48 protein-coding genes and 1 tRNA gene are annotated in these 53676 nt (G+C 70.1%); 33 read left to right on the top strand and 16 right to left on the bottom strand.

Annotated features, from left to right (window positions below; translation table 11 throughout):
• Positions 1-214, top strand: a 214-nt coding sequence (locus tag P3L51_RS10855) for a hypothetical protein (protein ID WP_354604914.1), incomplete at its 5' end; no start/stop codon positions are given.
• A 69-nt stretch (positions 215-283) separates the two neighbouring features.
• Here P3L51_RS10855 and P3L51_RS10850 read toward each other — a convergent pair.
• A complete protein-coding gene (locus tag P3L51_RS10850; protein WP_354604913.1) occupies positions 284-802 on the bottom strand; it encodes a hemerythrin domain-containing protein in 519 nt (172 codons plus the stop codon).
• 186 nt (positions 803-988) lie between these two features.
• On the opposite strand from P3L51_RS10850, the gene P3L51_RS10845 reads away from it, so the two are divergent.
• Positions 989-3679, top strand: coding sequence for an NPCBM/NEW2 domain-containing protein (locus P3L51_RS10845; RefSeq protein ID WP_354604912.1), 2691 nt, complete (start codon positions 989-991; stop codon positions 3677-3679).
• Positions 3680-3771: 92 nt separating this feature from the next.
• Here the strand turns inward: P3L51_RS10845 and P3L51_RS10840 are convergent, their stop codons facing one another.
• Positions 3772-4029, bottom strand: a complete 258-nt coding sequence (locus P3L51_RS10840) for a hypothetical protein (RefSeq protein ID WP_354604911.1) — start codon at positions 4027-4029, stop codon at positions 3772-3774.
• 121 nt (positions 4030-4150) lie between these two features.
• Between P3L51_RS10840 and P3L51_RS10835 the strand changes: the two genes are divergently transcribed.
• Positions 4151-5362, top strand: a complete 1212-nt coding sequence (locus tag P3L51_RS10835; protein ID WP_354604910.1) for an FAD-dependent monooxygenase — start codon at positions 4151-4153, stop codon at positions 5360-5362.
• A gap of 294 nt (positions 5363-5656) precedes the next feature.
• Here P3L51_RS10835 and P3L51_RS10830 read toward each other — a convergent pair whose 3' ends face one another.
• The 8 genes from P3L51_RS10830 to P3L51_RS10795 all read right to left on the bottom strand — a co-directional run bounded on the left by P3L51_RS10830 (position 5657) and on the right by P3L51_RS10795 (position 14881).
• Positions 5657-6394, bottom strand: coding sequence for an ABC transporter ATP-binding protein (locus P3L51_RS10830; RefSeq protein ID WP_354604909.1), 738 nt, complete (start codon positions 6392-6394; stop codon positions 5657-5659).
• 10 nt (positions 6395-6404) lie between these two features.
• Complete coding sequence (locus P3L51_RS10825) at positions 6405-7175, bottom strand: ABC transporter ATP-binding protein (protein WP_354604908.1); 771 nt, start codon at positions 7173-7175, stop codon at positions 6405-6407.
• The gene (locus P3L51_RS10820; RefSeq protein WP_354604907.1) at positions 7172-9277 is read right to left on the bottom strand and encodes a branched-chain amino acid ABC transporter permease; all 2106 of its coding nucleotides are present in this window, start codon (positions 9275-9277) and stop codon (positions 7172-7174) included. The genes P3L51_RS10825 and P3L51_RS10820 overlap by 4 nt, the downstream gene beginning before the upstream one ends.
• Before the next feature lie 5 nt (positions 9278-9282).
• On the bottom strand, positions 9283-10485 hold the full coding sequence (locus P3L51_RS10815; protein ID WP_354604906.1) for an ABC transporter substrate-binding protein: 1203 nt from the start codon (positions 10483-10485) through the stop codon (positions 9283-9285).
• A 100-nt stretch (positions 10486-10585) separates the two neighbouring features.
• Positions 10586-10993 (bottom strand): roadblock/LC7 domain-containing protein, encoded by a 408-nt coding sequence (locus P3L51_RS10810; RefSeq protein ID WP_354604905.1) that lies wholly within the window; start codon positions 10991-10993, stop codon positions 10586-10588.
• Positions 10990-13515, bottom strand: a complete 2526-nt coding sequence (locus P3L51_RS10805; RefSeq protein WP_354604904.1) for a sensor histidine kinase — start codon at positions 13513-13515, stop codon at positions 10990-10992. The genes P3L51_RS10810 and P3L51_RS10805 overlap by 4 nt, the downstream gene beginning before the upstream one ends.
• A gap of 644 nt (positions 13516-14159) precedes the next feature.
• The gene (locus tag P3L51_RS10800; RefSeq protein ID WP_354604903.1) at positions 14160-14387 is read right to left on the bottom strand and encodes an ABC transporter permease; all 228 of its coding nucleotides are present in this window, start codon (positions 14385-14387) and stop codon (positions 14160-14162) included.
• Positions 14388-14809: 422 nt separating this feature from the next.
• Positions 14810-14881, bottom strand: a tRNA-Arg gene (locus P3L51_RS10795).
• Positions 14882-15006: 125 nt separating this feature from the next.
• Between P3L51_RS10795 and P3L51_RS10790 the strand changes: the two genes are divergently transcribed.
• The 25 genes from P3L51_RS10790 to P3L51_RS10670 all read left to right on the top strand — a co-directional run bounded on the left by P3L51_RS10790 (position 15007) and on the right by P3L51_RS10670 (position 41831).
• Positions 15007-15501 (top strand): response regulator, encoded by a 495-nt coding sequence (locus P3L51_RS10790; RefSeq protein WP_354604902.1) that lies wholly within the window; start codon positions 15007-15009, stop codon positions 15499-15501.
• An 83-nt stretch (positions 15502-15584) separates the two neighbouring features.
• Positions 15585-16586 carry an ArgS-related anticodon-binding protein NrtL gene (gene nrtL / locus P3L51_RS10785; protein ID WP_354604901.1) on the top strand — a complete coding sequence of 334 codons (1002 nt, stop codon included), beginning with the start codon at positions 15585-15587 and terminating at the stop codon, positions 16584-16586.
• Positions 16587-16638: 52 nt separating this feature from the next.
• Positions 16639-18030, top strand: coding sequence for a diaminopimelate decarboxylase (lysA, locus tag P3L51_RS10780; RefSeq protein WP_354604900.1), 1392 nt, complete (start codon positions 16639-16641; stop codon positions 18028-18030).
• Positions 18031-18125: 95 nt separating this feature from the next.
• Positions 18126-19436: a homoserine dehydrogenase gene (locus P3L51_RS10775; RefSeq protein WP_354604899.1), complete on the top strand. Its 1311-nt coding sequence runs from the start codon at positions 18126-18128 to the stop codon at positions 19434-19436.
• Between the two features lie 7 nt (positions 19437-19443).
• A complete protein-coding gene (gene thrC / locus P3L51_RS10770) occupies positions 19444-20550 on the top strand; it encodes a threonine synthase (protein ID WP_354604898.1) in 1107 nt (368 codons plus the stop codon).
• A 312-nt stretch (positions 20551-20862) separates the two neighbouring features.
• Complete coding sequence (gene thrB, locus P3L51_RS10765; protein ID WP_354604897.1) at positions 20863-21783, top strand: homoserine kinase; 921 nt, start codon at positions 20863-20865, stop codon at positions 21781-21783.
• A gap of 392 nt (positions 21784-22175) precedes the next feature.
• Entirely contained in the window at positions 22176-24260 is a 2085-nt protein-coding gene (gene rho / locus P3L51_RS10760; RefSeq protein WP_354604896.1) for a transcription termination factor Rho, read from the top strand.
• A 207-nt stretch (positions 24261-24467) separates the two neighbouring features.
• Entirely contained in the window at positions 24468-26156 is a 1689-nt protein-coding gene (locus tag P3L51_RS10755) for a trypsin-like serine protease (RefSeq protein WP_354604895.1), read from the top strand.
• A gap of 205 nt (positions 26157-26361) precedes the next feature.
• Positions 26362-27462, top strand: a complete 1101-nt coding sequence (locus P3L51_RS10750) for an LCP family protein (RefSeq protein WP_354604894.1) — start codon at positions 26362-26364, stop codon at positions 27460-27462.
• 167 nt (positions 27463-27629) lie between these two features.
• A complete protein-coding gene (gene rpmE, locus P3L51_RS10745) occupies positions 27630-27857 on the top strand; it encodes a 50S ribosomal protein L31 (RefSeq protein ID WP_023538649.1) in 228 nt (75 codons plus the stop codon).
• Positions 27858-28016: 159 nt separating this feature from the next.
• Positions 28017-29108 carry a peptide chain release factor 1 gene (gene prfA / locus P3L51_RS10740; RefSeq protein ID WP_354604893.1) on the top strand — a complete coding sequence of 364 codons (1092 nt, stop codon included), beginning with the start codon at positions 28017-28019 and terminating at the stop codon, positions 29106-29108.
• A gap of 132 nt (positions 29109-29240) precedes the next feature.
• Positions 29241-30080 carry a peptide chain release factor N(5)-glutamine methyltransferase gene (gene prmC / locus P3L51_RS10735; protein WP_354604916.1) on the top strand — a complete coding sequence of 280 codons (840 nt, stop codon included), beginning with the start codon at positions 29241-29243 and terminating at the stop codon, positions 30078-30080.
• A 106-nt stretch (positions 30081-30186) separates the two neighbouring features.
• The gene (locus P3L51_RS10730) at positions 30187-30834 is read left to right on the top strand and encodes an L-threonylcarbamoyladenylate synthase (protein ID WP_354604892.1); all 648 of its coding nucleotides are present in this window, start codon (positions 30187-30189) and stop codon (positions 30832-30834) included.
• Positions 30831-31472, top strand: a complete 642-nt coding sequence (locus P3L51_RS10725) for an arsenate reductase/protein-tyrosine-phosphatase family protein (RefSeq protein WP_023538645.1) — start codon at positions 30831-30833, stop codon at positions 31470-31472. Before P3L51_RS10730 ends, P3L51_RS10725 begins: the two co-directional genes overlap by 4 nt.
• A 199-nt stretch (positions 31473-31671) precedes the next feature.
• Complete coding sequence (locus P3L51_RS10720; RefSeq protein WP_354604891.1) at positions 31672-33075, top strand: MraY family glycosyltransferase; 1404 nt, start codon at positions 31672-31674, stop codon at positions 33073-33075.
• A 265-nt stretch (positions 33076-33340) separates the two neighbouring features.
• The gene (locus P3L51_RS10715; protein ID WP_354604890.1) at positions 33341-33778 is read left to right on the top strand and encodes a Cg1360 family ATP-synthase-associated protein; all 438 of its coding nucleotides are present in this window, start codon (positions 33341-33343) and stop codon (positions 33776-33778) included.
• Between the two features lie 225 nt (positions 33779-34003).
• The gene (gene atpB, locus P3L51_RS10710) at positions 34004-34816 is read left to right on the top strand and encodes a F0F1 ATP synthase subunit A (protein ID WP_354604889.1); all 813 of its coding nucleotides are present in this window, start codon (positions 34004-34006) and stop codon (positions 34814-34816) included.
• A gap of 92 nt (positions 34817-34908) precedes the next feature.
• Entirely contained in the window at positions 34909-35163 is a 255-nt protein-coding gene (atpE, locus tag P3L51_RS10705; RefSeq protein WP_078075070.1) for an ATP synthase F0 subunit C, read from the top strand.
• 41 nt (positions 35164-35204) lie between these two features.
• On the top strand, positions 35205-35759 hold the full coding sequence (locus tag P3L51_RS10700; protein ID WP_329076007.1) for a F0F1 ATP synthase subunit B: 555 nt from the start codon (positions 35205-35207) through the stop codon (positions 35757-35759).
• Positions 35756-36571: a F0F1 ATP synthase subunit delta gene (locus tag P3L51_RS10695; RefSeq protein ID WP_354604888.1), complete on the top strand. Its 816-nt coding sequence runs from the start codon at positions 35756-35758 to the stop codon at positions 36569-36571. The genes P3L51_RS10700 and P3L51_RS10695 overlap by 4 nt, the downstream gene beginning before the upstream one ends.
• A gap of 159 nt (positions 36572-36730) precedes the next feature.
• Positions 36731-38329, top strand: a complete 1599-nt coding sequence (gene atpA / locus P3L51_RS10690; RefSeq protein WP_354604887.1) for a F0F1 ATP synthase subunit alpha — start codon at positions 36731-36733, stop codon at positions 38327-38329.
• Positions 38330-38349: 20 nt separating this feature from the next.
• Positions 38350-39279: a F0F1 ATP synthase subunit gamma gene (locus P3L51_RS10685; protein WP_354604886.1), complete on the top strand. Its 930-nt coding sequence runs from the start codon at positions 38350-38352 to the stop codon at positions 39277-39279.
• Entirely contained in the window at positions 39279-40733 is a 1455-nt protein-coding gene (atpD, locus tag P3L51_RS10680; protein WP_354604885.1) for a F0F1 ATP synthase subunit beta, read from the top strand. Before P3L51_RS10685 ends, atpD begins: the two co-directional genes overlap by 1 nt.
• Positions 40734-40875: 142 nt before the next feature.
• The gene (locus tag P3L51_RS10675; protein WP_354604884.1) at positions 40876-41250 is read left to right on the top strand and encodes a F0F1 ATP synthase subunit epsilon; all 375 of its coding nucleotides are present in this window, start codon (positions 40876-40878) and stop codon (positions 41248-41250) included.
• Between the two features lie 134 nt (positions 41251-41384).
• Positions 41385-41831, top strand: a complete 447-nt coding sequence (locus P3L51_RS10670; protein ID WP_354604883.1) for a DUF2550 domain-containing protein — start codon at positions 41385-41387, stop codon at positions 41829-41831.
• Positions 41832-41910: 79 nt separating this feature from the next.
• Here P3L51_RS10670 and P3L51_RS10665 read toward each other — a convergent pair whose 3' ends face one another.
• The 3 genes from P3L51_RS10665 to P3L51_RS10655 all read right to left on the bottom strand — a co-directional run bounded on the left by P3L51_RS10665 (position 41911) and on the right by P3L51_RS10655 (position 45821).
• Positions 41911-43767 carry a glycosyl hydrolase family 18 protein gene (locus tag P3L51_RS10665; protein WP_354604882.1) on the bottom strand — a complete coding sequence of 619 codons (1857 nt, stop codon included), beginning with the start codon at positions 43765-43767 and terminating at the stop codon, positions 41911-41913.
• A 207-nt stretch (positions 43768-43974) separates the two neighbouring features.
• Positions 43975-44625, bottom strand: a complete 651-nt coding sequence (locus tag P3L51_RS10660; RefSeq protein WP_354604881.1) for a response regulator — start codon at positions 44623-44625, stop codon at positions 43975-43977.
• Positions 44622-45821, bottom strand: a complete 1200-nt coding sequence (locus P3L51_RS10655) for a sensor histidine kinase (RefSeq protein ID WP_354604915.1) — start codon at positions 45819-45821, stop codon at positions 44622-44624. The genes P3L51_RS10660 and P3L51_RS10655 overlap by 4 nt, the downstream gene beginning before the upstream one ends.
• A 151-nt stretch (positions 45822-45972) precedes the next feature.
• Here P3L51_RS10655 and P3L51_RS10650 point away from each other — a divergent pair, with 151 nt between their 5' ends.
• The gene (locus P3L51_RS10650; protein ID WP_354604880.1) at positions 45973-46551 is read left to right on the top strand and encodes a hypothetical protein; all 579 of its coding nucleotides are present in this window, start codon (positions 45973-45975) and stop codon (positions 46549-46551) included.
• A gap of 10 nt (positions 46552-46561) precedes the next feature.
• Here the strand turns inward: P3L51_RS10650 and P3L51_RS10645 are convergent, their stop codons facing one another.
• The 3 genes from P3L51_RS10645 to P3L51_RS10635 are packed head-to-tail and all read right to left on the bottom strand — an operon-like array spanning position 46562 to position 48738.
• Positions 46562-47134 carry a cob(I)yrinic acid a,c-diamide adenosyltransferase gene (locus tag P3L51_RS10645; protein ID WP_354604879.1) on the bottom strand — a complete coding sequence of 191 codons (573 nt, stop codon included), beginning with the start codon at positions 47132-47134 and terminating at the stop codon, positions 46562-46564.
• A gap of 41 nt (positions 47135-47175) precedes the next feature.
• The gene (locus tag P3L51_RS10640; RefSeq protein ID WP_354604878.1) at positions 47176-47943 is read right to left on the bottom strand and encodes an ABC transporter permease; all 768 of its coding nucleotides are present in this window, start codon (positions 47941-47943) and stop codon (positions 47176-47178) included.
• Between the two features lie 12 nt (positions 47944-47955).
• A complete protein-coding gene (locus P3L51_RS10635) occupies positions 47956-48738 on the bottom strand; it encodes an ABC transporter ATP-binding protein (protein ID WP_354604877.1) in 783 nt (260 codons plus the stop codon).
• A gap of 105 nt (positions 48739-48843) precedes the next feature.
• Between P3L51_RS10635 and P3L51_RS10630 the strand changes: the two genes are divergently transcribed.
• The 4 genes from P3L51_RS10630 to P3L51_RS10615 all read left to right on the top strand — a co-directional run.
• Positions 48844-49482, top strand: coding sequence for a TetR/AcrR family transcriptional regulator (locus tag P3L51_RS10630; RefSeq protein ID WP_354604876.1), 639 nt, complete (start codon positions 48844-48846; stop codon positions 49480-49482).
• A gap of 166 nt (positions 49483-49648) precedes the next feature.
• Positions 49649-50497, top strand: coding sequence for a 3-hydroxyacyl-CoA dehydrogenase family protein (locus P3L51_RS10625; protein WP_354604875.1), 849 nt, complete (start codon positions 49649-49651; stop codon positions 50495-50497).
• A 217-nt stretch (positions 50498-50714) separates the two neighbouring features.
• Positions 50715-51038, top strand: a complete 324-nt coding sequence (locus P3L51_RS10620) for an STAS domain-containing protein (RefSeq protein WP_354604874.1) — start codon at positions 50715-50717, stop codon at positions 51036-51038.
• 248 nt (positions 51039-51286) lie between these two features.
• A partial coding sequence (locus tag P3L51_RS10615) for an ATP-binding protein (protein WP_354604873.1) occupies positions 51287-53676 on the top strand: 2390 nt, incomplete at its 3' end.

The raw sequence follows: 53676 nt of genomic DNA, 5'->3' as shown, positions 1-53676 counted from the left end.
GGGCAAGAAGGCGGCGGGCGCGAAGAAGAGCGCGTCGAAGACCGCGTCGAAGGCGGCGTCCAAGACCGCGGCGGAGAGGAAGACCGCGGCCAAGAAGACTGCGGCCAAGAAGACGGTGACGGGCAAGACGGCGACGGGCAAGACGGCCGCGAAGAAGGCGGCGGCCAAGAAGACCACGGCGAAGAAGGCCCCGGCGAGGAAGCGCTCCGCCTGAGAGCTGAGCCGCGCCTGCCCAGCCGCAGGGCCAGGCGTCGCAGGCCGGGCCGGACTTTGCGGACACGCCCTAGCGGCGCCGTGTGTCCCGCAGGGTGAAGTCGTCGGGCAGCGGCGTGTGCAGCGCGTTCAGCGCGGCGACGAGCTTCTTCTCCTCGTACGTGAAGTGCGACTCCACCAGTGCGACGAGACCGCCCAGTTCACCACGCACCCGACGCGCCTCGGCGGCGTCCGGGACCGGGCTGATGCCGTCGAGCAGGTCCTGGAGCCGGCCGAGGACGGCGGTCACCATGTGGTGGTCCCGCGCGAGCTGTTCGAGTACGGGGGCGAGTTCGGGGAACTGCCGCGCCAGCGCGGGGAAGACGCCGTCGTCCTCCGCCGTGTGATGCCGGGTCAGGGCGGAGCAGAACGCGAGGCAGTGCGCCCGCAGTTCGCGTGGGCGTTCGCCGCCGCCCGCGAGATGGCCGTCGACGTCGTCCTGAAGCCCGGCGAGCTCCTCCCGGAGCCGGATGTGCACATCGGTCAGTTGATTGCCGAACGCCACGAGGCGGTCGCCCGGCACGCTGTCCGGCACGGCTGAGGTCCCCATGCCCCGCAGCGTAATCGTATGCGCGTAATGGATTCTGTTGGATTCTGTGCGACGCACCCTGGCGGATCCGGTGGATTCCGGCGGACAATCCGGGGCGCGGGCGCCCCTTCAGGCTCAGCCCTGTCATCACCAACTCGCGCCCCGTGTTTGCCCGTTGGGCCCGGCTCCGAGTGAGAGGGACAAGCGATGACGAACAGCGGACCAAGAGCAGCGAATCGATGGCGCGCCGCCTGCGCGAGCGCGCTCGCGGGGGTGCTCTGCCTGGGGACCCCGGCAGCCGCCCAGGACGAGGCGAGCGACCCCCGGCCCGGCGGCACCGCCTGGACCGTGTCGCGGGGCGGGCCCACCGCCGCCCTACGGCTCGACCCCGCCGACGGCACCGTCACCCTCGCCGTAGGCGACGGGAACCGCACCCTCGTCGAGCCCTCGCCCGTCGGCATCGTCACCGAGGACGCCGACCTGACGCGCGGACTGCGCCTGGTGGATCGCGAGGACCGCCGAATCGCGGAGCGGTACACCACCGTCGTCGGCAAGGAGCGCCGTCGCACCGTCGACATGGCGGAGTCACGCTTCACCCTGGAAGGGGCGGGCGGGGCCCGGGTCGACCTGGTCGTGCGCGCCGCGGGCGACGGAGTCGCGTACCGCTACGTGCTCCCCGGCGGCGAGGGCGGCACCGGCGCCGTGCTGCGCGAGGCGTCCGGCTTCGTGCTGCCGGGTGACGCGCCCGCCCGGCTGAGCGACTACTCGGTCAACTACGAGCAGCCGTACGACGGTTCGACCGCCGCCGGGGCGGACAGCGGCCAGTACGCGTACCCCGCGCTGTTCCAGGTGGGCGACGACCACGTACTCCTCTCCGAGGCCGACGTCGACGGCCGCTATCCCGCGAGCCGGCTCACCCACACGACCGGCAGCGGGCGCTACGAGGTGGCGCTGGCCGACCCCTCGGTGCCCGTACCCTCCGGCGGGCCCCTCGCGACACCCTGGCGGACCGTGATCGCCGGCGACCTGGCGACGGTGACGGGGTCCACGCTCGTGGACGACCTGGCCCCGCCCTCCCGTGTCGCGGACACCTCCTGGATCCGCCCCGGCACCGTCGCCTGGTCCTGGCTCGCCGGATTCGGGGCGGCGCAGCGCAGCCTGGAGACCCAGCAGCGGTTTGTGGACTACGCGGCGGCCCACGGCTGGGAGTACTCCCTCGTCGACGACGGCTGGAACACCACCGACTGGATGCCGCAGCTGATGGAGTACGCCGAACGGCGCGGCGTGGGCGTCCTGTTGTGGATGCACTGGACCGATCTCGACACCGCCGCCGAGCGCACGGCCCAGCTCGACAAGGTCAAGAAGTGGGGCGCCGCCGGGCTGAAGATCGACTTCATGGACTCCGACTCACGCGAACGCATGGGGTGGTACGACGAGATCCTCCGGGAGACCGCCGACCGCGAGCTGATGGTCAACTTCCATGGCTCGACGCTCCCGCACGGCATCCAGCGCACCTGGCCGCACGTCATGACGATGGAAGGCGTGCACGGCGCCGAGCAGGGCAACGTCCAGGCCGACGACATGGCGACGCTGCCCTACACCCGCAACGTGGTCGGCTCCATGGACTTCACCCCCATGGGCTTCCAGTTCGGGCGGCGCAACAACACCGAGGCCGCCGAGCTGGCGCTCTCCGTCGTGTACGAGTCCGGGTTCCAGAACTACGCGGGCAGCGTCGAGGCGTACCGCTCCCGGCCCGAGGTCGCCCGGTTCCTCGAACAGGTACCGACCGTCTGGGACGAGAGCCGGCTTGTCGCCGGGACGCCCGGTGAGGGGGCGACCTTCGCGCGCAGGAACGGCGACCGGTGGTTCGTCGGCTCGGTCAGGGCGGGTGCCGCCGGTACGGAGCGGGTGCCGCTGACCTTCCTGGGACCGGGCTCGTGGCGGGTCGACACCGTGCGGGACGGTACGGCCGGTCTGGTCAGAGAGAGCAGGGTGACGACCCGTCAAGACGCGATCACGGTGCCCGTGTTGGCGAACGGCGGCTTCGTGGCACAGATCTGCCGCGCCGTGCCGGGCCGCGACAGCTGCGACCTGCTGGTGGACGCCGTGCCGGTCGGGACGCTGTCCGTCACCCCCGCGAAGGCCGACGCCGGGCCGGGCACGACGGTCGACGTCTCGGCGAGCTTCGTGCTGGACGAGGCGGGCCCCGCCGAGGACGTGACACTGAGCGCCCGTACCCCCGAGGGCTGGGCGGTCGACGGCGCCGGCGCGACGGCGGACGAACTGGCCGACGGCGCCGAACTCGACGCGTCCTGGCGGCTCACGGTCCCCGCCGACCCGGCGTACGGGGCCACGGAGATCCCCGTCACGCTGACCTACCGGGACCCGGACGCCCGACGGGGCTCGCCACCGCTGACGGTCGAGCGCACGGTGCGTGTCTTCGTGGCGCGCGAAGGCACCGTGTACGTCAGCTCGTTGCCGTTCACGGCGGCGACGAACGGCTGGGGCCCGGTCGAACGCGACCTCTCCAACGGCGAGAACGGCGCGGGCGACGGCGGCCCGCTGCGGCTCGGCGACACGACGTACGACAAGGGGCTCGGGGTGCACGCGCTCTCCGAGGTGACCGTCGACCTCAACGGCGCGTACGACCGCTTCGCCGCCGAGGCCGGCATCGACGAGGAGAAGCCGGACAAGGGCTCGGTGGCCTTCGAGGTGATCGGCGACGGCCAAGTCCTGGCCCGCAGCGGCGTCCTGGGTCCGACGGACGCGCCGCACACGTTCGACGTCGACGTCAGTGGGGTGCGGCAGTTGACGCTGCGCGTCACGGACGGCGGCGACGGAATCGACTCGGACCACGCGGACTGGGCGGACGCGCGACTGCTGGAGAAGGGCGTGTAGCGCGGTGAGGGGGGTGGGCCGGCCGCGTCCGTCCGGTGGCTGGGGGAGTGTCTCCTCGGCCGCCGGACGGGCCCGGTCGGCCGCCGGCACGTTCACCCCGTCGCGTCGTCCGGTACGAAGACGCTCAGCCGGTACGTCGTCGGCAGCAGTGTCCGGCCGCAGAACTGGTCCAGCCGGAACCTGGCCGGGTCCCGTACCTCGTGCTCGGCCATCCGGCGCCGGACCTGGGCCCGCCATTCCAGCTCGTCCGTGGTCTCAAGGATGACCGTCCAGCGCCCCGGCCCCAACTCGGCCGTCGAAGGCCCCCGTTGCCGCTCCCGGCTCCGCTTGCGCTTCCGTTGTCCAGGCACACGTCCAGCATGGCGAACCGGTGCCCCGCCGACAATCGTCGGCCTGTGCCACTCGAATAGGATTCCACTTCAGTGTCACCACCGGCAGCACCGTGAACATCAACTGAGTGGAGAGCCTGGTATGCGTGGAGGCAGCGTCGCCGTCGTCGGCGGCAGCATCGCGGGGTGTGCCACAGCCCTGGCCGTGTCTCGCGGCGGAGCCGAGAAGGTCACCGTCTTCGAGCGGGCCGACGCCCAACTCCGCGACAGGGGAGTGGGGATCGCCCTCCACAACGACCGGTACAACGAACTCCAGAGCGCCGGATACGTGGCCGCCGAGATGCCCTGGGCGCCGCTGACCCGGCGTGTGTGGAGCGTGCGGGACGGCGAGGCGGAGCACGGGCGGGCCGTCGGGGAGCAGCCGTTCCCGTTCCGCGCCTACAACTGGGGTTCGCTGTGGAGTGAGTTGCGGCGCCGGGTGCCCGAAGAGGTCGACTACCGGTCCGGTGCGCTGGTCAAGGCCGTCGAGCCCGACTCCGACGGCGTCACCCTCCAACTCGCCGACGGACAGCGGGAGCGCTTCGACGCCGTGGTCGGCGCCGACGGCTACCGCTCCGTCGTGCGCGACGCCATGTTCCCCGGCCTCAGCGCGACGTACGCCGGATACATCGGCTGGCGCGGCACCTCCGCGGATGTCGCCGACCTCCCGTCCGACGGCAACGACGCGCACAACGTCGTCTTCCCCGGCGGCCACTGCATGATCTACCGCATCCCGGACGGTGTCGGCGGCCACCGGCTCAACTGGGTGCTCTACACCTCCCCGCCCGAGTCCGAGGACCTCCACCCGGACCTCAAGACGCCGACCTCGCTGCCGCCCGGGCGGCTCAACTCGGAGCTCACCGCGCACCTCCGGGCCCTCGTCGCGGACAACTTCCCGCCGTACTGGGCGGCCAGGGTGCTGCGTACCCCCGCCGAGACCACGTTCATCCAGCCCATCTACGACCTGGAGGTGCCGCAGTACACCTCCGGGCGGATGCTGCTCGTCGGCGACGCCGCCAGCGTCGCCCGGCCGCACATCGGCGGCGGCAGCGTGAAGGCGCTCCAGGACGCGACCGCGCTGGAGGCCGCGGCGGTGGCCGGGGGGAGCTGGAAGGAGATCGCGGAGGCGTACGACACCAACCGGGGCGCCGTCGGCGCGTCGCTGGTCGCGCTGGCCCGCAGGATGGGCAGCGCGCAGGTCGAGAACACGCCGGACTGGGATGCGATGGGGCAGCCGGAGTTCGACGCGTGGTGGCAGGCGCAGAACAGTGGGTCGGACCGTAACAGCGGGTTCGGTGGGCACCGGCTGAAGTGACGTGAGCGGCTCACCGGGGTCCGCCCCGGTGAGCCGGTTCGTCCTCAACCGCCGGACGGGCTCAGCGCCTTGTCCTCAATCGCCGGACGGGCTTGGTCGGCCCGCGGGCCGGGCTGGATTGGTTCCGGCCGGTGGCGGGGTGTCTTCAATCGCCGGACGGGCTTGACTGATCCCCCGGACGGGCTTGAACGATCCGCCGGACGGGCTTGACTGATCCCCCGGACGGGCTTGAGTGGTCCGCCGGGCGGGTTGGAGTGGCCGCCGGGCGGACTTGAACGGCCCGCCCGGACGGGTCTATCGGGGCGCGGATCGGATCGGGGTCAGTTCCAGGGCCTCGTGGAGTGGTGACGGGTTTGTGCGGGCGTCCTCGCCCGACATCCGTAGGGTCGGGCGGCCCGAGGTGAGGACCGTGATCGTACGGGCGCACTGCGCCGCCTGCGTGGGGCTCGGTGAGACCAGCAGCACCGCGATCCCCTCCTCCGCCAGCGTGCCGACCAGTTCGTAGACCTGCTTGACCAGGCCGGGCGCCAGCCCCTCCGTGGGCTCGTCCAGCAGCAGCACGCTCGGCGAGCCGAGCAGCGCGCGGGCCAGGGCGAGCATCTGCTGTTCGCCGCCGGACAGATCGGTGCCCCGGTTGTTCCGGCGCTCACCCAGCCGGGGAAGCAGTTCCAGGACCCGCGCCGGGCTCCACTCGCTGGGGCGGGTCGCGTCGCCGCGGCCCGGCGGGCGGTGGGAGAGCCGCAGGTGCTCCGCGACGGTCAGGCCGGCGAAGACCCGGCGGCCCTGCGGTACGAGACCGATCCCGGCGCGCGCCACCTTGTGCGCGGGCTGCCCGGTCATGTCCTGGCCGTTCAGCCGTACCGACCCGGCGGAGGGGCGGATGAACCCCGCAACGGTGTGGACGAGCGTGGTCTTGCCCGCCCCGTTGTGGCCCACGATCGCGTGGACGGAGCCCGCGGGGACGGTCAGGTCGAGGTCGTGCAGGACGGTGCCGCCGTGGTAGCCCGCGGTCAGGCCGGTGAGTTCCAGCATCGGTGGTCGGTCACCCTCTCGCTTCTGCGGTGTCACGGGCGCCCGTGGCGTGGTACGCGTCGCGGACCTCCGGATGGGCGAGCGCCTCCGCGGTGGGCCCGGTGATCAGGACCCGGCCGGCCGCCAACACGGTCACCGTTTCGGCGAGTTCGGCGACGACCTCGACATGGTGCTCCACCAGGATGATGGCGACGCTGTCCGGAAGGCCGCCCAGGATCGAGAGCAGCCGGCCGATGTCGCCGTCGGTCAGACCGGCGGCAGGCTCGTCGAGCAGCAGCAGGCGCGGGTCGCCCGCGAGGGCCGCCGCGAGGTCGAGCATGCGGCGCTGACCGTGGGACAGGTCGGCGGCCGGCCTGCGGGCGGAGTCGGCGAGGCCGACGGCCTCCAGATGGCGGGCGGCGGACTCGGCGTGCTGCCGGTAGCGGGACGGCCGCCGCCACGCGCCCCGGCGCAGCGGATGGTGCAGCCAGCCGGCCAGCACGATGTTGTCCAGGACCGACAACTCGCCTATCACGGACGGCTGTTGAAAGCTGCGGGCGATACCGAGGCGGCTGCGCTTGGCAGTTGCCGTACGGGTGATGTCGGCGCCGCCCAGGGCGATGGTGCCGTGATCGGGGCGGTCCGTACCGGCGATCAGGTTCAGCAGGGTGGTCTTGCCGGCGCCGTTGGGCCCGATGACGGCGTGCCGTGCCCCGGCGGGGAGCTGGAGGCTGACGTCGTCGACGGCGGTGAGGCTCCCGTACCGGCGGGTGAGGTTCTTGAGATCCAGTACAGCTGTCATGGGGTGACCTTCCCGGCCGGAACGCTGTCGTGGTCGGGCGGCGGTGGCCCATCGGCCCGATCGGCCCCCCGGCCACCGGAACCGGACCCGCCGGACCCGAGCCCGAGGCGCAGCCCCGCCAGACCGCGCGGCAGCAGATAGACGGCGGCGACGAACAGCGCGCCGAGCAGCAGCGGTCCGTGACCGGGCCACGAACTGGCCACCCAGTCACGGGTGAAGACGATGAGACCGGCACCGAGCAGGGCGCCGATGACGGACGTACTGCCGCCGATGACGGCCGCCAGCAGCGCGAACGCAGCGATCTCGAAGCCGACGTCGGCGGGGGAGAGGTACTGCTGGACGGTGACCATCAGCGAACCGCCGACCCCGGCCAGGGCCCCGGCGCCGATGTGCGCCACGAACAGATAGCGCCCCACCGGGTGGCCGGAGGCGCGCATCCGCGCCTCGGCGTTACGGCTGCCGGTCAGCAGCTTTCCGGCGGGAGAGCGCAGCACGATCAGCGTTATGACGACGGCGACGACCCCGACGGCGAGCGCGTAGTTGTAGACCTCGCTCTCGTCGATCATCCCCTCCCCGCCCCACAGCGCCTGCGTGGGCGGGAAGCCGACGAGGCCGTCGGCGCCGCCGGTGACGGACTTGAGCTGGTTGATGGCGGCGCTCGCCAGCTCGCCGATCGCGAGCGTGATCATCAGGACCGTGGTTCCACGGGCGCGGATCACCGCGGGCCCCGTCACCACGGAGAACAGCGCGGCGGCGATGGCCGCGACGACGATCTGGACCGGGCCCACCGTCCAGCCGGCGTCGGCGAGATTCGCGGTGGCGTACGCGCCGACGGCGAACGGCGCGGTCTGGCCCAGGGTCGGCAGCCCGGCGTAGCCGGTCAGGATGGTGACGCTGACGGCGAGCAGCCCGAGTGCCAGCGCGGAGCCGGCCAGCGAGATGCTGTACGCGTCGAGGAGCGTCGGCAGGGCGATGAGTACGACGAGCAGGACGAGCAGCGGCGCCGCCCGGCGGCCCCGCGAGGCGAGGCTGCTGTCGTCCGGGCCGCCCCGGAGCAGCCGCGACAACGGCCCGCCGCTCCGGGCCCGTACGGGCCCTTCGCGACCCGCCGCGGCGGGTCCGCCGGGCACCTTGCCGGCACCACGCCCCGTGAACGAGCGCCCCTTGAACGAGGCGGAGAGCCGTCGCCGCAGCCACTCCACGGGGTCCGAGCCACCGCCACCGCCCCCGTGGCCCGCCGTCGCCGGCTCGGTGAACTGGGACCGCAGGATCAGTACGGCGGCCATGGCCGCGAACAGCAGGTACGGCGCCAGGTCGGGCGCCAGCGAGACACCGAGCGTCTGCACCTCGCCGACGGCGATCGCCGCGAACAGCGTCGTCCACAGCGACCGCAGCCCACCGAGCACGACCACCACGAGGGACAGCATCAGCACGGTGTCGGCGGTGCCGGCGCCCGGCCCGATGATGGGCGCGCCGAGCACTCCGGCGGCCCCGGCCAGCGCTCCCGCGGCGGCCAGGACACCGGTGTGCACGGCGCGGGGGCTGTGCCCCGTGGTGGCCAGCATCTGCGGGTCGTCGGCGGAGGCCCGTACGGCCGCCCCCACACGGGTGCGGGTGAGCACCCACGTACCGAACGCCGCGAGGAGGACGGCCATCAGGATGAAGCAGAGCCGGTACGCGGGGTACCGGTGGCCCAGCAGCGTCACCGAGGAGTCGAGCACCTCGGGGACGCGTACCGGTAGTTCGTCGGCCCCGAAGAACTCGATGAGCAGATTGCCACCGATCAGGGCCAGTCCGAACGTCAGCAGTGCTTGAGCGAGATGCCCACGACGGGCCAGGGGGATCGTCGCCGCGGACAGACCGGCACCGGCGGCGGCTGCCGCGGCGGTTCCGGCCGCGAGTCCGACGGCGAGTCCGCCCCAGGTCCCGTCGCTCAACTCGGCACCGGTATAGGCACCGATCGCGTACAGCGTGCCGTGTGACAGGTTCAGCACGCCCGCGGTGCCGAAGGCGAGACTCAGACCGGCGGCGACCACGAACAGCAGCAGCCCGTAGGCCACGCCGTCCACCGCCGGCACGAGGTGGGCATCAAGGAGATTCATCTCAGTCAGCTGCCGAGGGTCGCCAGGTCCTGGACCATGACATTGGCCAGCTGGTCACCGTCCTGGCGTACCTGGCGCAGGTACCACTGCTGCACCGGCGAGTGCGCCTTGTCGCCGAACTCCCAGGCGCCGCGCGGGCTGTCGATCTGGCCGAGACCGCCGATGGCGGTGTTGATGGTCTCCGAGTTGACGTCGCCCTTCTCGGCGGCGTCACCGATCGCCTGGTCCAGCACGGCGGCCGCGTCGTACGAGGACATCGCGTAGGTCGTCGGCTGGGTGTCGTGCTTGGCGGTCCAGTCGGCGGCGAACTTACGGTTGGCCTCGTTGTCGAGGTCAGCCGCGTAGTTCAGGACCGAGTAGACGTCCTTCGCCGCTTCGCCCTGGGCCTGGAGCACGCTGCCCTCGGTCACGAAGGCCGTGTACAGCGGCAGGTCGGCGACGTCGGACTGCGCGTACTGCTTGGCGAAGTCGATGGCGGCCTTACCGGCGTAGAAGCAGTACACCGCCTTGGCGTCCGTCTTGGCGATGTCGGCGAAGTACGGCATGAAGTTCGTGGTCTTCGGGAACGGAGTCCACTTGGTCTCGCCGTCCGGGTTGGCGAGCTTGCCGCCGACCTTCTTGAACTCGTCGGTGAAACCGCGCAGTTCGTCGTAGCCACCCTGGTAGTCGGGGCCGATCGCGTAGACCGGGCCGTCGACCTTCTCCTTGACGTACGGGGCGATCGCCGCACCCGGCTCGTCGGAGAGGAAGCTCGTCGTCCAGAGGTACTTCATGTCCTTGACGGGCGGACGGCCGTTGGACCCGAGCAGCGGGATCTTGGCCTGGTTGATCAGCGGCATCACCGCGTTGACCGAACCGCCGCTGACGAGGCCGGTCAGGGCGTCGACCTTGTCCTTCTTGATGAGCTTCGTGGCAGCGGGGACCGCGGTCGGGGGACCGTCGCCCTCGTCCGCCACGACCAGCTCGACCTTCCGGCCGCCCAGCTTGTTGTCGTGGGTCGCCAGATACAGCTCGAAGCCCTTGCGCAGCTCCGTGCCGACCGGCTCGTAGGTGCCTGACAGCGAGGCCACCAGGCCGATCTTCACGGTGTCGTCGCCGGCGCCGCTGTCGCCGCTGCACCCGGTGACGGCTGCCAGGCCGAGTGCGATGGCGGCTGCGCCGACCGGCCGGACTCTGCGGCCTCGCGGAAGGGATATGTCGAAGAACATGAGGGCTCTCATCGGGAGGAAGTGAAAAACGGACGGAACGAGCGGGAACTGCACGAACGGCAAACGAACCGAACGGTGGGGGTGTGGTACGACCCGGACGTCAGCGCGAGGGTTGCGCGTTCGCGTCGCGGACCTGGGGGGTCAAGGAGTCACCGACCTGGTTGATCAGTTCGGACATCATGTAGCTGACCTCGCCGATGTCCGCGTCCCTGGTGGTCGTCACCAGCAGCGACGCGCCGCTGGAGACGGCCATCGAGAACATGTAACCGCCCTCCATGGCGGTCAGGCTGTGCTCGACGGGGTCGGTGTTCGTCAACTGGGCAGCGGCGGAGAGAAGGTTGACGACACCCGATGCGATGGCCGCCAGCCGATCGGCGTCGTCACGCTCCACCCCGGTGTAGGCCAGGGCGAGTCCGTCCACGGACACGGCTATGGCCTGGGTGACCTCCGGGATACGCCCGGCGAAACCGCTGAGGATCCAGCTGAGGTCGTTGGGTGAGGTCGTCATTTTTTGCTCCGTTGGGTGTCGTCGTCGGTGGCGGAGCGCCCGCGGTGGCCCGTGCTCCTGTTGATCCCCTGGGCGTAGGCCGCCAGGACGTCGGAGACCTGCCGGGAATCCCGGCGGCGGGGCGACGGCTTGGGGGCGGCGCCGGAACGCTGATCGGCGCCGTCTCGCTTGCCCAAGGTGGGCCACTGCTTCGGCGCGTTGCGCTGTCGCAGTGGCAGTCCCGAGGAGCTGACTCCCGCGATGCGGGAGACCGGCTCCGCGTGCGGGGGGTGCTGGGAGGGTGCGTTGGCACTCGCGCGGTCGTCGCCGCCCTGGGGGCTCTGCGAGCCGTTGGACGCGCTGGACGCGTTGGATCCGTTGGACCCATGGGATCCGTTGGACCCGGTGGACCCGTTCGATCCCTGGGACCCGCCGCCCGCCGCGGCCCCGGCGGTGATGCCGGCCCCGCCCGGGTTGTAGTCGCCCGAGTCGGCGGCGCCGCCGTTCCTGCCGATGCTGTTACGGCCGGGCGTGCCACCCGCCCCGGCGTTCTGCCGGCGGCCGCCCTGGCCGGGCGCGGTGATCGGGCGCGGCGCCTCGTACTGCACGCCGGGACGCTCCCCGGCCGAGCTCTGCGGGCGCGGCGTCGTTTCCTGCGGGGCCACCGCCAGTACGTTCGCCGGCAGGGTGACCTCGGCGATCGTGCCCGGACCCGAGGAGTCCCGCAGCTCGACCACGATGCCGTGCCGGGCGGCGAGCCGCGCCACCACGTGCAGACCCATGGAACGCACGTCGCCGATGCCCGACTTCGGCTCCAGCAGACCCTTGTTGAGGTTGGCGCGCCGCTCGGCGGTGATGCCGACGCCCTCGTCGACTATCTGTACGACGGCGCGGTCCCACAGCCGCCAGACCGCGACCCCGACCTGCTTGTCGGGGGGCGAGAAGCGCGTGGCGTTGTCGAGGAGTTCGGCCAGGATGTGCGCCACGTCGTGGACCACGCGCGCGGCTATCCCGATGCCGGACTCGATGACGCCGAGGGACACCCGGTCGAAGCGCTCGATCTGCTGCGCGGCGGCCACGATCACCGTCGAGCAGGAGATGTCCGCGGACCGTACCCGGCCGTGTCCGTAACCGCCCAGCACCAGCAGGTTGTTGGTGTTGCGCTCCATGCGGATCGCGAGGTGGTCGAGCGCGAACAGCGTCTTCATACGCTCGGGGTCGGCCTCGTCGCGCTGCACCGTGTCCAGCTCGGACACCATGACGGTGGTCAACTGGGCGCCCCTGCGGGCGACACCGACCAGCGTCTCGGCGAACTGCTCGTGGATGTGGGCCTGTTGAGCGGCCAGTCGCACGGCTTCGTGGTGGACGGCGTTGAACGCCTCACCGACCTCGCCGATCTCGTCCAGGCCGGTGGTCTTCACCGGGTTGCCCGACCGCTCGGCGACCTGTTCGGGGGTGGCACCACTGAGCGCGCCGGGCTGGGACAGCTCCGTCATCACCCGCGGCAGACCCGTGTGCGCCACTTCGTGCGCGGCGTTGCGCAGATCCCGCAGGCGGCGGATCATGACGCGGCCGAGCCGGATGGCGACGACGACCGCGCTGATGAGTGTGAGCAGCACCAGCGCCACCTCGGCGCCGGCCACCCACGCGAGCGTGGTGCGCGTGTCGGTGACGGTCCTGAGTACGGAGTCGTCGATACGGCTCTCGACCGAGCGCAGCAGGACCAGCCGGTCGGCCGACGCCTTCTGCCACTCCTTCGGCTCGACGGTGAGTTCCTCGTTGGGAGCTGTGCGGCTCACCTCGTCCTCAAGTCGGCGCGCCTCCAGGGCCTTCGAGCCCGAGAGGGTGCGCTCCAACCAGGTCCGCCACTGCTGCGGACCGAGGTCGAACAGGGAACCGGTGGCTTCGGTGTAACCGAGCCTGGTGGCGTCGAAGGTCCGCTTGGACGCTTCGGTGAAGCCACCGGTGGCCTGGGCCTTCATCACCGCGACCTGCTGCTGGCCCATGTGCTCGGAGGCCCGCGAGAGCGCGGCGGCGGCACGGATCCGGTCGGCGACGTCGGCGTCGACACCGTCGGCCTGCGCGATGCCGTCGCGGTAGTCGATCAGGTCGGCGATCACGATCCGGTAGCCGAACGTCAGCGCCGTGACGGTGCTTCCTCCGGAGCGCACCTGGGCGCGCAGGGAGGGCATCTCGTCGATGAAGCGCTCGATCCGGTCCAGCGCGCGCTGCGCGTTGCCCGGTACGGACGACAATTCACTGAGCTGGGAACGGAATTGGGCGACACTCTTGTCCGTGGCGCTGGACGTTTCGCGGAACGCTTCGGGATCTCCCTGGGTGGAGACGAGCGCGGTCGCTGCCGCCCGCTCACGCTGCAAGTGGTGGGTCAACTCGCTGACGGACGAGGCGACATCGACCATGGCTGTGAGCCGGTTGGCCTGGAGCGCCTGGTTGGTCGCGGGGGCGAGGGCCAGGACCGCGAAGGTCACGGCCACCACAAGAGGCACCGTGACCAGCAGGACGAGACGACGATTGATTTTCACTGCGCGGCTCCATCGCCGGAACCGGTGCTGTGTATCGGTGACACGCAGATACCTATTAACGGGTTGGGGGGTGTCGGTGGGGATCGCGAGTAGATCGTGTGCAACGTTGTGGAAGGGACTGGCGAGGCCCCCGTGGCGCGGCTTGATCCTATGCCGTAGCACCTCGTTACGGATGCGTACATCCTCGAAAAATGCAGGTGACCAACCGGCCACGAACGATCCAACTCGGCCAAATATGGCGGCAGAAGCCCTCATCGGAGCTATAAGCGGAATCACCGAATCGTTTCAACCTCACCATATCTGACCAGCCCAACAGTGCTGTGGAGCGCTCTCGTTGCCCGAACAGCGGAATGTCCTGGGTGATGCTTCGGCGTGGCGACTTGACTGGAACCGCAACTTCCGGAATGTCTTCGCCGAAGGGGCAGATCGGCGAGCTGAACACGCGGGCCACGGACGGCATTTCGGTCAGATGCGACGTTGCGGCCGGCCGTGGGGGCGTGTATGGACGCTCGTGCGCTGTCGTCCGCGCGGTCGAATCTGACGTCGCGTCAGGTCGAAAAGACGGGCATCACCGCGGCCTCGACGAGCACCGGGCCGATCCGCCAGGTGGTCGCGGTGACCGTCCATCAGGCCGCGGACCGCCGTCACCAGGTGGCTGGGATCGGATTGGCGCCGACGAAGACCTGGAGCCATCCCGGCATGGTGTCGGGGCCGACGTAGACGTTGCTGCCGAAGGACTGCGGCATCAGCACCATCATGCTGACCGCGGTCACGGACTTCTCACTCCGCATGACCGGGCCCGCCGGCGTCCAGAGCCAGGACAGGCAGAAGGCGTACACGATGATCAGGAGGACCGCCGCGGTGATGCCCACGGCGCCGCCCCCGGTCCGGTGGCCCGGGGACGAAGCCGAAGGCCGGCATCACGACCGAGGCCATGATGTGGCGGACCGCGTCCGCCAGGAGCGGACCGGCGAAGGCGGACGGCCGCCACCTGGGCAGGGAACGCAACCCGCGCGCGACGAAAGCGCGGGGGGCCGGGCCCGCGCGGCGGTCCGAAGCGCGCGGGAGGCCGGCGCCGGCCTCCGCGACCCCTGGTGTCGCGCGGACACGACCGGCAGGGCAGACACGACGAAGACGGCAGACACGAGGGAGACGGCCCGCACGGAAGACCCGGCAGACACAGCCCGCACGGCCGACACGGCCGACACCGCAGACACCGCAGACACCGCAGACACCGCAGACACAAAAAAGGCTCTGACCTGCATTTCTGCTGGTCAGAGCCTTGTTCCGGAAGTGCCCCCGGCAGGATTCGAACCTGCGCACCCGGCTCCGGAGGCCGATGCTCTATCCCCTGAGCTACGGGGGCGTATCGCCGTGAACCTTGGCGACAGATGAAACCCTACCAGCCCTCACGGGGTCGTCGTGAACAGGTATTTGGCGCGTGCGGGGCTGTGTGACCGGCGGCCGCGGGTCCTTCGCGCGGGGGCGGAAGTGCCGAAAACCCGTACGCGGCCAGGGAGGCCGCCCTACCCTCAAGTTGTGTCGGGCGCGTCAGGCCGGGTGCTCGTTGTCGATGACAACAGGGTCATCCGGCAGTTGATCAGGGTCAACCTGGAGCTGGAGGGCTTCGAGGTCGTGACCGCGGCCGATGGTGCCGAGTGTCTGGACGTCGTCCACCGGGTCAGGCCCGATGTGATCACCCTCGACGTCGTCATGCCGCGCCTCGACGGCATCCGCACCGCCGCCCGTCTGCGGGCCGATCCGACGACCTCGCACCTGCCCGTCGCCGTCGTCAGCGCCTGCACGCGGTACGAGGTGGAGACCGGAATGGCCGCCGGGGTGGACGCCTTCCTCGCCAAGCCCTTCGAGCCCTCCGAGCTCGTCAGGGTCGTACGCCGGCTGATGCGCCGGGAGGGTCCGCCGTCCTTGGACGGCAGGCATGGAGCCGGGCGTGCGGGAAGCACGCCCGGAAGCGCACGAGGCTGATCACGCCCCACGGGACCCGGGGAGCCGCCCGTATCGCGAAACCGGTTCGCGAAGAGGCCCCCCTCCTCCCATACGCTGGTCCCGTGACACCCGCCGACCTCTCCCGAACCGTGCTGCACGCCGTGCGCCGCGCGGTCGACGAGGGCGTACTGGCCGGGCCCGTACCGGACAGCGTCCAGGTCGGGCGCCCCGGCCCCGGCGGCAGCGGCGACTACGCGACCTCCGTGGCACTAAGGCTCGCGGGCCCCGCCCGGCGCAGCCCGCGCGACGTCGCGGAGATCCTCCGTACGGAGATCCTGCGCACCGCCCCGGACCTGACCCGTGTCGACGTCACCGGACCGGGCTTTCTGAACTTCACGCTCGCCCCCGGCAGCCGCGCCGATCTCGTCCGCGCCGTCCTCGACGCCGGGATCCGGTACGGCCACGGGGACACCCTCACCGGCACCACCGTGGTCCTCGCCCCCGCAGACGAGCCGCGCGCCGCCGTCCGGACCGAGACCGTCCTGCGGCTGCTGCGCGCCCAGGGCGCCGACGCCCGCACCGGCGAGGGGGCCACGGAGCGGCTGTCCGTACGTCCGGTGCCCGCCGCCCTCGCCACGGACCTCTTCGCCCGCCTCGGCCCCGACGCCGCCCGCTGGGGCCTGCTGCGGCCCGCCGCCCACGACCGGCCCGCGACCGGTGACGACCTCCTCGTACAGCACGAGAGCAACCCCCTGTTCACGGTGCGCTACGCCCACGCCCGTACCCGCGCCCTCGTACGCAACGGCGCCGACCTCGCCGTCCCGGCCAACGGCGACGCGGGCACCCCCGAACCCGAAGCCCGCGCGCTTCTGAAGAGCATCGGCGACCACCCCGGCGTACTCGCCGCCGCCGCCCGTCATCGCGCCCCCGACCGGGTCGCCCGCCATCTCGAACGCACCGCGGAGGCGTTCCTGCACTTCCAGGAGACCTGCCGCCCGCTGCCTGTCGGCGACGAGAAACCCTCGGCCGCCCACCGTTCCCGGCTCGCACTCGCCGAAGCCGCCGGGACGGTGCTGGCCGGTGGCCTCACCCTCCTCGGCGTCGACGCGCCCGAACACCTCTGATGCCGTCCGCCGAGTCGGACGCATCCGACGCACCCGAAAGAGCAAGAAGCCGATGAGCCGTTCCGCCCACCCCGCAGGACCCCGCTACGCCGACGTGCACACCGAGGGCCACTACTCCCCGCCGCCCGCCGACCTCAATGTGCTGGACGAGAAGATCTGGTCCCGTACGGTCCGCCGGGACGAGGACGGTGTCGCCACCGTCGCCGGACTGCCGGTCACCCGCCTCGCCGAGGAGTTCGGCACCCCCGCCTACTTCCTCGACGAGGCCGACTTCCGGGCCCGCTGCCGCGCCTGGACCGACGCCTTCGGCAAGGACGCCGACGTCTTCTACGCGGGCAAGGCGTTCCTGTCCCGCGCCGTCGTCCACTGGCTCAAGGAGGAGGGGCTCAACCTCGACGTCTGCTCCGGCGGCGAACTGGCCACCGCGCTCGACGCCGGCATGCCCCCCGAGCGCATCGCGCTGCACGGCAACAACAAGTCCACGCAGGAGATCGAGCGCGCCGTCTCCGCGGGCGTCGGACGCATCGTCCTCGACTCGTTCCAGGAGATGGTGCGCGTCGCGCACATCGCGCGGAGCCTCGACCGGGTCCAGCCCGTGCAGATCCGGGTGACCGTCGGCGTCGAGGCGCACACCCACGAGTTCATCGCCACCGCCCACGAGGACCAGAAGTTCGGCATCGCGCTGGCCGACGGGCAGGCCGCGGAGGCCGTGCGCCGTGCGCTGCGGCTCGACGGCATCGAACTCATCGGCATCCACTCGCACATCGGCTCCCAGATCTTCGACATGGCCGGCTTCGAGGTCTCGGCGCGCCGGGTCGTCGAGCTGCTGGCCGAGGTCCGCGACGAGCACGGCGTCGAACTCCCGGAGATCGACCTCGGCGGCGGCCTCGGCATCGCGTACACCCCCGACGACGACCCGCGCGAGCCGCACGAGATCGCCAAGTCCCTGACCGCGATCGTCACCCGCGAGTGCGAGTCCGCGGGCCTGCGCACCCCCCGGATCTCCGTCGAGCCCGGCCGCGCGATCGTCGGCCCGACGGCCTTCACGCTGTACGAGGTCGGCACCATCAAGCCCCTCGAAGGGCTGCGGACGTACGTGAGCGTCGACGGCGGCATGTCGGACAACATCCGTACGGCGTTGTACGACGCCGAGTACAGCGTCGCGCTCGTCTCCCGCCGCTCCGACGCCGAGCCGATGCTGTCGCGCGTCGTCGGCAAGCACTGCGAGAGCGGTGACATCGTCGTACGCGACGCGTTCCTGCCCGCCGACCTGGCGCCGGGCGACCTGATCGCGGTCCCCGCCACCGGCGCGTACTGCCGCTCGATGGCGAGCAACTACAACCACGCGCTCCGCCCGCCCGTCGTCGCCGTCAAGGACGGCGGGGCGCGGGTGATCGTCCGGCGTGAGACGGAGGAGGATCTCCTGCGTCTGGACGTCGGCTAGCTGAGACAGACGTCTCGTATGACGGACGGAGGGTAGAAACTTCCGTCCGGTGCGTGAGACTGGTCCACATCGTTGAGAGAGGGAATCGAGGTCGCATGATGCGTACGCGTCCGCTGAAGGTGGCGCTGCTGGGCTGTGGGGTTGTCGGCTCAGAGGTGGCGCGCATGATGACGACGCACGCCGACGACCTGGCCGCGCGGATCGGCGCACCCCTGGAACTCGCCGGGGTCGCCGTCCGCCGTCCTTCCAGGGTGCGCGAGGGCATCGACCCCGCCCTGATCACCACGGACGCGACGGCGCTGGTCAAACGGGGCGACATCGACGTCGTCGTCGAGGTCATCGGCGGCATCGAGCCCGCCCGCACACTGATCACCACCGCCTTCGCGCACGGCGCGTCCGTCGTCTCGGCCAACAAGGCGCTGCTCGCCGAGGACGGCGCGACCCTCTTCGCGGCGGCCGAGAAGCACGGCAAGGACCTCTACTACGAGGCCGCCGTCGCCGGCGCCATCCCGCTGCTGCGCCCGCTGCGGGAGTCCCTCGCGGGCGACAAGGTCAACCGTGTGCTCGGCATCGTCAACGGCACCACGAACTTCATCCTCGACCGGATGGACTCCTCGGGCGCCGGCTACTCGGAGGCGCTGGACGAGGCGACGGCGCTCGGATACGCGGAGGCCGACCCGACCGCCGACGTCGAGGGCTTCGACGCCGCCGCCAAGGCCGCGATCCTCGCCGGGATCGCCTTCCACACCCGCGTACGCCTCGACGACGTCCACCGCGAGGGACTGACCGAGGTCACCTCCGCCGACATCGCCTCCGCGCGGCGCATGGGCTGCACCGTCAAGCTCCTCGCCATCTGCGAGCGCGCCGCCGACGGGAAGTCGGTCACCGCCCGCGTCCACCCGGCGATGATCCCGCTCAGCCACCCGCTCGCCTCCGTGCGCGAGGCGTACAACGCGGTCTTCGTGGAGGCCGAGGCGGCGGGCCAGCTGATGTTCTACGGCCCCGGGGCGGGCGGCGCGCCCACCGCGTCCGCCGTACTCGGCGATCTCGTCGCGGTGTGCCGCAACCGGCTCGGCGAGTCGACGGGGCCCGGCGAGTCCGCGTACACACGGCTGCCCGTCAGCTCGATGGCCGAGGTGGTCACGCGCTACCACATCAGCCTCGACGTGGCCGACAAACCGGGTGTACTGGCCCAGGTCGCCACGGTCTTCGCCGAGCACGACGTGTCGATCGACACCGTGCGCCAGCAGGGCCGGCTGGACAGTGAAGGACTCGGCGGCGAGGCATCCCTCGTCGTCGTCACCCACCGCGCGCCCGACGCGGCCCTCTCGGGGACCGTCGAAGCGCTGCGCAAGCTCGACACCGTGCGCGGTGTCGCCAGCATCATGCGTGTTGAAGGGGAGTAAGGGACCCATGACGACCGAAGGCAACAGCGGCTCCGCCGCGGGCGGCGCCCAGCGGGGCACCCACCAGTGGCGCGGCATCATCGAGGAGTACCGGGACCGGCTGCCGGTCACGGACACGACCGCGGTGGTCACACTCCGCGAGGGCGGTACGCCGCTCGTCCCCGCCCAGGTCCTCTCCGAGCTCACGGGCTGCGAGGTGCACCTCAAGGTCGAGGGCGCCAACCCGACGGGGTCGTTCAAGGACCGCGGCATGACACTGGCCATCACGCACGCCAAGGAGGCGGGCGCCCAGGCCGTCATCTGCGCCTCCACCGGCAACACCTCGGCGTCAGCCGCCGCCTACGCGGTACGGGCCGGCATGGTCTGCGCCGTCCTGGTGCCGCAGGGCAAGATCGCGCTGGGCAAGATGGGCCAGGCGCTGGTGCACGGCGCGAAGATCCTCCAGGTCGACGGAAACTTCGACGACTGTCTGACGCTGGCGCGCGGGCTCTCCGACAACTACCCGGTGGCGCTGGTCAATTCGGTGAATCCGTCCCGTATCGAGGGCCAGAAGACCGCGGCCTTCGAGATCGTGGACGCGCTCGGCGACGCCCCCGACATCCATGTGCTGCCCGTCGGCAACGCCGGCAACATCACGGCGTACTGGAAGGGCTACACGGAGTACACCGCCGACGGACCCGCGACGCGTCGCCCGCGCATGTGGGGCTTCCAGGCGTCCGGTTCGGCGCCGATCGTGCGCGGCGAGGTCGTCAAGGACCCGCACACCGTGGCCACCGCGATCCGTATCGGCAACCCGGCGTCCTGGCAGCAGGCGCTCGCCGCCAGGGACGAGTCGGGCGGCTTCATCGACGAGGTGACGGACCGACAGATCCTGCGCGCCTACCGGCTGTTGGCCGCGCAGGAGGGCGTTTTCGTCGAGCCCGCGTCCGCCGCGTCCGTCGCCGGTCTGCTCAAGGCCGCCGAGGAGGGCAAGGTCGATCCCGGCCAGCGGATCGTCTGCACCGTGACCGGGAACGGGCTCAAGGACCCGGACTGGGCGGTCGCGGGAGCGCCCCAGCCGGTCACCGTGCCGGTGGACGCGGTGACGGCGGCGGAGCGTCTCGGACTCGCGTGAGCACTCGCGCGACCGACGCCCCGGCCAGGTAGACGGGTGTCCGCCCCGGCGGACAGCCGCACAAAGCACACCAAGACGCTTCATAGGCGCACAGGAAGGCACGCGACACGCATCGTGCGCCTCCTGTGCGCCCTATGTCGCGACAGAACCTTCCTTCGATAGGCTGTGCCCGACCCGCCCCGCCGCATATGCCGCGGTGTTGTTGCCCCCGTGGCCGTCGGGTGTTTCCGTACCTCGCCGAAATCCCGCAGTCTCGCCGCCTCGTCTCCGTTCAGCCCTTCTCGCAGTCACACAAGGAGAGTCGTCTAAGCGATGGCCGGTCCAGCCTTCCGCGCCGCCGCCGTACGGGTGCGCGTCCCCGCCACCAGCGCCAACCTCGGGCCGGGATTCGACGCCCTCGGCCTCTCGCTCGGGCTCTACGACGACGTGGTGGTGCGCGTCGCCGACTCCGGCCTGCACGTCGACATCGCCGGCGAGGGCGCCGAGACGCTGCCCCGCGACGAGAACCACCTGCTCGTACGGTCCCTGCGCACCGCGTTCGACCTGCTCGGCGGCCAGCCGCGCGGCCTTGAGGTCGTCTGCGCCAACCGCATCCCGCACGGTCGCGGCCTGGGCTCCTCGTCCGCCGCGATCTGCGCCGGGATCGTCGCGGCGCGCGCCGTGACGATAGGCGGCGACGCCAGGCTCGACGACACGGCGCTGCTGGAGCTGGCCACCGAGATCGAGGGCCATCCGGACAATGTGGCGGCCTGTCTCCTCGGCGGATTCACCCTTGCCTGGACCGACGGGGGAGCGGCCCGCGCCATCCGTATGGAGGTCGCCGACTCCGTGGTCCCCGTGGTGTTCGTGCCCGACCGCCCCGTCCTGACCGAGACCGCGCGAGGACTGCTCCCGCGCGCCGTCCCCCATGTGGACGCGAGCTTCAACGCGGGCCGTGCGGCACTGCTCGTCGAGGCCCTGACCAGGCGTCCCGAGCTGCTGCTCGCCGCCACCGAGGACCGGCTCCACCAGGAGTACCGCGCTCCGGCGATGCCGCAGAGCGTGGAACTTGTGAACCGACTGCGGGCCGACGGCGTCCCCGCGGTCATCTCCGGCGCGGGCCCCACGGTCCTGGCGCTGACCGAGGACAGTGCGGCCGACAAGGTCGCACGGCTGGCCGGCGAGGGCTGGGCGGCGAACAGGCTCGGCCTCGACGGCACGGGCGCGAGCGTTCTGCCGCTGGGTTCTCAGTGACGGTGGATTGCCGGTGAGTGAGAGGGGGAATGTTTGTTGGAGCCGGTAGTGTTAACCTCAAGTCGGCACCCGACGTCTTTTTGGCTCGGTGCTTCGCGTCCCCATTCGGGACCACCATTCTTCCGGGAGCCTCCCCGACTGCCTGAGCAGCCTGCCTGAGCAGTTTTGAGCACGCCTCGGAACCGGCACGACACCCCTCGCTATGTCCAGGAGTGGGCCGAGCAGGGGGACCTCGGGCCGGACCCATTGCACGTACGCACGTCTTCCGCCGTACCCGGCGGGACCATCGCCCCGACTGCGGCCGGTGATCAACACGATCACAACCCGCATTCGGACAGCACAACCGGTCGCCGAGCCAGAAGGCCGACGTCCGCTCCAGGGAAGGACCCTTCGTGAGCGACACCACCGATCTGATGGGCGTGAGCGCCGACAACAGCGTCGACACCACCGCGCCCGCCGAAGGTGCTGCCACTGGCACCACCTCACGGCGCCGCCGCTCCGGCACCGGCCTCGACGGCATGGTCCTGGCCGAGCTGCAGCAGGTCGCGTCCGGCCTCGGCATCAGGGGCACCGCGCGGATGCGCAAGAGCCAGTTGATCGAGGTCATCAAGGAGGCGCAGGGCGGCGGTTCGTCCGCGCCGAAGAGCGACGGGACGGCCGGCGGCGACGCCGAGTCGAAGCCCAAGCGCCGCGCCACCTCCAAGGCCCGTACGGGCGACACGGCCCCGGCCGCGGACGCTCCCGCCGACAAGGCGACGGACAAGTCCGCCGACCAGGCCCCGGCCAAGGTGGAGAAGGCCGACAAGGCCGACTCCCCGATCGACATCCCGGGCCAGCCGGCCAGTGACGACCAGCCCGCGGGCGAGCGTCGTCGGCGCAGGGCGACCGCGCAGGCGGGCAGCCCGGACACCAAGACCGAGAGCCGCGAGTCGGGAACCGACACCGTGGTGGACGACCGGCCCGAGGCCAAGGCCGAGGCCGCTGTCTCCGCGTCCGACCGGGGCGACGCCGACGGACGCCGCGGCGACCGCCAGGAGCGCGGCCAGCGGGGCGAGCGCGGTGAGCGCGGCGACCGGCAGAGCCGCCAGCGTGACCGCCGCGGCAAGGGCGACGACCAGCAGGGCGGTGGCGGCCAGCAGACCGGCGGCCAGCGCCAGCAGCGCCAGAGCCAGGGCCAGGGCCAGGGCGGTCAGAACCAGGGCAACGGGCCGCAGGACGACTTCGACGACGAGGCGGGCGGCCGTCGCGGCCGTCGCGGCCGCTACCGCGACCGCCGTGGCCGTCGTGGCCGCGAGGAGTTCGGTGGCGGCGGCGAGCCGCAGGTCGCCGACGACGACGTGCTGATCCCCGTCGCGGGCATCCTCGACATCCTCGACAACTACGCGTTCATCCGGACCTCCGGCTACCTGCCGGGCCCGAACGACGTGTACGTGTCGCTCGCCCAGGTCCGCAAGAACGGCCTGCGCAAGGGTGACCACGTCACCGGCGCGGTGCGCCAGCCCAAGGACGGCGAGCGCCGCGAGAAGTTCAACGCGCTCGTGCGCCTGGACTCGGCGAACGGCATGGCGGCCGAATCGGGCCGCGGGCGGCCGGAGTTCCAGAAGCTCACCCCGCTCTACCCGCAGGACCGGCTCCGTCTGGAGACCGACCCGGGGGTGCTGACGACGCGGATCATCGACCTCGTCGCACCGATCGGCAAGGGCCAGCGCGGTCTGATCGTGGCCCCGCCGAAGACCGGCAAGACCATGATCCTCCAGGCCATCGCCAACGCGATCACGGTCAACAGCCCCGAGTGCCACCTGATGGTCGTCCTCGTCGACGAGCGTCCGGAAGAGGTCACCGACATGCAGCGGTCGGTGAAGGGCGAGGTCATCTCCTCGACCTTCGACCGCCCCGCCGAGGACCACACCACCGTCGCCGAGCTGGCCATCGAGCGCGCCAAGCGCCTCGTGGAGCTGGGTCACGACGTGGTCGTCCTGCTGGACTCCATCACCCGCCTGGGCCGCGCGTACAACCTCGCCGCCCCGGCCTCCGGACGCATCCTGTCCGGTGGTGTCGACTCGACCGCGCTCTACCCGCCGAAGCGCTTCTTCGGTGCGGCGCGCAACATCGAGGACGGCGGTTCGCTGACCATCCTGGCCACCGCGCTCGTCGAGACCGGCTCGCGCATGGACGAGGTGATCTTCGAGGAGTTCAAGGGCACCGGCAACATGGAGCTCAAGCTCGACCGCAAGCTCTCGGACAAGCGCATCTTCCCGGCGGTCGACGTGGACGCGTCCTCCACCCGTAAGGAAGAGATCCTGCTCGGCAGCGACGAGCTGGCCGTCGTCTGGAAGCTGCGCCGGGTGCTGCACGCGCTCGACCAGCAGCAGGCGATCGAGCTGCTGCTGGACAAAATGAAGAAGACGAAGTCGAACGCGGAGTTCCTGCTCCAGATTCAGAAGACGACTCCGTCGCCCGGAAACGGCAACGACTGACGCGTCAAGCCGACGCGCGGTTCCGGGATTCACGTCCTGATTGCTCAACTTCCGCATGGATCCGCCCCGTTACTCCGGTGACGGGGCGGATTTCTGCATGTAATATTCGATTAGCCGTTCCATCCCCCCTCACGGCGCCAAACCAATTCCCTTGATTAGTGGGAGATTTGCGTGCGTGTGTCGCGTCATGGCAGACCTGTCTCGAAAATGCGAAGGCTGATAGCCGTTGGTACGGCGGCAGTTGCCGTCCTCGCCGGCGGACTGGTGAGCACGGCCCAGGCCGATGACGTCGGCGGCAGTGAGAAGTTCCTGCCGCCCAAGGACTCCAAGGTCGTCAGTTCCAAGGAAGTCTCGCCGCGAATCATCGGCGGAACGAACACTTCCATCAGCAGTGCCCCTTGGATGGTGCAGCTGCTTTTCGAGTTCGACAACGACGGATACTTCTACTTCACCTGTGGCGGAACGCTCGTCGCGCCCAACAAGGTTCTTACGGCGGCGCACTGCGTCACCGACGAGAACGGCAAAGCGCTCGACATGGTCGGCCGCGGCATGATTCTGGCCAACACGGCCAAGCTCGCCGGCGGTCCGAACGACGAGGGCACCGCGGTGAGCATCAGCCGCTCGTACTACGCCGGCTCGTACAACGCGAACGCGATCGACAACGACATCGCGCTGCTGACGCTCGCCAAGCCCCTGACGGGCACCCCGGCGCAGCCCGCCTCGTACGGCGACACCTCCCGGTACACGCCGGGCACCACCGCCACCACCTACGGCTGGGGCATGACCGGCTCGGACCCGGACTTCGACACGCTGGCGGACACCCTCCAGCGGGTGACGCAGCCGCTGCGCTCGGACGCCGAGTGCACGGAGAACCTCGACACCTCGCTGGGTCTCCCGGGCGCGTACAAGCCCGGCCACATGATCTGCGCGGGCAACGGCGGCACGGGCAACAACTCCACGGGCAAGGCGACCTGCCCCGGTGACTCCGGCAGCCCGATGATGGTGAACGGCCGGATCGTCGGCGTCACCTCCTGGGGTGTCGCCACACAGTCCGAGCTGTGCAACTTCGGTGGCACGTACGACGTGTACACCAAGGTGTCGACCTACGTGCCGGCCATCCAGCCGCGCATCGACGACACCAGCTTCAGCCGTGACCACCGGGCCGACCCGTTCGCCCGCACCACGGGCAGCACCGGCTACACCTTCACGTCGAGCGGTGAGAAGCTCGCCCGCAAGGCGTTCGCCGGGTCGTACAGCGGCTACAACTACATCGTGCAGACCGACCTCAACAGGGACGGTTACGAGGACCTCGTCGCCCGCCAGGCGACGACCGGCGACGTGTACTGGCTGCACCGCTCCGTGAGCAGCTCGACCTACGTGAAGACCAAGATCTTCTCCAACTGGAAGACGGTCCGCGCGATCGTCGCCCCCGGCGACGTGAACGGTGACGGCAAGGGCGACATCGTCTCGGTCAACTCCGCCGGCAGCCTGATGGTGTATCCGAGCTTCGGCAACGGCAAGTTCAACACCGCGGTCAAGGTCGGCACCGGCTACCAGGCGTACAACCAGGTTCGCGGTCACGGTGACTTCACCAACGACGGCAAGGCCGACCTGCTGGTCCGCCGCGGCGGCACGAACGCCCTCTACCTCGTGAAGGGGACCGGCAAGTCCACCACCCCGTTCGAGGCACCGGTCCTCGTCCGCTCCAACTGGTCCGCGTACAACCTCATCGTCACCCCCGGTGACGTGAACGGCGACGGCAAGGCCGACGTCCTCGCCCGTACCACGGGCGGCAGCCTGTCCCTCCTCAAGGGCACCGGCAAGGGCACGTCCGAGATCTTCGCCACAGCCGTGAGCCTCGGCTCCGGCTGGCAGAACTACTACACCATCGCCTGAAACCGCAGGTGAGGACCGGCTGACCGGTCACTCGCAGGCACATTCCGTGGCCCCCGCTCCGGCGGGGGCCACAGCTTGTTGTGCAACCCTGCGGGCTGCCCCGCACGTCTGAACCACAGACGACGAACCGTGCCTGAACGCGATGGCAGGGGGTAGCCGCAAGCGCTACGGGAGCCGACGAGGGCCGACGAGAGCCGAGGAGCACATGACGGATCAGAGCAAGGGCGGCCGAATACGCGCGACCGGGTCGCGCCGCAAGAAGCCCGGCGCGCGCCGTCGCGCCACGACCGTCGTCGCCTGGTCGGCCGCCGCCCTGGTCCTCGTCGGCGGGTCCGGTCTCGGATACGCCTACTTCAAGCTCAACGGCAACATCCAGGGCGTCGACATCAACGCCAGGCTCGGCACCGACCGCCCCGTGGACGTCGACAACGGCTCGATGGACATCCTCGTCCTCGGCTCCGACTCGCGCTCCGGCGCCAACTCCTCCTACGGCGCCGACCAGGGCGGAGCCCGGTCGGACACCGCGATGATCGTGCACGTCGACGAGGGCCACAAGACGGCCAGTGTCGTCTCCGTACCGAGGGACACGATCGTCGAGCGCCCCGACTGCGAGGGTGACCGGGGCACCGCCGAAGGCGCGGCGCGGGCGATGTTCAACACGGCGTACGAGGTCGGCGGCCCGGCGTGCGCGGTGAAGACCGTCGAGAAGATGTCCGGCATCCGCATGGACCACTACATCGAGGTCGACTTCACCGGGTTCAAGCAGCTCATCGACGACCTCGGCGGTGTGAAGATCACCACCAAAGAGACCATCGACGACTCCAAGAGCCATCTGAACCTCGAACCCGGCACCCACACCCTCGACGGTGAGCAGGCGCTCGGCCTCGTCCGGACACGCAAGAGCGTCGGCGACGGCAGCGACCTGGGCCGGATCCAGCTCCAGCAGGCCTTCATCAAGGCGCTGATCACCCAGGTCAAGGAGATCGGCCTGCTCAGCAGCCCCAAGAAGCTGTACGCCATCGGCGACACCGCGACCCGCGCGATCACCCCCGACTCCGAACTGGACTCGGTCAAGGAACTCGCGAGCTTCGCCGGCGGTCTGAAGAGTCTCGGGGCCGCGGACGTCAACATGATCACGCTCCCCGTCGAGTACGACCCGGCGGACCCGAACCGCGTCGTACCGCTGGAGAAGGCGTCCCGGCAGGTGTGGACCGCGCTGCGCACGGACAGGCCGATCCCCGCGTCGGCGACGGAGAAGTCCGCCGGCGACAAGGGCGGCGCGGCCGACGTGGTCACGGGCGGATGACGGCGCGAGCGCACCGCGTAGCGGTGGAATAGATCCGGGGTCACCCCGGTTTTGGAGATACGGCCGGTCCTGGCAGACTGGTCCGTCGGCCCCGGTTCACGTACGAGCATCCGCGCGTGCGACCCGGCGCCTTCCTCGCCTGGCGAGGATGTTCCCGAGGAGACACCTTGAAGCGCGACATCCACCCCACGTACGTCGAGACCCAGGTCAGCTGTACCTGCGGTGCGTCGTTCACCACCCGCAGCACGATCGAATCGGGCTCCGTCCGTGCCGAAATCTGCTCCGAGTGCCACCCGTTCTACACGGGCAAGCAGAAGATCCTCGACACCGGTGGCCGCGTGGCCCGCTTCGAGGCCCGCTTCGGCAAGGCTGCCGCCGGCTCCGCCAACAAGTAGCGAGCCACTGCGCCGGTTCTCGGCGCCCCTGCCCTGGGGCGTCGGGACCGGCGCTTTGCCGTCCCGCAGCACGTTCACGCCAGTCACGTCAGTCACGCCCTTCAGGCAATTCGCAGCGTCTACGCGCAGCACCTACGTACGCAACCCAGGAGCCCCCGAATGTTCGAGGCGGTCGAGGAACTGGTCGGCGAGCACGCCGACCTGGAGAAGAAGCTCGCCGACCCGTCGGTCCACGCGGACCAGGCGCACGCCCGCAAGCTCAACAAGCGGTACGCCGAACTGACCCCGATCATCGGGACGTTCCGCGCCTGGAAGCAGACCGGGGACGACATCGAGACGGCCCGTGAGTTCGCGTCGGACCCGACGGACACGTCGGCCGGCGAATTCGCCGCCGAGGCCAAGGTGCTGGAGAAGCAGCGCGACGAGCTGACCGAGAAGCTCCGCCTGCTGCTCGTGCCGCGTGACCCCAGCGACGACAAGGACGTCATCCTGGAGATCAAGGCGGGCGCGGGCGGCGACGAGTCGGCCCTGTTCGCCGGCGACCTCCTGCGGATGTATCTGCGCTACGCCGAGCGCGTGGGCTGGAAGACCGAGATCATCGACGCCACCGAGTCCGAGCTGGGCGGTTACAAGGACGTTCAGGTCGCCGTGAAGACCAAGGGCGGCAACGGGGCCACTGAGCCGGGACAGGGCGTCTGGGCACGGCTCAAGTACGAGGGCGGGGTGCACCGCGTGCAGCGGGTGCCCTCCACCGAGTCGCAGGGCCGGATCCACACCTCGGCGGCCGGTGTCCTCGTGACGCCGGAGGCCGAGGAGGTCGACGTGGAGATCGTCGCCAACGACCTGCGGATCGACGTCTACCGCTCGTCGGGCCCCGGCGGCCAGTCCGTCAACACGACCGACTCCGCCGTCCGGATCACGCATCTGCCCACCGGCGTCGTCGCTTCCTGCCAGAACGAGAAGAGTCAGCTCCAGAACAAGGAGCAGGCCATGCGTATCCTGCGCTCGCGGCTGCTCGCCGCGGCACAGGAGGAGGCGGAGAAGAACGCGGCGGACGTCCGGCGCAGCCAGGTGCGTACCGTCGACAGGTCCGAGAAGATCCGTACGTACAACTTCCCGGAAAACCGGATCTCGGACCACCGCGTCGGCTTCAAGGCGTACAACTTGGACCAAGTGCTCGACGGTGAGCTGGCGGCAGTGATCCAGGCCTGCGTCGACGCCGACTCGGCGGCGAAGCTCGCCGCCGCCTGAGCACACGTCCGCCACACCCGTACCCCACACGTCCGCCTCCCCGTCTACGTCTCAGGAGGAACCAGCGTGCAGCCACCTTCTGGGGGGCCCAGCGACCCCCAGCGGCTCCGCCGCGGGCCCGCCCCCCGCAGTCTGCTGCTTGCCGAGGTGGCCCAGGCCACCCAGCGGCTGGCCGACGCGGGCGTGCCGTCGCCGCGGTTCGACGCGGAGGAGCTCGCCGCGTTCGTGCACGGCGTCAAGCGCGGAGAGCTGCACAGCGTCGTGGACGAGGAGTTCGACGCCCGCTACTGGGAGACCGTCGCGCGCCGCGAGGCCCGCGAACCGCTCCAGCACATCACCGGGCGGGTCTTCTTCCGGTATCTGGAACTCCAGGTCGGGCCAGGGGTGTTCGTGCCCCGGCCGGAGACCGAGTCCGTCGTCGGCTGGGCCATAGACGCGGTCCGCGCCATGGATGTCGTCGAGCCGCTGATCGTCGATCTCTGCGCGGGATCCGGCGCGATCGCGCTCGCCATGGCCCAGGAGGTGCCGCGCTCGCGCGTGCACGCCGTGGAGCTGTCCGAGGACGCCCTCACCTGGACGCGGAGGAACGCCGAGGGGTCCAGGGTCACCGTGCACCGCGGCGACGCTCTGACGGCCCTTCCCGACTTCGACGGCCAGGTCGACCTGGTGATCTCCAACCCGCCGTACATCCCGCTCACCGAGTGGGAGTACGTGGCGCCCGAGGCGCGTGACCACGACCCGCAGATGGCGCTCTTCTCCGGCGAGGACGGCCTCGACACGATCCGCGGGATCGAGCGCACCGCGCACCGGCTGCTGCGGCCCGGCGGCCTCGTGGTCGTGGAGCACGCGGACACCCAGGGCGGGCAGGTCCCGTGGATCTTCAGCGAGGAGGCCGGCTGGGCGGACGCGGCCGACCACCCCGACCTGAACAAACGCCCCCGCTTCGCGACGGCCCGCAAGGCCATGCCGTGACGGCCGGAACGGGGACGACGACGGCGACTCCCGACGCCGTGACCTCAGCCCCAGGGTTCTCCGCGAACCGAGCACACCAAAAAACACAGATGGAGGGCCGGTAGATATGGCACGGCGATACGACTGCAACGACGCGACCGACCGTACGACCGGTCTGCGTGAAGCCGCGTCCGCCGTCCGTCGCGGCGAGCTCGTCGTCCTGCCCACCGACACCGTCTACGGGCTCGGCGCCGACGCGTTCAGCTCCGAGGCCGTCGCCGACCTCCTCGACGCCAAGGGCCGGGGCCGCAACATGCCCACGCCCGTGCTCATCGGCTCCCCGAACACCCTGCACGGCCTGGTCACGGACTTCTCGGAGCAGGCCTGGGAACTCGTCGACGCCTTCTGGCCCGGCGCGCTCACACTCGTCGCCAAGCACCAGCCCTCGCTCCAGTGGGACCTCGGTGACACCCGTGGCACCGTCGCGATCCGGATGCCGCTGCACCCGGTCGCGATCGAGCTGCTGACCGAGGTCGGCCCGATGGCCGTCTCCAGCGCCAACCTGACCGGACACCCCGCGCCGGAGGACTGTGACGCGGCGCAGGAGATGCTCGCGGACGCCGTGTCGGTGTATCTCGACGGGGGCCGGACGCCCGGCATCGTGCCGTCGTCGATCGTGGACGTGACCGGCAAGGTGCCGCTGCTGCTGCGCGCGGGCGCCGTCGACGCCGACGAGCTGCGCAAGGTCGTACCCGACCTCGAGGTGGCCAATTGACCGCCCCTGAGGGGCGTGGCATAGCGGGACTCCCCGACACCTTCCGCATCCTCCACGTCAGTACCGGCAACGTGTGCCGCTCGCCCATCACCGAGCGGCTGAACCGCCATGCCCTGAGCGACCGCCTCGGCGAGCGGCTCACGGGCGGGCTCATCGTGGAGAGCGCGGGCACCTGGGGACACGAGGGGGCCTCGATGGAGGCCAACGCGGAGGCCGTCCTGGCGGATTTCGGCGCGGACCCGTCCGGCTTCGTCGGGCGGGAGCTGCTGGACGAGCACGTCATCCGCGCGGACCTGGTCCTCACGGCGACACGTGACCACCGGGCGCAGGTCATCTCGATGGGGCACTCGGCGGGGCTGCGGACCTTCACGCTGAAGGAGTTCACCCGTCTCGTACGGGCCATAGACCCCGCGACGCTGCCCGACCCCCTCGACGAGGGCGTGGTCGAGCGCGCCCGTGCGCTGGTGCGTGCCGCCGCCGCGCTGCGCGGATGGCTTCTGGCTCCGAACGCGGAGGCGGACGAGGTCTACGACCCGTACGGGGCGCCCATCACCTTCTTCCGCTCCATCGGCGACGAGATCCACCAGGCGCTGGACCCGGTGGTGACGGCGCTCACGGGCGTACCGACCCGGCACTGACACCGGGCCGCTCGCGCACCGTTGAACTGCGGCGACGTACGGTGAGAAACGCGGCGGGGCATAAGGTGGGACGAGTTTGTGCAACCATCGCGCCGCCGTGTAAGTCCTTACCTCATGTGGCTACGCGCATTCCATCAGCCGTCCTGCTCCGAGTTAGTGTGTGTGGCTCGGATGGTCGGCGATTCCTGTGGGGCAGCCTGTGCGTGATTACCTGCTGACGCTCTGCGTGACGGCCGCGGTGACATATCTGTTGACCGGTCCGGTGCGGAAGTTCGCCATCGCGATCGGCGCGATGCCCGCGATCCGCGCCCGTGACGTGCACCGCGAACCGACACCGCGTCTCGGCGGTATCGCCATGTTCTTCGGCCTCTGCGCCGGACTGCTGGTCGCGAGCAACCTGCAGAATCTCAGCGGGGTCTTCGAGCAGTCCAACGAGCCGCGCGCGCTGCTCTCCGGAGCCGCGCTGATCTGGCTGATCGGTGTCCTGGACGACAAGTTCGAGATCGACGCCCTGATCAAGCTCGGCGGCCAGATGATCGCCGCCGGCGTGATGGTGATGCAGGGCCTGACGATCCTGTGGATCCCGGTGCCCGGCGTCGGCACCGTCGCGCTGACCTCGTGGCAGGGCACGCTCCTGACCGTCGCCCTCGTCGTGATCACGATCAACGCGGTCAACTTCGTCGACGGACTCGACGGCCTGGCCTCCGGCATGGTCTGCATCGCCGCGGCGGCGTTCTTCCTCTACGCGTACCGCATCTGGTACGGCTACGGCATCGAGGCCGCCGCCCCCGCCACCCTCTTCGCCGCGATCCTGATGGGCATGGGAATCGGCTTCCTGCCGCACAACATGCATCCGGCCCGGATCTTCATGGGCGATTCGGGCTCGATGCTGATCGGTCTGGTCCTGGCGACGGGCGCCATCTCCGTTACGGGGCAGGTCGATCCGGACGCCCTGAAGATCTACGCGGACGGCTCGACCCGTGAGGCGACGCACGCCGCGCTGCCGGTCTTCATCCCGCTGCTGCTGCCGCTGACGATCATCGCGATCCCGGTCGCCGACCTCGTCCTGGCGATCGTGCGCCGCACCTGGAACGGCCAGTCGCCGTTCGCCGCCGACCGCGGCCATCTCCACCACCGGCTGCTGGAGATCGGGCACTCGCACAGCAGGGCCGTACTGATCATGTACTTCTGGTCGGCGCTGATCGCCTTCGGTGTGGTGCTGTACTCGGTCCACTCCTCGTCCACCATGTCCACGATGTGGATCGTGTTCGCGGTCGTCGTGCTGAGTGCCCTGGGTCTGCTGCTCCTGCTGCTGCCCCGCTTCACACCGCGCGCCCCGCGCTGGGCCGAGGCCGTCGTGCCGCCCCGCTACCGGCGCCGCCGGCGGCGCGGCCAGGGGGAGTTGGCGGACGAGGCCCACCAGTCGCCGGAGCCGCGGGAAGGCCCGCGGGACGACGGATCACAGGTGCCTCACGATTCCCCGGCGACCGACGGCGTACCGGCCGAGGGGCCCTCTCCGGTCCCGGCGGGCGTCAACGGGGCGACCGCGATCGGGCCGCGATCTCACTTCCCCGACCGGCACAAGGCGGATTCGGCGTACTGAGAATTACCCCAACCCGCTCCATTACCAGACAAGACGGCTCACTGTCCGGCTCAGACGCGCGAATTACGCCTCATGTGTGACGGTAAGCACACGTTCATGGTAAAGACCTCATCAAATAGTTTGTGATACCGTTCACGAGACCCGGCGCCAGAGCCGAAGGACCGTAGTGCGACGGTCCGTTGGCCCGAGAATCCAACTCTCGGACCGGGCCTACGCTCGTCCATGACGACACCATCTGCCCCACCCAGCAAGCGGAGCTGCCGCCATGCCGACCAACGACGTCCGGATCCTGCTCAATTCCGCCGTACCCACCGCCGCCGCCGGCGTCATCGCCGCGGTGATCAGCGGTGTGGTCAGTGGTGGCAAGGGCGCTCTGGGAGCCGCTGTCGGTGTGCTGGTGGTCCTTCTCTTCATGGGTATCGGGCTCACGGTGCTCCAGCGCACGGCGAAGTCGCTGCCGCATCTCTTCCAGGCGATGGGGCTGATGCTCTACACCGCCCAGTTGCTGCTGCTGCTCGTCTTCCTGGCGGTCTTCAAGGACACCACGCTCTTCAACCCGAAGGCTTTCGGTTTCACGCTCCTCGCGGCGACCCTCGTCTGGATCGCCGCGCAGGCCCGCGCGTACATGAAGGCCAAGATCCTCTACGTCGAACCCGAGTCCTCGACGGCCGGTAAGGCCGAGAAGACGGGGTCCTCGGCGTGAAGGGTAGGGCCGGGATAAGTGCCCGTTCGGGATCCTGCTATCGTCCGGTTCCAACTGCGGCATTGCGGGCGCGGGCATCCGAGCTGACGCCTGTTCCATCGCGAGGCTCCATGCCTGAGAGCCGCCCCCACATCTGTCAGACCAGTCCAGTGCCGAACCGTGGCTTCGTGCCGCGCCGACACAACGAGGTTGCCGTACCTATGCGCCACGCTGAAGGAGCCCGCGGTGAGTGCTGATCCCCAGACCCTCGCCTTCGATGCGAGCTGCCATATCTTTTCCGGCTGCGGGTTCCCGGCTCCGGGCCTCCATACGTTCATGTACAAGCCCATTTTCGAGGTGGGCGGGTTCGAATTCAACAAGCCGATGCTGCTCGCGCTGCTGAGCACCATCGTGGTTGTCGGATTCTTCTGGATGGCCTTCAACAAGCCGAAGCTGGTGCCGGGCAAGGTCCAGATGATCGGCGAGGCCGGTTACGACTTCGTCCGCCGCGGCATCGTCTACGAGATCATCGGCAAGAAGGACGGTGAGAAGTACGTCCCCTTGATGGTGTCGATCTTCTTCTTCGTCTGGCTGATGAATCTCTGGTCGATCATTCCGATCGCCCAGTTCCCGGTCACCTCGCTGATCGCGTACCCCGCGGCCCTGGCGATCATCGTCTACGTCCTGTGGGTCGGTCTGACCTTCAAGACGCACGGATGGGGCGGTGGCTGGAGGAACATCACCGGCTACGACAAGTCGCTCGGCTGGGTCCTGCCGCTCGTCGTGGTGATCGAGTTCTTCTCGAACCTGCTGATCCGGCCCTTCACTCACGCGGTCCGACTGTTCGCCAACATGTTCGCGGGTCACCTGCTCATCGTGATGTTCACGCTGGCCACGTACTACCTGCTGAACGGACTGGGCTTCGTCTACGCCGGTGCCTCGTTCGCGATGGTGCTCGTCATGACCATCTTCGAACTCTTCATCCAGGCCGTCCAGGCGTACGTCTTCGTGCTCCTGGCCTGTAGCTACATCCAGGGCGCGCTCGCCAAGAGCCACTGAGCCCGGCTCCGTAATCCAGAGCCAACACAAGAACCAACAGACGTCCGGTGGCCAACCCCCACCCGGTCCGTGAAAGAGAAGGAAGTAACGGCATGTCCGCTGCTCTCGAATTGGTCAACCTCGCCTCCGCCAAGACCACCGTCGTCGGCAACGTGGCCTCGATCGGCTACGGCCTGGCCGCGATCGGCCCCGGCGTCGGCGTCGGCATCATCTTCGGTAACGGCACCCAGGCCCTCGCCCGTCAGCCCGAAGCGGCCGGCCTGATCCGCACCAACCAGATCATGGGTTTCGCCTTCTGTGAGGCGCTCGCCCTCATCGGCATCGTCATGGGCTTCGTCTACCAGTAAGCCGGACCGACAGCCCTACCCCTTTCACGGAAGGCATTGATGTGAACGCTCTCTATGTTGCGGCAGCGGCGGAGCCTCAGAATCCGCTGATCCCGCACCTTGACGAGCTCGTCATCGGCCTGATCGCCTTCGTCATCGTCTTCGGCTTCCTCGCCAAGAAGCTCCTCCCGAACATCAACAAGGTTCTGGAGCAGCGCCGTGAGGCCATCGAAGGCGGCATCGAGAAGGCGGAGGAGGCCAAGACCGAGGCGCAGAGCGTCCTGGAGCAGTACAAGGCCCAGCTCGCCGAAGCGCGTCACGAGGCGGCCCGTCTCCGCCAGGAGGCGACCGAACAGGGCGCCACCATCATCCAGGAGATGAAGGCGGAGGGGCAGCGGCAGCGCGAGGAGATCGTCGCCGCCGGTCACGCCCAGATCGAGGCCGACCGCAAGGCCGCCGCCTCGGCGCTGCGCCAGGACGTCGGCAAGCTCGCCACCGACCTCGCCGGCAAGCTCGTGGGTGAGTCCCTTGAGGACACCGCCCGGCAGAGCCGCACCATCGACCGCTTCCTCGACGAGCTCGAGGACGGCGCGTCGAAGGCCGAGGCGGCCCGATGAATGGGGCGAGCCGCGCGGCGCTTGCCGCCGCACGCGAGCGTCTCGACGCGCTGACCGACAACACCTCGGTCGACGCGGCGAAGCTCGCCGAGGAGCTGACCGCCGTCACCGCGCTGCTCCACCGCGAGGTGTCGCTGCGCCGGGTCCTGACCGACCCGGCACGGTCCGGTGAGTCCAAGGCCGAGCTGGCCGGCGGACTGCTGGGCGGGCAGGTGGGCGGCGAGACCGTCGATCTGGTCACCGGCATGGTCCGGTCCCGCTGGTCACGCCCGCGTGACCTGGTCGACTCGGTGGAGGAGCTGTCGGCTCTCGCCGAGCTCACCGCCGCGCAGCGTGCCGGTGGCCTCGACGACGTCGAGGACGAGCTGTTCCGGTTCGGCCGGATCGTCGAGTCCAGCACCGATCTGCGTGCCGCGCTGACCGATCAGGCGGCGACGGTGTCGGCCAAGAGCACGCTGCTGACCAGCCTGCTCGGCGGCCGGGCCAACCCGAGCACCGAGCGTCTGGTCGTCCGCCTCGTCACCCAGCCCCGTGGACGTAGCCTGGAAGCGGGTCTTCAGACCCTGTCCCGGCTCGCCGCGGCGCGCCGGAACCGGATGGTGGCGGTCGTCACATCGGCGGTGCCTCTCACCGAAGGCCAGAAGCAGCGCCTCGGCGCGGCCCTGGCCAGGCTCTACGGCCACCCGATGCATCTGAACCTCGACGTGGACCCCGAGGTCCTCGGCGGAGTCTCGGTCCGCGTCGGCGACGAGGTCGTCAACGGCACCGTCGTGGAACGCCTCGAAGAGGCGGCTCGGCGGCTGGCCGGCTGAAGGCCGCAGGTCGTTACGCGATAGCCGGATTACAGACACACATACACAGATCAAGAACTGCGGCCCGGTTGGGCCGTGCAGAAATTGCAGAAGATTCCTGGGGGTCGCCCCCAGACCCCCAAAGAACTTCGGGCCCAACAAGGAGAGCAGGGAATCCAGATGGCGGAGCTCACGATCCGGCCGGAGGAGATCCGGGATGCGCTGGAGAACTTTGTCCAGTCGTACAAGCCGGACGCGGCCTCGCGCGAGGAGGTCGGGACGGTCAGCGTTGCCGGTGACGGCATCGCGAAGGTCGAGGGTCTGCCCTCGGCCATGGCGAACGAACTGCTGAAGTTCGAGGACGGGACCCTGGGTCTCGCCCTGAACCTGGAGGAGCGCGAGATCGGCGCTGTCGTCCTCGGTGAGTTCAGCGGTATCGAGGAGGGTCAGTCGGTCACCCGTACCGGCGAAGTGCTCTCCGTCGGCGTCGGCGAGGGTTACCTCGGCCGTGTCGTCGACCCGCTCGGCGCCCCGATCGACGGTCTCGGCGAGATCGCGACCGACGGCCGCCGCGCCCTGGAGCTCCAGGCTCCGGGCGTCATGGTCCGTAAGTCGGTGCACCAGCCGATGCAGACCGGTTACAAGGCCGTCGACTCGATGGTGCCGATCGGCCGTGGCCAGCGTCAGCTGATCATCGGCGACCGCCAGACCGGCAAGACCGCCCTGGCTGTCGACACCATCATCAACCAGCGCGACAACTGGCGCTCGGGCGACGTGAACAAGCAGGTTCGCTGCATCTACGTCGCCATCGGCCAGAAGGGCTCCACCATCGCGTCCGTACGCGGTGCGCTGGAAGAGGCCGGCGCTCTTGAGTACACGACGATCGTCGCCGCCCCGGCGTCCGACCCGGCGGGCTTCAAGTACCTGGCCCCGTACACCGGTTCGGCCATCGGCCAGCACTGGATGTACCAGGGCAAGCACGTCCTGATCATCTTCGACGACCTGTCGAAGCAGGCCGACGCCTACCGCGCCGTCTCGCTGCTGCTGCGCCGTCCGCCGGGCCGCGAGGCCTACCCGGGCGACGTCTTCTACCTGCACTCGCGTCTGCTGGAGCGCTGCGCCAAGCTCTCCGACGACATGGGCGCCGGTTCGATGACGGGTCTTCCCATCGTCGAGACCAAGGCGAACGACGTGTCGGCGTTCATCCCGACCAACGTCATCTCCATCACCGACGGCCAGTGCTTCCTGGAGTCCGACCTGTTCAACGCCGGCCAGCGGCCCGCGCTGAACGTCGGTATCTCGGTCTCCCGAGTCGGCGGTTCCGCCCAGCACAAGGCCATGCGCCAGGTGTCGGGACGTCTGCGCGTGGACCTCGCCCAGTACCGCGAGCTGGAGGCGTTCGCCGCCTTCGGTTCCGACCTGGACGCCGCGTCGAAGGCATCGCTCCAGCGTGGTCAGCGCATGGTCGAGCTGCTCAAGCAGCCGCAGTACGCGCCGTACCCCGTCGAGGAGCAGGTCGTCTCCATCTACGCCGGCACCACCGGCAAGATGGACGACGTCCCGGTCGAGGACATCAGCCGCTTCGAGACCGAGCTGCTGGAGCACCTGCGCCGCGAGCGCAAGGAGCTGCTGACCAGCATCGCCGAGGGCGCCAAGATGTCGGACGACACTCTTGAGTCCATCAGTGACGCCATCGCCGCCTTCAAGAAGCAGTTCGAGACCTCGGACGGCAAGCTTCTGGGCGACGACGCCCCGGCCGGCGTCAACGTCTCCAAGTGACGACGGAAGGGACCTGACTCATGGGAGCCCAGCTCCGGGTCTACAAGCGTCGCATCAAATCCGTCACCGCGACCAAGAAGATCACCAAGGCGATGGAGATGATCGCCGCCTCGCGCATCGTCAAGGCGCAGCGCCAGGTGACGGCATCCACGCCGTACGCGACCGAGCTCACCCGCGCGGTCACGGCGGTGGCGACCGGATCCAACACCAAGCACCCCCTGACCACGGAGGTCGAGGCGCCGGTCCGGGCCGCGGTTCTGCTCATCACGAGCGACCGCGGACTGGCCGGCGGCTACTCCTCCAACGCCATCAAGGCGGCGGAGCGGCTCACCGAGCGGCTCACGGGTGAGGGCAAGAAGGTCGACACCTACATCGTCGGCCGCAAGGGTGTCGCCTACTACGGCTTCCGTGAGATCGAGGTCACGGAGTCGTGGACCGGCTTCACCGACAGTCCGACCTACGCGGACGCCAAGAAGGTCGCCGGGCCGCTGATCGCGGCGGTCCAGCGGGACACGGCGGACGGCGGCGTGGACGAACTCCACATCGTCTTCACCGAGTTCATCTCGATGCTGACGCAGACGCCGACACAGAACCGGCTGCTGCCCCTCTCCCTCGCCGACGCGTCGGCGGACCAGGACGAGGACGCGGCGAAGAAGCACGAGATCCTTCCGCTGTTCGACTTCGAGCCGTCGGCGGAGGACGTCCTCGACGCCCTGCTGCCGCGCTACGTCGAGAGCCGTATCTACAACGCGCTGCTCCAGGCCGCCGCTTCCAAGCACGCGGCCACCCGCCGCGCGATGAAGTCGGCGACCGACAACGCCGGGGATCTCATCAAGAGCCTCTCCCGGCTTGCCAACGCGGCCCGCCAGGCCGAAATCACCCAGGAAATCAGCGAGATCGTCGGTGGCGCCAGCGCCCTGGCCGACGCGACCGCGGGGAGTGAAAAGTAATGACGACCACTGTTGAGGCGGCCACCCCGGGAAGCACGGCCACAGGCCGCGTGTCCCGGGTCATCGGCCCGGTCGTCGACGTGGAGTTCCCCGTCGACGCGATGCCGGAGATCTACAACGCACTGCACGTCGAGGTGGCCGACCCGGCCGAGGACGGCAAGAGGAAGACGCTGACGCTCGAAGTCGCCCAGCACCTGGGTGACGGAGTCGTACGCGCCGTCTCGATGCAGCCGACCGACGGTCTGGTCCGCCAGGCCGTGGTGACGGACACCGGCTCCGGTATCTCGGTGCCCGTCGGTGACGTGACCAAGGGCAAGGTGTTCAACACCCTCGGTGAGATCCTGAACGACCCGGAGGGCAAGGCTCAGATCACCGAGCGCTGGCCGATCCACCGCAAGGCCCCGGCCTTCGACCAGCTCGAGTCGAAAACCGAGATGTTCGAGACCGGCCTGAAGGTCGTCGACCTGCTGACCCCGTACGTCAAGGGCGGCAAGATCGGTCTGTTCGGTGGAGCGGGCGTCGGCAAGACGGTCCTCATCCAGGAAATGATCATGCGTGTGGCGAAGCTGCACGACGGTGTTTCCGTGTTCGCCGGTGTCGGTGAGCGCACCCGTGAGGGCAACGACCTCATCGACGAGATGACCGAGTCGGGCGTCCTGGACAAGACCGCGCTGGTCTTCGGCCAGATGGACGAGCCGCCGGGCACCCGTCTGCGGGTCGCCCTGTCGGCCCTGACCATGGCGGAGTACTTCCGCGATGTGCAGAAGCAGGACGTGCTGCTTTTCATCGACAACATCTTCCGCTTCACCCAGGCCGGTTCCGAGGTCTCCACGCTGCTCGGCCGTATGCCGTCCGCGGTGGGTTACCAGCCGACCCTGGCGGACGAGATGGGTGTGCTCCAGGAGCGCATCACCTCGACCCGTGGCCACTCGATCACCTCGATGCAGGCGATCTACGTGCCGGCGGACGACCTGACCGACCCGGCCCCGGCCACGACCTTCGCGCACCTCGACGCGACGACCGTGCTGTCGCGTCCGATCTCGGAGAAGGGCATCTACCCGGCGGTCGACCCGCTGGACTCGACGTCCCGCATCCTGGACCCGCGTTACATCTCGCAGGCGCACTACGACACGGCCAGCCGCGTCAAGGGAATCCTGCAGAAGAACAAGGACCTCCAGGACATCATCGCGATCCTCGGCATCGACGAGCTGGGCGAGGAGGACAAGCTCGTTGTCCACCGTGCCCGTCGCGTCGAGCGCTTCCTGTCGCAGAACACCCACGCCGCCAAGCAGTTCACCGGCCTGGACGGCTCCGACGTACCGCTCGACGAGTCGGTCGCCGCGTTCAACGCGATCTGCGACGGGGATTACGACCACTTCCCGGAGCAGGCGTTCTTCATGTGCGGTGGTATCGAGGACCTGAAGGCGAACGCCAAGGAGCTCGGCATCTCCTGAGCCGTCGACTCACCCCGAGTCCTCGGCCGGTCCGGCGGGGGGCGGGCATGAACCGCCCCCCTCCGAACCGCCGATCGTGAACCCCATAGAATCTAGACCAACACCCGGCGACAAAGCCGGGTGGTGACCCGAGGAGCCACCCTTGGCTGCTGAGCTGCACGTCGAGCTGGTCGCCGCGGACCGCAGTGTCTGGTCCGGCGAGGCCACCCTGGTCGTCGCGCGCACCACGTCCGGCGACATCGGCGTCATGCCCGGTCACCAGCCGCTGCTCGGTGTGCTGGAGTCGGGCCCCGTGACCATCCGTACGACCGAGGGCGGAACGGTCGTCGCCGCTGTGCACGGCGGTTTCCTCTCGTTCGCGGACAACAAGCTCTCGCTGCTCGCGGAGATCGCCGAGCTTGCGGACGAGATCGATGCCCAGCGCGCCGAGCGCGCGCTGGAGCGTGCCAAGTCGGGTGAGGACGACGCCGCCGAGCGTCGCGCCGATGTCCGACTGCGCGCTGTGGCGGTGCGCTGACGCACCGCTTCTGGAATTACCCTCAGCCGCGGCCCGTTCTGGAGTCATCCAGACCGTGTCGCGGCTGAGGCGATGCGGCTGCTGTTTCTGTTCGTTCGTGCGGGTTACTCGATGAGGCGAGGAGGTCGGTATCGATGGTCCTCGCTCTGCTTGTCTGCGGACTGGTCGTCGTACTGGTTGCGGTGGGGCTCTTCGTCTTCGGGCTGCGCCGACGGCTGATCCAGCGGTCCGGAGGGACCTTCGACTGTTCGCTGCGCTGGAACGTGGCGGAGGAGCCCGACACGTCCGGCAAGGGCTGGGTGTACGGCGTCGCGCGCTACAGCGGCGACCGGATCAACTGGTTCCGGGTCTTCTCGTACTCTCCGCGGCCCCGCCGCAGCCTTGAGCGCTCGGCCATCGAGGTGCGCGCCCGGCGCGCGCCCGAGGGCGAGGAGGAGCTGGCGCTGCTCTCCGACTCCGTCGTGCTCGGCTGCGACCACAAGGGGACGCGTCTGGAGCTGGCGATGAGCGAGGACGCGCTGACCGGCTTCCTCGCCTGGCTGGAGGCGGCGCCGCCCGGCCAGCGGGTGAACGTCGCCTGAGTCTTCGGGGCAACGACGAGGGGGACGGTGCCCGTGGGCGCCGTCCCCCTCGCTCTGTGCGCGGTGTGTTGCCTCGGACCTACTTCAGACCGTTGCTGATCGCGGTCACGAGTTCGCCGTTCGCGGTGTCACCGGTGAAGTCCCAGAAGAACGCTCCGCCGAGGCCCTGGCTCTTGGCCCAGGTCATCTTCGTCGCGATCGTGGCCGGGGTGTCGTAGCTCCACCAGTTGCTGCCGCACTTGGCGTACGCCGTGCCGCCGACGGTGCCGGTGACGGGGCAGGTGTTCTTCAGGACCTTGTAGTCCTCGATGCCCGCCTCGTACGTGCCGGGGGCCGCGCCCGTCGCGGTGCCGCCCGGCGCCGCCTGCGTGACGCCGGTCCAGCCGCGCCCGTAGAAGCCGATGCCGAGCAGCAGCTTCTTCGCCGGGACGCCCTGCGCCTTGTACTTGGCGATCGCGTCGGCGGAGTTGAAGCCCGCCTGGGGGATGCCCGGGTACGAGGTGAGCGGGGAGTGCGGGGCCGTGGGGCCCTGCGCGGCGAAGGCGCCGAAGAAGTCGTACGTCATCACGTTGAGCCAGTTCATGTACTGCGAGGCGCCGGCGTAGTCGGCGGCGTCGATCTTGCCGCCGCTGGACGCGTCGGCGGTGACGGCCGCGGTGACCAGGTAGTTGGCACCGAACTTGGCGCGCATGGCCTGCATCATGTTCTTCATCGACGCCGGGCCGCTGGTGTCACAGCTCAGACCGCAGGCGTTGGGGTACTCCCAGTCCAGGTCGATGCCGTCGAAGACGTCGGCCCAGCGCGGGTCCTCGACCAGGTCGTAGCAGGACTGCGCGAACGCGGCCGGGTTCTTCACCGCGTCACCGAAGCCGCCGGACCAGGTCCAGCCGCCGAAGGACCAGAGGACCTTGATGTTGGGGTTGGCGGCCTTGAGCTTGCGCAGCTGGTTGAAGTTGCCGCGCAGCGGCTGGTCCCAGGTGTCGGCGACACCGTCGACGGCCTGGTCGGCGGTGTACGCCTTGTCCGTCGCGGCGTAGGCGTCACCGATGGTGCACTTGCCGCCCTGGACGTTGCCGAACGAGTAGTTGATGTGGGTGATCTTGGACGCGCTGCCCGACGTCACCAGGTTCTTGACGTGGTAGTTGCGGTCGTAGACGCCCCACTCGGTGAAGTAGCCGAGCTTGACCTGGTCGCCGGGCGGGGTGCCCGGGTCCGTGCCGCCGCCGGTGGTCCTGACGGCGACCGAGCCGCTGACCGGTCCGGTCTGGTCGGCCGTGTCACGGGCCTGGACGCTGTACGAGTAGCTGGTGCCCGCGGTCAGGCCGGTGTTCGTGTACGTCGTACCGGTGACCGTGGCGATCTTCGCGCCGTCCCGCAGGACGTCGTAGTTCTTGATGCCCTTGTCGTCGGTGGCCGCGCTCCAGCTGAGCTTCGCCGACGTGTTGGTGATCTCGCTCGCGGTGGGTGTGCCCGGGGCGGTGGGGGCCGTGTCACCGGGGACGCTGCCGCCGTCGCAGGACAGGCCGTTGAGCTTGCAGCCGGAGGGGGAACCGGAGCCGGTGCCGTTGAAGCCGAAGGTGACCGAGGCGCCCGGGGTGAGGGTGCCGTTCCAGCCGACGTTCTTGGCGGTCCAGTGGTTGGTGCCGCTCTTGGTGACCGTGGCGTCCCAGGCGGAGCCGACGCCGGTGCCGGCGGGGAAGTCCCACTCGACGGTCCAGGAGCTGAGGGTGGTGGTGCCGGTGTTCTTCACCGTCCACGAGCCTTCGAAGCCGGTGCCCCAGTCGGACTTCTTGGTGTACGTGGCGGTCGCCGACTCGGCTGCCTCGGCGGGGGAGGCCAGGCCGACCATGGCGGCGAGGGGGAGGAGCAGTGCGGTCAGCGCCGCGACGGATCTGGATCTGAATCTGGCTCTTCGGACGGACGTCTTCGTGCTCAAGGGGTACTCCTCGAGTGGGATCAGAGCAGTTCGGGGTTGGTCCGGGGTTGATCCGGGGTTGGTCCGTGACACCCGACTCCCGCGACAGCTCGCGCAGTAGTCGGTGGCGTGAGAGTAAGGAGGTCTGGACCACTCGTCAATAGGTCCAGACCAAAGGTGTCCCCGGTCGTCCGTGGCTGTCGGTCCACCCGCCGCCCCGGCGGCCGGTCAGATCCCCAACTCCCGCGCCAGAACCGCCGCTTGCAGCCGGCTGCGCAGCTCCAGCTTGCCCAGCAGCCTGCTCACATGCGTCTTGACGGTCGCCTCGGCCATGTCGAGCCGCCGCGCGATCTCGGCGTTCGACAGCCCGTCGCCCAGGCTCGACAGCACCTCGCGCTCGCGCCGGGTCAGGGTGTCGAGCACCGTGAGGTCCGGCGCGTCCGTGGACCGTACGGTCCTCGGCGAGGCGAACTCGGCGATCAGCCGGCGTGTCACGGCGGGCGCGATCAGCCCCTCGCCACGTGCCACCGTCCGCACCGCCTCGATCAGCTCCCTCGCCCCGGTGTTCTTCAGCAGGAACCCGGAGGCGCCGGCGCGCAGCGCGCCGAAGACGTACTCGTCCAGGTCGAACGTCGTCAGTACGAGCACGTCGGCCAGTCTCTCCCCGACGACCTGCCGTGTCGCCGACACACCGTCGAGGCGCGGCATCTGAATGTCCATCAGTACGAGATTCGGGCGCAGTTCACGGGCCAGCCGTACGGCCTCCTCGCCGTCCCCGGCCTCGCCCACGACCTCGATCTCCGGCGCGCTGCGCAGGATCAGCACCAGTCCCGCGCGCACCGCCGACTGGTCCTCGGCCACCAGAACCCGGATCGTCATGACGCGCCGTTCCCCTCGTCGACGGGCAGTTGTGCCCGTACCCGCCAGATCGTGCCGCCGTCGGTGTCCTCCGACATGACCGGTCCCGCCTCGAACTCCCCGTCCAGCAGGGCGACTCGCTCACGCATCCCGACGAGACCGGCGCCGGAGCCCGGCGCTCGGGGGCCGGGCCGGTCGCCGTACGGGCTGACGACGTCGACGCGCAGAGCGCGCCGGGTGCGCTCCAGGAACACCGTCACGGGGCCGCGCGGCGCGTGCTTGAGCGCGTTGGTCAGCGACTCCTGGACGATGCGGTACGCCGCCATCTCGACCGGCGCGGGCAGCGGCGCCTCCCCGCCCCGCCGGTCCGCCAGCGTGAACGTGAGCCCGCTGGACGCGCCGTTCGTACGGGCCTGCTCCACGAGCGAGTCGAGCGCCCGCAGCGTCGGCGCCGGGGCCGGGGCCCGGTCGTCGCCGGCGTCCCGCAGCAGCCCGATGAGCCGCCGCATCTCGGCCAGTCCGGCGACGCTGTTCTCGCGGATCACCGTCAGCGCGTCCTTCGTGGTCCGCGCGTCGTCGAGCGAGAGCGCGGCGGTGGAGTGGATCGCGATGGCCGACAGATGGTTGGCGACCATGTCGTGCAGCTCACGGGCCATCCGCGCGCGCTCGGCCGTCACGGCCTGCGTACGGTCCATCTCGGCGAGCAGCGCGGTCTGTTCGGCCCGCAGCCGGGCGGCCTCGGCTGCGTCGCGGTGGTTGCGCACCAGCACACCGGTGGTGGCCGGGGCGACACCGATCGCGGCGGCGACCACCCCGAGCAGCAGTGCCTCGGGCGTACGGAGCCAGCTCAGGGTCCCCACGGTGACGACGATCGAGATCAGCGCCGTGGCCCAGGGGATACGGCGGGCGGCGGACGGGCTCCCGTACAGCACCGCCGCGTACACGATGTCCGTGAACATCGCGATCGTCGCGACACTGCCGGTGGTGAACTGGTCGGCGACCAGCGCGACGGTGGCGACGGTCAGGGCCGTGCGGGGCGTGCTCCTGCGCACCAGCTCCATCAGGGACATGACGACGAGGGGCACCAGCACCCAGGAGCCGGGCAGCACCCGGCCGCCCTGGGTGTGCAGCCCGAGCGACCACAGCAGCAGACCGCCCAGCAGGCCGGCCGCGCCGATCAGGACGTCCTCGCGGGGCGGGCGCGGGAAATCGGTCATCCCGCCATCCAACACGGCGCCGCGCGCGGGCACGTCCACGTACCGGCCGAGGAGGCGGTACATCGAAGGATGCAGTGACGGCTCGTCACCGCTGACGACGATCGGGGCCGGGACGGGCGGGAGGCTTGGAGGGAGCCGGAAGGGGGCCGTCGTGATCGTCACGCTGATCATCATCTGTGAGGTCGGATTCTGGGTGCTGCTGGGCATCGGACTCGCCCTGCGCTACTTCGCCGGGATGCCGCGCGCCTCGGTCGCGGTGCTGTTGTGCGAGCCGCTGCTGGAGGTCCTGCTGCTGGTCGTGACGGCGATCGACCTCAAGAACGGCGCCGAACCGGACTGGAAGCACGGCCTCGCGGCGGTGTACATCGGGTTCTCGGTGGCCCTCGGCCCGGAGCTGATCAAGTGGGCCGACGCACGCTTCGCCCACCGCTTCGCGGGCGGCCCGCCGCCGGTGCGCCCGCCGAAGTACGGCAGGGCCCGCGCGATCCACGAGTGGCGGACGGCGGCCCGGTGGATCGTGGCGTCGGGCATCGCGATCGTGCTGCTCCAGGCCGCGATCCGGTACGTCGGCTCCGACGGGGGCGTCGGCTCGCTCCGGATGTGGCAGGAGAAGATGGTCTTCCTGATCGGCGTCAACGTGGTGTGGGCGCTCGGCTACACGCTCTTCCCGAAGAGGGGTCCGGGCGGGGCCGCCCCGGTGGAGCGGCCCACCTCCTACGACGACCGCTGAGCTTTCCGGATCAGCGCTCGCCGCCCGGCACCCACAACACGTCTCCGACCTCCTTGTTGGCCACCCTGGCCAGGATGAACAGGAGGTCGGAGAGCCGGTTGAGATACGTAGCCGTCAGCGGGTTCATGATCTCCCCGTGCGTCTCGAACGCCGTCCACGTCGAGCGCTCCGCGCGCCGTACGACGGTGCACGCCTGGTGCAGCAGCGCCGCCCCCGCCGTACCGCCGGGGAGGATGAAGCTCCGCAGCTTCTCGACCTCCTCCAGGAAGAGGTCGCAGTCCGCCTCCAGCTTGTCGATGTACGACTGCTCGACCCGCAGCGGCGGATACTTCGGCGCCTCGACCACCGGCGTGGAGAGATCGGCGCCCACGTCGAAGAGGTCGTTCTGGACCCGGACGAGGACCTTCACCACATCGTCCCTGAGCTGCCCCAGCGCGATCGCCGTACCGAGGGCGGCGTTCGCCTCGTTGGCGTCGGCGTAGGCGGCGATCCTCGGATCGGTCTTGGCGGTACGGCTCATGTCGCCGAGCGCCGTGGTGCCCTGGTCGCCGGTACGGGTGTAGATACGCGTCAGATTGACCATGTGCCCAGCCTAGGGCGTGTCCCAGCCTGGGGCGCATGGGCTCAGGCGTCGGCCTTCCGGAAGACCCGGGCGCCGACCGTCAGCGACACCGCCGCCAGGGCCACCGCCATCAGCACGCCGTAGAGCATCGCGGCGCCGGCGTAGTCGCCCAGGTACCCCGCCCGTACGGCGTCCACCAGGAAGCGCAGCGGCACGACGTGCGACAGCAGGTTCAGCCAGTCCGGGGCCAGCGTCATCGGCAGCACCAGACCGGAGAGCAGCATCGCCGGCATCGTCAGCGCGTTGATCACGGGGCCGAACTCCTGCGGCGTCGAGACGTTCATCGCCAGGGCGTACGACAGCGAGGCCAGCGCGGTGGCCAGGACCCCGACGAACACGAAGCCGATGAGGATCCCGCCCAGCGGCGCCCGCAACCCCATCACCAGCGCGGCGAGGACCAGCAGTACGGACTGGAAGACGAAGAGCGCCGCGTCTCGCAGCACCCTCCCCAGCAGCAGGGCGAGCCGGCTGACCGGCGTCACCCGCATCCGTTCGAGGACCCCGGTCTGCTTCTCGACGAGGATCGAGAAGCCCGCCAACGAGGCCCCGAGCAGGGCGAGTTGGAGGACGAGTCCGGGCACCAGGATCTGCCAGGAGTCGGCCTTCGCGCCGAGCGGCAGATCGGTCAGCAGCGGCCCGAAGAAGAAGAGGAACAGCAGCGGCATCAGGATGCCGAAGAGGATCTGGAACTTGGAGCGCAGGGTCTGGCGGGCGTACCGCCCGAAGACCAGCGCGGTGTCCGAGAGCGGCGACGAGACGAGTGGGGACACGGCGGGATCCTCCTAGACGGCTGCGGGAACGGCGTCGTCCGGCGCCGGGGCGCGGCCGGTGATCGCGAGGAAGGCGTCCTGGAGCGAGGCGCCGGGGGAGCCGCCGTACTCGCGCTTCAGCGCGTCCGGCGTGCCCTCGGCCACCACCACGCCGTGGTCGACGACGACCAGCCGGTCGGAGAGTTCGTCGGCCTCGTCGAGGTAGTGCGTGGTGAGGACGACCGTCGTGCCGTGCTCCTGACGGATACGGCGGATCAGGTCCCACAGACCGGCCCTGCTGCCCGGATCGAGTCCGGTGGTCGGCTCGTCGAGGAACAGCACCTCGGGGCGGTGCGTCAGCCCCATCGCGATGTCCAGTCGCCGGCGCTGCCCGCCGGAGAGCGCCGCGCACTTGCGGTCGAGCAGGTCGGACAGGTCGAGGTCGTGCGCCAACTCCCGGGTGCGGACGACGGCTTGGGCCTTCGTCAGCCGGTAGAGCCGGGCCTGGGTGATCAGTTCCTCGCGTACGGAGATCTGCGGGTCGACGCCGCCGGACTGCGCCACGTAACCGATCCTTCGCCGTACCCGCGCGGGCTCACGGGCGAGGTCGAACCCGGCGACCGTCGCGACGCCTTCGGTGGGCGCGAGCAGCGTGGTGAGCATCCGCAGCGTGGTGGTCTTGCCCGCGCCGTTGGGACCGAGCAGGCCGAGGATCTCCCCGGCCCGGACGGTCAGATCGATGCCGCGCACCGCCTCGACGGTGCCCTGTCCGGTGGAGAAGGACCGGGCGAGCCCGGCCGTACTGATGATTGCCATGACTCCAGAAAAACAGAGTCACTTAAATTTTGCAATGACTCCAAAAATACAGGGGGCCCAAACGGTCACGGTGCCGGGCCCGCGCCGCGCCCTAAGCTGAGAGGCATGTCCGAAGGGCTCAGGGAGCGCAAGAAGCGCCAGACCAGGCAGTACATCTCCGACGTCGCCACGCATCTGTTCGTCGAGCGCGGCTTCGACGCGGTGACCATCGCCGAGGTCGCCGAGGCGTCGGACGTCTCCGTCAACACGGTCTACAACTACTTCTCGACCAAGGAAGACCTCTTCCTCGACCGCAGCCGGGGCATCGTCGAGCGGCTCTCCCGGTTCGTGCGCGCCCGTGACGCGGGCGAGTCGGCGGCGGACGCCGTCCTGCGCGAACTGCGAGAGCTGGTCGAGACCGTCTCGCCCACCATCGGACTGCACAGCGGCCACGACCGCTTCATGAAGGTCGTCGAGGACTCGCACTCACTCAGGTCGCGTCTCTGGTACATCCAGCAGGAGCTCCTGGTCCATCTGGAGAAGACGCTCCGCGAGGAGACCGGCGCCGACGAGAGGGACACGCTGCCCACGCTGGTGGCCGGTCAGCTCGCCTGGGCGCACGGCACGCTCATGGCGTTCGTCGGCCGCCGGATGGTCGCGGGCCGGACCCCCGAGGAGACCTCGCGCGAAGCCCTCGTACTGCTGGACGACATCGAGGAAGTACTGGGCGGGAAAGTGCTCAAGTACGCTGTACGGCAAGGCTGATGGGCCGCCCCGGCGTGCTTCCGGATGTGATGTCCGTCATGTGAGACGTGACGCGCATCTCTTCACCACCACAGGGCAGCTCACGACCGATAACCTCCGGCAGAGGGAAATGTAAAGCGCGTGTTAAGCCGCGCGCCGTTCCGGAGCGGAAACCAAGGGGTACGTCGTGGCCAGGAAGCTCGCCGTCATCGGTGCCGGACTCATGGGGTCCGGAATCGCGCAGGTATCGGCCCAGGCCGGCTGGGACGTCGTTCTGCGAGATGTGACCGACGAGGCCCTGACCCGTGGCAAGAACGCGATCCGCGCCTCGTACGCCAAATTCGTCACCAAGGGCAAACTCGAAGAGGCGGACGCGGACGCCGCACTCGCCCGGATCACCACGACCACCGATCTGGACGCCGCGGCCGACGCCGACATCGTCGTCGAGGCCGTGTTCGAGAAGCTCGACATCAAGCACGAGATCTTCCGGACGCTCGACAAACTCGTACGCGACGACGCCGTCCTGGCCTCCAACACCTCGGCCATCCCGATCACCAAGATCGCCGCGGTGACGGAGCGTCCCGAGCGCGTCGTGGGCGCGCACTTCTTCTCACCCGTACCGATGATGAACCTCTGTGAGCTGGTACGCGGCTACAAGACCAGCGACGAAACTCTCGCCACGACACGGGAGTTCGCCGAATCGGTCGGCAAGACCTGCATCGTCGTCAACCGTGACGTCGCGGGCTTCGTCACCACCCGTCTGATCACCGCCCTGGTCGTCGAGGCGGCCAGGCTCCAGGAGTCGGGCGTCGCCACGGCCGAGGACATCGACATCGCGTGCAAGCTCGGCTTCGGCCACGCCATGGGGCCGCTCGCCACCGCCGACCTCACGGGCGTCGACATCCTGCTGCACGCCGCCGACAACATCTACACGGAGTCGCAGGACGAGAAGTTCGCGGCGCCCGAACTGATGCGCCGGATGGTGGACGCGGGTGACATCGGGCGCAAGAGCGGGCAGGGCTTCTACAAGCACTGAACGTTCCGCCCTCACCCCACCGGGTGAATTCGGTATCAGTTCGCTCACGGACGGCAACTTCCTCGGCCGTACGGCTGTCAGTTGTTGCACAAAGGCATTGCACGAAGACCTCGCACCAAGACATCGCACGCGCACATCGCACGCACATATCGCACACGGGTATCGCACGAAGACCGAGAAGACGGACGCGGAGCACGTAAGAATTCGGGGAGCGCATATGCACATCAGGGGCGACCACGCCGAGCTGGTCGTCGAGGGCCGCCTCGACGTCCGCAGCGCGGCGGACGCCCGTACGGTCCTGCACTCGGCCGTCGACGACGGAGCCGGCGACCTGGTGCTCGATCTGACCGGACTCGATTCCTGGGACGCCACGGGCCTCGGCGTCATCATGGGCGCGCACCGCCGGGCCGGACGGTGCGGTCGCAGACTCGTGCTGCGCGGTGTGCCGGCCCAGATGCAGCGCCTGCTGGTGGCCACCCGGCTCCACCGCATTCTCGCCATCGAGGGCGGGATCGCAGCAGAATCGCTTCCGCGCGTCTGAAACAGCACGCGCGGGTCCGTAAGCACGCGAACTCACCGGCTCCGCCCGTGAACCGCGCACAATCCTCACGAGACCGTGACGTCTGGGACGGGGTGGCACCCCGGCTGTTCCTGGATACTGTGCGGAGGTTTAGGGTTTCGGCCGTCGGCCGACCGACGACCCATGCGGCGGGCACCGGATCAGAAGTGACAGCGGGGTGTGCGAGGCCGGGAGGGCAACCGCACGCCACGATCTGGGGGGCTTTGACGATGAACCCGACCGACCCGACCCACCCGACGGACCCGCGTCCCGAGGGTGCCGGTCCCCTGGGCACCGGCCCCGCCGGAGCGGGGCGCGCCGACGAGAGAACCGCCGAGGCCGCCGACCGGCCCAGCCCGTGGCTCACGCACCCGACGCCCGCGCGCACCGTCGAGCTGATCTCCGGCGACTTCCTGATCACCGTGAACCCCGTCGACGGCAGCGAGATCGAGCCATGCCCGCCGGGCTCGCAGTCGCCCGCCCCCGTCAGGCTCGACGCCGACGAGCGCGCCGAGGCGCGCCGTGCCGGCCGGCCGCCCATACCGCCGGGCCCCGGCGCGCCCCCGCTCCCGCTGCTGGAGCGACAGGAGGAGCGCGAACAACTCGTCGGACTGCTGGGCCGCGGACGTTCCGTACGCCTCACCGGGTCGGCGGGCTCCGGCCGCACCGCACTCCTCGAAGCCGTCGCCGCCGACTGCGAGAACCTCGCGCCGGACGGGGTCGTACGGCTCTCCGGCCACCACCGCACCGTCACCGAGCTGCTGTACGAGCTGTACGCGGGCGTGTACCGGTCCGCGCTGCACCGCCCCGACCGCGCGGGACTGCTGCGGCTGGTCAACGGCATCGGCGCGATCGTCGTCGTGGACGACCTCGAACTCGGCGGCGAGCCGCTGGACGAACTCCTCGAAGCCGCGCCCGAATGCGCCTTCCTCCTCGCCATCACCCCCGACGTCGACGCGCCCATCTCGCGCTCGCGGCTCGAAGAGGTCCTGCTCGGCGGTCTCGGCCGCGGCGCCTCGCTCGACCTGCTGGAGCGCGCCACGGGGCGCCCGCTGACCGACGAGGAGGCGAACTGGGCCGGCGACCTCTGGTTCGAGTCCGAAGGACTGCCGCAGCGCTTCGTCCAGGCCGGGGCGCTGCTGCGCGGGCGCGACCGCCTGCGCGCCGACCCGGAGCCGTACGAGGCGGACGGCGCCTTCGTCCCCGAGCCGGCGGACGCGCCGTACGGCCAAGGACAGGGCCGGGGCGAGGGGTTCAAGGACGAGGCGCTCACCGCCGACGGTTACGACGTACCGCTGCCGACCCTCGGCGAGGGCGCCGCGCCCGCCGTGCTGCTCGCCTCCCGGCTCGGCGAGGCCGCGCGGGAGACGCTGCGCTTCGCCGTCGCGCTCGGCGGCGAGGTGCCGCACCAGGCCCATCTGCCGGCCCTGGTGGGCGACACCCACGCCGACGCCGCCGTCGGCGAACTGATGAACGCCGGCCTCCTGTCGCCCGTCGGCCCGCGCTACCGGCTCGCCGCCGGAGCGCTCGCCCAACTGGAGGCGCGGGGTTACGGCGACGAGGCCACGTCGCGTGCGCACGTCGCCGTCCAGCACTTCACCTGGTGGGCCGGCCATCCGTCGGTCACCCCGCGACGGGCCTCCTCGGAGGCGGACGCGCTGCTCGCCGCGATGACGCCCCTGGTGTCCAGCGGCGAGGCGGGCCACGCGAGCGCCGCCGTCCTGCTGGCCAGGGGCGCGGCGCCCGCCTTCCTGGCGGGCCTGCACTGGGGCGCCTGGGAGCGCGCGCTGCGGATCGGCCAGGAGGCGGCCAGGATCGCCGGAGAGGTCGCCGAAGAGGCGTACTTCCACCACGAGTTGGGGATCCTCGCGCTCTGCGTCGGGAGCCTGGACCGGGCGCGCGCCGAACTGGAGACCTCGATCGGCATGCGCGGGGCGGTGGCGGACAAGCGGGGCACGGTGTCCGGCCGCAGGGCGCTGGCCCTGGTCACCGACCGCGAGAACGGGAACGCCCCGGTCCCCTTCCGCCCGGCCGGCGAACCGCCGGTGTCGCCGCCGCGCGGGGTCTCGATGGTCGTACCCGTCCGGAAGCCACCGTCGCAGGACGAGCGGATGACGACGCTGGTGACCCGGCGTGATGACACACCGCCGGCGGGCAGGACCGCCGCCGGGCCGCCCGTCCGCCGGCGCCGTCCGGTGCTGGGTGGCGCCCGCCGCAACCTGGTCGCCGCCGGCGCGGGCGCGGTGCTCGCCGCCGTACTGGGCACGGTCGTGACCCTCGGCGCTTCGGGCAGCGGAACCTCGCCCACGGACCGGGTCCAGCCGGACCATTCGGCGGACGACGACACCACCGGCGACTACGACGACAGCGAGACGCCGACGGACGCGAGCACGAAGAAGCCGGCCGAGCCGGGCGGCGTTCCCGCCACGACCCGTTCGGGCGCGCCGACGCCCAGCACGACCGGCGGCTCCGAGTCCCCGGACCCGTCGGGCACCCCGTCCGACGAACCGTCGGACCCGGACGACGACCCGAAGCCCCCGGACCCGGACCCGTCGGACCCGGACCCCTCCCCGACGAAGACGACTCCGGGCCCGGAGCCCACGGGCTCCAGCCCCTCCCC

The organism is Streptomyces panacea (assembly GCF_040560175.1).
In the GTDB taxonomy this organism is placed as follows: Bacteria; Actinomycetota; Actinomycetes; order Streptomycetales; family Streptomycetaceae; genus Streptomyces; species Streptomyces panacea.
Note: the sequence above shows the minus strand (reverse complement) of the source record. Positions and strands in the feature narration are given on the sequence as shown.

Bases quoted from the DNA above. Each gene is read 5' to 3' on its own strand.
- atpE (WP_078075070.1), top strand. From the start codon at position 34,909: ATGTCCGCTGCTCTCGAATTGGTCAACCTCGCCTCCGCCAAGACCACC.
- P3L51_RS10830 (WP_354604909.1), bottom strand. From the start codon at position 6,394: ATGCTGGAACTCACCGGCCTGACCGCGGGCTACCACGGCGGCACCGTC.
- P3L51_RS10810 (WP_354604905.1), bottom strand. From the start codon at position 10,993: ATGACGACCTCACCCAACGACCTCAGCTGGATCCTCAGCGGTTTCGCC.
- P3L51_RS10645 (WP_354604879.1), bottom strand. From the start codon at position 47,134: ATGGTCAATCTGACGCGTATCTACACCCGTACCGGCGACCAGGGCACC.
- prfA (WP_354604893.1), top strand. From the start codon at position 28,017: ATGTTCGAGGCGGTCGAGGAACTGGTCGGCGAGCACGCCGACCTGGAG.
- P3L51_RS10775 (WP_354604899.1), top strand. From the start codon at position 18,126: ATGATGCGTACGCGTCCGCTGAAGGTGGCGCTGCTGGGCTGTGGGGTT.
- P3L51_RS10845 (WP_354604912.1), top strand. From the start codon at position 989: ATGACGAACAGCGGACCAAGAGCAGCGAATCGATGGCGCGCCGCCTGC.
- P3L51_RS10620 (WP_354604874.1), top strand. From the start codon at position 50,715: ATGCACATCAGGGGCGACCACGCCGAGCTGGTCGTCGAGGGCCGCCTC.
- P3L51_RS10815 (WP_354604906.1), bottom strand. From the start codon at position 10,485: ATGTTCTTCGACATATCCCTTCCGCGAGGCCGCAGAGTCCGGCCGGTC.
- P3L51_RS10825 (WP_354604908.1), bottom strand. From the start codon at position 7,175: ATGACAGCTGTACTGGATCTCAAGAACCTCACCCGCCGGTACGGGAGC.
- lysA (WP_354604900.1), top strand. From the start codon at position 16,639: ATGAGCCGTTCCGCCCACCCCGCAGGACCCCGCTACGCCGACGTGCAC.
- P3L51_RS10695 (WP_354604888.1), top strand. From the start codon at position 35,756: ATGAATGGGGCGAGCCGCGCGGCGCTTGCCGCCGCACGCGAGCGTCTC.
- thrC (WP_354604898.1), top strand. From the start codon at position 19,444: ATGACGACCGAAGGCAACAGCGGCTCCGCCGCGGGCGGCGCCCAGCGG.
- P3L51_RS10670 (WP_354604883.1), top strand. From the start codon at position 41,385: ATGGTCCTCGCTCTGCTTGTCTGCGGACTGGTCGTCGTACTGGTTGCG.
- P3L51_RS10820 (WP_354604907.1), bottom strand. From the start codon at position 9,277: ATGAATCTCCTTGATGCCCACCTCGTGCCGGCGGTGGACGGCGTGGCC.
- atpD (WP_354604885.1), top strand. From the start codon at position 39,279: ATGACGACCACTGTTGAGGCGGCCACCCCGGGAAGCACGGCCACAGGC.
- P3L51_RS10850 (WP_354604913.1), bottom strand. From the start codon at position 802: ATGGGGACCTCAGCCGTGCCGGACAGCGTGCCGGGCGACCGCCTCGTG.
- P3L51_RS10635 (WP_354604877.1), bottom strand. From the start codon at position 48,738: ATGGCAATCATCAGTACGGCCGGGCTCGCCCGGTCCTTCTCCACCGGA.
- P3L51_RS10835 (WP_354604910.1), top strand. From the start codon at position 4,151: ATGCGTGGAGGCAGCGTCGCCGTCGTCGGCGGCAGCATCGCGGGGTGT.
- atpA (WP_354604887.1), top strand. From the start codon at position 36,731: ATGGCGGAGCTCACGATCCGGCCGGAGGAGATCCGGGATGCGCTGGAG.
- P3L51_RS10655 (WP_354604915.1), bottom strand. From the start codon at position 45,821: ATGACCGATTTCCCGCGCCCGCCCCGCGAGGACGTCCTGATCGGCGCG.
- P3L51_RS10685 (WP_354604886.1), top strand. From the start codon at position 38,350: ATGGGAGCCCAGCTCCGGGTCTACAAGCGTCGCATCAAATCCGTCACC.
- P3L51_RS10660 (WP_354604881.1), bottom strand. From the start codon at position 44,625: ATGACGATCCGGGTTCTGGTGGCCGAGGACCAGTCGGCGGTGCGCGCG.
- P3L51_RS10630 (WP_354604876.1), top strand. From the start codon at position 48,844: ATGTCCGAAGGGCTCAGGGAGCGCAAGAAGCGCCAGACCAGGCAGTAC.
- thrB (WP_354604897.1), top strand. From the start codon at position 20,863: ATGGCCGGTCCAGCCTTCCGCGCCGCCGCCGTACGGGTGCGCGTCCCC.
- P3L51_RS10750 (WP_354604894.1), top strand. From the start codon at position 26,362: ATGACGGATCAGAGCAAGGGCGGCCGAATACGCGCGACCGGGTCGCGC.
- P3L51_RS10755 (WP_354604895.1), top strand. From the start codon at position 24,468: ATGCGAAGGCTGATAGCCGTTGGTACGGCGGCAGTTGCCGTCCTCGCC.
- P3L51_RS10715 (WP_354604890.1), top strand. From the start codon at position 33,341: ATGCCGACCAACGACGTCCGGATCCTGCTCAATTCCGCCGTACCCACC.
- P3L51_RS10730 (WP_354604892.1), top strand. From the start codon at position 30,187: ATGGCACGGCGATACGACTGCAACGACGCGACCGACCGTACGACCGGT.